Origin of the sequence: Actinoplanes sp. NPDC051346 (genome assembly GCF_040682215.1) — a bacterium.
Taxonomy (GTDB): Bacteria; Actinomycetota; Actinomycetes; order Mycobacteriales; family Micromonosporaceae; genus Actinoplanes.
This window is the reverse complement of the sequence record NZ_JBFBAJ010000026.1, coordinates 1-46,308: the sequence shown is the minus strand read 5'-3', so window position 1 is coordinate 46,308 and position 46,308 is coordinate 1. Positions and strand designations below refer to the sequence as shown.

General features: G+C 70.4%; 36 protein-coding genes and 1 pseudogene. 23 read left to right on the top strand and 14 right to left on the bottom strand.

Translation table 11 applies throughout. The features are described 5' to 3' along the window. The 3 genes and pseudogenes from AB0M36_RS36795 to AB0M36_RS36785 all read right to left on the bottom strand — a co-directional run. Positions 1 to 334: pseudogene (locus AB0M36_RS36795) on the bottom strand (sugar ABC transporter substrate-binding protein); the annotation flags it as partial. A 184-nt stretch (positions 335 to 518) separates the two neighbouring features. Then, complete coding sequence (gene ybaK, locus AB0M36_RS36790; protein WP_364167221.1) at positions 519 to 1,001, bottom strand: Cys-tRNA(Pro) deacylase; 483 nt, start codon at positions 999 to 1,001, stop codon at positions 519 to 521. Between the two features lie 11 nt (positions 1,002 to 1,012). Beyond that, positions 1,013 to 2,179, bottom strand: coding sequence for a class I SAM-dependent methyltransferase (locus AB0M36_RS36785; RefSeq protein WP_364167212.1), 1,167 nt, complete (start codon positions 2,177 to 2,179; stop codon positions 1,013 to 1,015). Between the two features lie 217 nt (positions 2,180 to 2,396). Between AB0M36_RS36785 and groES the strand changes: the two genes are divergently transcribed. From groES to AB0M36_RS36765, 4 genes are all read left to right on the top strand, one after another. Continuing rightward, the gene (gene groES, locus AB0M36_RS36780) at positions 2,397 to 2,711 is read left to right on the top strand and encodes a co-chaperone GroES (protein WP_084558066.1); all 315 of its coding nucleotides are present in this window, start codon (positions 2,397 to 2,399) and stop codon (positions 2,709 to 2,711) included. 70 nt (positions 2,712 to 2,781) lie between these two features. Then, positions 2,782 to 4,431: a chaperonin GroEL gene (groL, locus tag AB0M36_RS36775; protein ID WP_364167210.1), complete on the top strand. Its 1,650-nt coding sequence runs from the start codon at positions 2,782 to 2,784 to the stop codon at positions 4,429 to 4,431. 97 nt (positions 4,432 to 4,528) lie between these two features. Beyond that, complete coding sequence (locus AB0M36_RS36770; protein WP_364167208.1) at positions 4,529 to 5,149, top strand: hypothetical protein; 621 nt, start codon at positions 4,529 to 4,531, stop codon at positions 5,147 to 5,149. 224 nt (positions 5,150 to 5,373) lie between these two features. Continuing rightward, a complete protein-coding gene (locus AB0M36_RS36765; protein ID WP_364167220.1) occupies positions 5,374 to 6,945 on the top strand; it encodes a molybdopterin-dependent oxidoreductase in 1,572 nt (523 codons plus the stop codon). A 1,284-nt stretch (positions 6,946 to 8,229) separates the two neighbouring features. On the opposite strand, the gene AB0M36_RS36760 is transcribed toward AB0M36_RS36765, so the two are convergent. Then, positions 8,230 to 8,619 carry a WhiB family transcriptional regulator gene (locus tag AB0M36_RS36760; RefSeq protein WP_071806573.1) on the bottom strand — a complete coding sequence of 130 codons (390 nt, stop codon included), beginning with the start codon at positions 8,617 to 8,619 and terminating at the stop codon, positions 8,230 to 8,232. Between the two features lie 230 nt (positions 8,620 to 8,849). Between AB0M36_RS36760 and AB0M36_RS36755 the strand changes: the two genes are divergently transcribed. Then, positions 8,850 to 9,695, top strand: a complete 846-nt coding sequence (locus AB0M36_RS36755) for a helix-turn-helix transcriptional regulator (protein ID WP_364167206.1) — start codon at positions 8,850 to 8,852, stop codon at positions 9,693 to 9,695. Between the two features lie 384 nt (positions 9,696 to 10,079). Here AB0M36_RS36755 and AB0M36_RS36750 read toward each other — a convergent pair whose 3' ends face one another. Further along, the gene (locus AB0M36_RS36750; RefSeq protein ID WP_364167218.1) at positions 10,080 to 10,481 is read right to left on the bottom strand and encodes a DUF5319 domain-containing protein; all 402 of its coding nucleotides are present in this window, start codon (positions 10,479 to 10,481) and stop codon (positions 10,080 to 10,082) included. 121 nt (positions 10,482 to 10,602) lie between these two features. On the opposite strand from AB0M36_RS36750, the gene guaB reads away from it, so the two are divergent. From guaB to AB0M36_RS36735, 3 genes are read left to right on the top strand one after another with little or no spacing between them, the layout of a single operon-like run. Continuing rightward, positions 10,603 to 12,090 (top strand): IMP dehydrogenase, encoded by a 1,488-nt coding sequence (gene guaB, locus AB0M36_RS36745; protein ID WP_364167204.1) that lies wholly within the window; start codon positions 10,603 to 10,605, stop codon positions 12,088 to 12,090. Between the two features lie 12 nt (positions 12,091 to 12,102). After that, positions 12,103 to 13,221 carry a GuaB3 family IMP dehydrogenase-related protein gene (locus AB0M36_RS36740; RefSeq protein WP_364167202.1) on the top strand — a complete coding sequence of 373 codons (1,119 nt, stop codon included), beginning with the start codon at positions 12,103 to 12,105 and terminating at the stop codon, positions 13,219 to 13,221. Positions 13,222 to 13,257: 36 nt separating this feature from the next. Beyond that, positions 13,258 to 14,691, top strand: a complete 1,434-nt coding sequence (locus AB0M36_RS36735) for a M1 family metallopeptidase (protein ID WP_364167200.1) — start codon at positions 13,258 to 13,260, stop codon at positions 14,689 to 14,691. Here AB0M36_RS36735 and AB0M36_RS36730 read toward each other — a convergent pair. After that, positions 14,688 to 15,773, bottom strand: a complete 1,086-nt coding sequence (locus tag AB0M36_RS36730; protein ID WP_364167198.1) for an LCP family protein — start codon at positions 15,771 to 15,773, stop codon at positions 14,688 to 14,690. The genes AB0M36_RS36735 and AB0M36_RS36730 overlap by 4 nt on opposite strands. A gap of 136 nt (positions 15,774 to 15,909) precedes the next feature. Between AB0M36_RS36730 and AB0M36_RS36725 the strand changes: the two genes are divergently transcribed. From AB0M36_RS36725 to guaA, 3 genes are all read left to right on the top strand, one after another. Continuing rightward, positions 15,910 to 17,724: a S8 family serine peptidase gene (locus tag AB0M36_RS36725; protein ID WP_364167197.1), complete on the top strand. Its 1,815-nt coding sequence runs from the start codon at positions 15,910 to 15,912 to the stop codon at positions 17,722 to 17,724. A gap of 105 nt (positions 17,725 to 17,829) precedes the next feature. Further along, positions 17,830 to 19,548, top strand: a complete 1,719-nt coding sequence (locus AB0M36_RS36720) for a S8 family serine peptidase (RefSeq protein WP_364167195.1) — start codon at positions 17,830 to 17,832, stop codon at positions 19,546 to 19,548. A 144-nt stretch (positions 19,549 to 19,692) separates the two neighbouring features. Next, the gene (guaA, locus tag AB0M36_RS36715; RefSeq protein ID WP_364167193.1) at positions 19,693 to 21,246 is read left to right on the top strand and encodes a glutamine-hydrolyzing GMP synthase; all 1,554 of its coding nucleotides are present in this window, start codon (positions 19,693 to 19,695) and stop codon (positions 21,244 to 21,246) included. Positions 21,247 to 21,342: 96 nt separating this feature from the next. On the opposite strand, the gene AB0M36_RS36710 is transcribed toward guaA, so the two are convergent. After that, the gene (locus AB0M36_RS36710; protein ID WP_364167191.1) at positions 21,343 to 21,666 is read right to left on the bottom strand and encodes a PspC domain-containing protein; all 324 of its coding nucleotides are present in this window, start codon (positions 21,664 to 21,666) and stop codon (positions 21,343 to 21,345) included. A gap of 227 nt (positions 21,667 to 21,893) precedes the next feature. On the opposite strand from AB0M36_RS36710, the gene AB0M36_RS36705 reads away from it, so the two are divergent. The 3 genes from AB0M36_RS36705 to AB0M36_RS36695 all read left to right on the top strand — a co-directional run bounded on the left by AB0M36_RS36705 (position 21,894) and on the right by AB0M36_RS36695 (position 25,047). After that, entirely contained in the window at positions 21,894 to 22,841 is a 948-nt protein-coding gene (locus tag AB0M36_RS36705) for an NUDIX domain-containing protein (RefSeq protein WP_364167189.1), read from the top strand. Between the two features lie 82 nt (positions 22,842 to 22,923). Beyond that, on the top strand, positions 22,924 to 23,832 hold the full coding sequence (locus AB0M36_RS36700; RefSeq protein ID WP_364167187.1) for an NUDIX domain-containing protein: 909 nt from the start codon (positions 22,924 to 22,926) through the stop codon (positions 23,830 to 23,832). A 312-nt stretch (positions 23,833 to 24,144) separates the two neighbouring features. After that, positions 24,145 to 25,047: a CDP-alcohol phosphatidyltransferase family protein gene (locus AB0M36_RS36695; protein ID WP_364167216.1), complete on the top strand. Its 903-nt coding sequence runs from the start codon at positions 24,145 to 24,147 to the stop codon at positions 25,045 to 25,047. 55 nt (positions 25,048 to 25,102) lie between these two features. On the opposite strand, the gene AB0M36_RS36690 is transcribed toward AB0M36_RS36695, so the two are convergent. From AB0M36_RS36690 to AB0M36_RS36680, 3 genes are all read right to left on the bottom strand, one after another. After that, positions 25,103 to 26,347 carry a phosphatidylserine decarboxylase gene (locus tag AB0M36_RS36690; protein WP_364167185.1) on the bottom strand — a complete coding sequence of 415 codons (1,245 nt, stop codon included), beginning with the start codon at positions 26,345 to 26,347 and terminating at the stop codon, positions 25,103 to 25,105. 67 nt (positions 26,348 to 26,414) lie between these two features. Next, entirely contained in the window at positions 26,415 to 26,774 is a 360-nt protein-coding gene (locus AB0M36_RS36685) for a hypothetical protein (protein WP_364167184.1), read from the bottom strand. Between the two features lie 38 nt (positions 26,775 to 26,812). Then, positions 26,813 to 28,408 (bottom strand): PspC domain-containing protein, encoded by a 1,596-nt coding sequence (locus AB0M36_RS36680; RefSeq protein ID WP_364167182.1) that lies wholly within the window; start codon positions 28,406 to 28,408, stop codon positions 26,813 to 26,815. Between the two features lie 199 nt (positions 28,409 to 28,607). Between AB0M36_RS36680 and AB0M36_RS36675 the strand changes: the two genes are divergently transcribed. From AB0M36_RS36675 to AB0M36_RS36645, 7 genes are all read left to right on the top strand, one after another. Then, positions 28,608 to 29,828 carry a PspC domain-containing protein gene (locus tag AB0M36_RS36675; protein ID WP_364167181.1) on the top strand — a complete coding sequence of 407 codons (1,221 nt, stop codon included), beginning with the start codon at positions 28,608 to 28,610 and terminating at the stop codon, positions 29,826 to 29,828. Further along, positions 29,825 to 30,490, top strand: coding sequence for a response regulator transcription factor (locus tag AB0M36_RS36670; RefSeq protein WP_364167179.1), 666 nt, complete (start codon positions 29,825 to 29,827; stop codon positions 30,488 to 30,490). The genes AB0M36_RS36675 and AB0M36_RS36670 overlap by 4 nt, the downstream gene beginning before the upstream one ends. A gap of 270 nt (positions 30,491 to 30,760) precedes the next feature. Next, positions 30,761 to 32,392 carry an ABC transporter substrate-binding protein gene (locus AB0M36_RS36665; protein WP_364167178.1) on the top strand — a complete coding sequence of 544 codons (1,632 nt, stop codon included), beginning with the start codon at positions 30,761 to 30,763 and terminating at the stop codon, positions 32,390 to 32,392. A gap of 135 nt (positions 32,393 to 32,527) precedes the next feature. After that, entirely contained in the window at positions 32,528 to 33,454 is a 927-nt protein-coding gene (locus AB0M36_RS36660) for an ABC transporter permease (RefSeq protein ID WP_364167177.1), read from the top strand. Beyond that, a complete protein-coding gene (locus tag AB0M36_RS36655; protein WP_364167175.1) occupies positions 33,447 to 34,388 on the top strand; it encodes an ABC transporter permease in 942 nt (313 codons plus the stop codon). Before AB0M36_RS36660 ends, AB0M36_RS36655 begins: the two co-directional genes overlap by 8 nt. Before the next feature lie 8 nt (positions 34,389 to 34,396). Then, on the top strand, positions 34,397 to 35,428 hold the full coding sequence (locus tag AB0M36_RS36650; protein ID WP_364167174.1) for an ABC transporter ATP-binding protein: 1,032 nt from the start codon (positions 34,397 to 34,399) through the stop codon (positions 35,426 to 35,428). 73 nt (positions 35,429 to 35,501) lie between these two features. Next, on the top strand, positions 35,502 to 36,518 hold the full coding sequence (locus AB0M36_RS36645; RefSeq protein ID WP_364167173.1) for a dipeptide ABC transporter ATP-binding protein: 1,017 nt from the start codon (positions 35,502 to 35,504) through the stop codon (positions 36,516 to 36,518). Positions 36,519 to 36,778: 260 nt separating this feature from the next. Here the strand turns inward: AB0M36_RS36645 and AB0M36_RS36640 are convergent, their stop codons facing one another. Both AB0M36_RS36640 and AB0M36_RS36635 read right to left on the bottom strand, forming a co-directional pair. Beyond that, the gene (locus tag AB0M36_RS36640; protein WP_364167214.1) at positions 36,779 to 37,024 is read right to left on the bottom strand and encodes a chorismate mutase; all 246 of its coding nucleotides are present in this window, start codon (positions 37,022 to 37,024) and stop codon (positions 36,779 to 36,781) included. A 409-nt stretch (positions 37,025 to 37,433) separates the two neighbouring features. After that, positions 37,434 to 39,290 (bottom strand): bifunctional metallophosphatase/5'-nucleotidase, encoded by a 1,857-nt coding sequence (locus AB0M36_RS36635; RefSeq protein WP_364167172.1) that lies wholly within the window; start codon positions 39,288 to 39,290, stop codon positions 37,434 to 37,436. A gap of 198 nt (positions 39,291 to 39,488) precedes the next feature. On the opposite strand from AB0M36_RS36635, the gene pcrA reads away from it, so the two are divergent. Then, positions 39,489 to 41,972, top strand: a complete 2,484-nt coding sequence (gene pcrA, locus AB0M36_RS36630) for a DNA helicase PcrA (RefSeq protein WP_364167170.1) — start codon at positions 39,489 to 39,491, stop codon at positions 41,970 to 41,972. A gap of 271 nt (positions 41,973 to 42,243) precedes the next feature. On the opposite strand, the gene AB0M36_RS36625 is transcribed toward pcrA, so the two are convergent. Both AB0M36_RS36625 and AB0M36_RS36620 read right to left on the bottom strand, forming a co-directional pair. Next, positions 42,244 to 42,969, bottom strand: a complete 726-nt coding sequence (locus tag AB0M36_RS36625) for a peptidoglycan DD-metalloendopeptidase family protein (protein ID WP_364167168.1) — start codon at positions 42,967 to 42,969, stop codon at positions 42,244 to 42,246. Between the two features lie 1,130 nt (positions 42,970 to 44,099). Further along, complete coding sequence (locus AB0M36_RS36620; RefSeq protein ID WP_364167166.1) at positions 44,100 to 44,834, bottom strand: M23 family metallopeptidase; 735 nt, start codon at positions 44,832 to 44,834, stop codon at positions 44,100 to 44,102. A 414-nt stretch (positions 44,835 to 45,248) separates the two neighbouring features. Here AB0M36_RS36620 and AB0M36_RS36615 point away from each other — a divergent pair, with 414 nt between their 5' ends. Then, a complete protein-coding gene (locus AB0M36_RS36615) occupies positions 45,249 to 45,653 on the top strand; it encodes a cobalamin B12-binding domain-containing protein (protein WP_364167164.1) in 405 nt (134 codons plus the stop codon). The last annotated feature ends 655 nt before the right edge of the window (positions 45,654 to 46,308 follow it).

Here is a 46,308-nt window from a genome sequence, read left to right as displayed (position 1 = left end):
TGTCGAGGACCGCCTTGCCGGTGCCGGAGTCCAGGTTCACGATCATCAGGACCTTGACCCCGCTGGAGATCATGCCGTCGGCGATCGTCTGGAACGAACTCTTGTCACCCTGGGCGTTCTGGATGTCGACCGCCACCCCGGCCGCGTCGAACGCCGCTTTCAGGAACTTCGGGTCGTCGGTGCCCCATCGCTGGGAGCTCGCGGTGTCGGGCAGGATGATGCCGACCTTACCGACGGACGACCCGCTGGTGCCGCCGTCGCCGTCGCCGCCGCAGGCGGCCGCTACGCCGGCCAGCAGACCCGCCGCCGCGAGGGCGAAGATTCCCCTACGCATTCCTGGTGTCCTTTCTTCCCCACGCGCGCAGTCGGGATCGCCGCTCCACCAAAAAGTTTGTTGTGTCGGGCAACGTATTCCCGTGACGCGGTGCGGCACAACCGGTCAGCCGCCGGTATTCCACAAAGCGACGCTAGGTCACGTTACGCTCCGAATCCGGTGCTTTTCCGGTTTCGCCCCGCCCTCAGCCCCGGATGCGGGCCGTAGTGGCGCCGGTCAGCCGGACGAGGTCCTGCGGCGCCAGCGACACCTGCAGACCGCGGCGACCGGCCGAGACGTACATCCGCGGCAGCGCCACCGCCGAGTCGTCGATCACCGTGGGTAGACGTTTGCGTTGCCCCAGGGGGCTGATGCCGCCACGCACGTAACCACTGCTGCGCTCGGCGGCCGCCCGGTCGGCGAGCGTCGCCCGCTTCCCCCCGGCCGCGCCGGCCAGGGCCTTGAGATCCAGCTCGCCGGTCACCGGCACGACCGCCACCGTCAGCGCGCCGTCGACCTCGGCGATCAACGTCTTGAACAGGGACTCCGGCGGCACCCCGAGCGCCTCGGCGACCAACGCCCCGTAGTTCGGCGCCTCCGGAGACACGTCATACGGGTGCAGGTCGTGCGGCACGTTCTCCGCGGACAGCAATACGGTCGCCGGCGTCCCGGCCGCCTTCTTGGCCATGACCAGCGAGGCTATCGACACACCAGCACGGTCGGTGCACCCGCCACCCGGGTCAACACCAGCGACGCCGGGCCGTCGCCGCGCAGCCGCAGGTCACGGCGCAACTGCTCCGGCTCCAGCGCGGAACCGCGCTTGCGGATCTCGACCCGGCCCACGCCGCGCTCGCGCAGCAGGGTGCGCAGCCGCTTCAGCGAGAACGGCAACACGTCGGTGATCTCCAGCCGGCGGGCGAACGCGGTGTCGACCGGATCGTCGGTGTAGACGTACGCGATCTGTGGGTCGGCGAGCCGGCCCCCGATCCCCTCCGCGAACTCGGCGACCAGATGCGAGCGGACGACGGCCGGATCCGGGTCGTAGACGAACCGTCCGACCGCTCCGACCGGCGCGGCCGCCACCCCCGAGCCGTGCAGCGTGCCGCCCGAGGGCAGCAGCACCGCCCGTCGCGGCACCTCCGCGAGCGGCCCGCACCAGAACGCTGCCTCCACCAGATCGCCGCCGACGCTCACCCACTCACCCTCGGCCCCCGGCGGCAGCAGGGCATGGTCGATGCCCGGCGCCAGCTTCAGCACCGTACGCGGCACCCGGCCGGGCAGCCCGGCGATGAAGTCCCACGGCGGCGACCACGCCTGGGGATCCATGACCCGGCCGCGACCCGCCCGGCGTCGGGCCGGATCGGCGAAGACCGCGTCGAATTTCTCCACGTCGACGGAGGTCGCGTCGGCGCATTCCACGGTCACCAACTCCGCCAGCCCGGCCGCTGCCGCGTTCGCGACGGCGACGGCGGCGGTCAGCGGGTCGGCGTCCACCGCGTACACCCGGATGCCCTGACGGGCCGCCGCCAGCGCGTCGGAGCCCAGCCCGCACCCCAGGTCGGCGAGGGTGGTGACGCCTGCCGCGCGCAGCCGCGCGGCGCGGCGATCCGCCACCACCGCGCGCGTCGCCTGCTCGAAGCCGGCCCGGGTGAAGAACATCGCCGCCGCCTCCGCGCCGAACTTTGTTTCCGCACGTCGTCGCAGGTCGGTCTGGGTGAGAGCGGCGGCCGCGAGCGGCGCCGCGACGCCGCGGGCACGCAGGGCCGAGGCCGCGGCGAGCGGATCAGCGCCGGCCACCTCGGCCGCCGCGGCAAGAGCCTCAGACCCTTCCGGGGTACGGAGGCGGGCAAGCAGTTCCAGGTCCACGCCGAGTCATTCTGCCGTGTTGGCACTCTCCTTGACGGAGTGCTAGTTCCGGCATAATCTCCGATTAGCACTCTCAACCTGAGGGTGCCAGCGCGCGCCCCGTCCGGGGGAGTGCGCTTGCGCCAGGCGGACCGGCACCCGCGACGACGGCCCCGCCCGGTGGCATGAGGCATGAGATCGGCCGACACCGGCCGGCGAAACCTGTACCCAGGAGGGTATGCCCGTGACTACCGCGACCAAGGTTGCGATCAAGCCGCTCGAGGACCGCATCGTGGTCCAGGCGAACGAGGCTGAGACCACGACGGCGTCGGGCCTCGTGATCCCCGACACCGCCAAGGAGAAGCCGCAGGAGGGCACCGTCCTCGCCGTCGGCCCCGGCCGCATCGACGACAAGGGCAACCGCGTCCCGATCGACGTCAAGGTCGGCGAGACCGTCCTCTACTCGAAGTACGGCGGCACCGAGGTCAAGTACGCCGGCGAGGAGTACCTGGTGCTCTCCGCCCGTGACGTCCTCGCGGTCATCGAGAAGTGACCTACTGACAGTGCTTCCCGCCCTGACCCGAGTCCTCGGGTCAGGGCGGTGGTGCGTGAAGGGACCATAAATGGCGAAGATCCTCAGCTTCTCTGACGACGCCCGGCACCTGTTGGAGCACGGCGTCAACACGCTCGCCGACACGGTCAAGGTCACCCTCGGCCCGCGCGGCCGCAACGTCGTCCTCGACAAGAAGTTCGGCGCGCCCACGATCACCAACGACGGTGTCACCATCGCCAAGGAGATCGAGCTCACCGACCCGTACCAGAACCTTGGCGCGCAGCTCGTCAAGGAGGTGGCGACCAAGACCAACGACGTCGCCGGCGACGGCACCACCACGGCCACCGTGCTCGCCCAGGCGCTGGTCCGCGAGGGCCTGCGCAACGTGACGGCCGGTGCCAACCCCATCGCCCTCAAGCGCGGCATGGACCAGGCGGCCGAGGCCGTCTCCAAGGCGCTGCTGGCCAAGGCGGTCGAGGTCTCCGACCACAAGTCGGTCGCCAACGTCGCCACTATCTCGGCCCAGGACGCCACCATCGGCGAGCTGATCGCCGAGGCGATGGACCGGGTCGGCCGCGACGGTGTCATCACCGTCGAGGAGGGCTCCGCGCTCAGCACCGAGCTCGTCGTGACCGAAGGCCTGCAGTTCGACAAGGGCTTCATCTCGCCGAACTTCGTGACCGACGCCGAGGCGCAGGAGGCCGTGCTCGAGGACGCTTACATCCTCATCACGACCCAGAAGATCTCCAGCGTCGAGGAGCTGCTGCCCCTGCTGGAGAAGGTCCTCCAGGGCGGCAAGCCGCTGCTCATCATCGCCGAGGACGTCGAGGGCCAGGCGCTGTCCACCCTCGTGGTCAACGCCCTGCGCAAGACCTTCAAGGTCGCCGCCGTGAAGGCGCCCGGCTTCGGAGACCGCCGCAAGGCGATGCTGCAGGACATGGCGATCGCGACCGGCGGCGAGCTCATCGCCCCCGAGCTCGGTTACAAGCTCGACCAGGTCACCGTCGACATGCTGGGCACCGCCCGGCGCGTCGTGGTCGACAAGGAGAACACGACCATCGTCGACGGCGGTGGCAAGAAGTCCGAGATCGAGGACCGCGTCGCGCAGATCCGCAAGGAGATCGAGGCGTCGGACTCGGACTGGGACCGCGAGAAGCTCTCGGAGCGGCTCGCCAAGCTCTCCGGCGGCATCGCGGTGATCCAGGCCGGTGCCGCGACCGAGGTCGAGATGAAGGAGCGCAAGCACCGCATCGAGGACGCCATCGCGGCGACCAAGGCCGCGGTCGAGGAGGGCACCGTGCCCGGCGGCGGCGCCGCCCTCGCGCATATCGTCTCCGCCCTCGACGGCGACCTCGGCCTCACCGGCGAGGAGGCGGTCGGCGTCTCGATCGTCCGCAAGGCGCTCGTCGAGCCGCTGCGCTGGATCGCGCAGAACGCCGGTCACGACGGCTACGTCGTGGTGGGCAAGGTCGCCGAGCTGAAGTGGGGCCACGGCCTCAACGCGGCCACCGACGAATACGTCGACCTCGCCGCCTCCGGCATCATCGACCCGGTCAAGGTGACCCGCAACGCGGTCTCCAACGCCGTGTCGATCGCCGGCCTGCTGCTCACCACCGAGAGCCTCGTGGTGGAGAAGCCGGCCGCGTCGGAGCCGGCGGCAGGCGGCGGCCACGGGCACAGCCACGGTGGCCACGGCCACCAGCACGGCCCGGGCTTCTGACCGACCGTCCGACCGGACAACGGGCTAGGGCGCGTCGCTTCCGCGGCGCGCCCTTTCTCGTGTGTGATGCAAACTCCACCGGGGGAAGGGTGCGCGGATGATCGTCGTCGTGGAGGGACCCACGGCGGCCGGGAAAACCTCCTGGTGCCGCCGGTACGCGGGAAGGTACGTCGCCGAATACCAGATGACGGGCCGTGAGCCGACGGACGCGACGGCGCTCGCGCGGCACTGGGTGCGCGCGGGCATACAACGCTGGTCCTCGGCCCTCGACCTGGAGCGCGAGGACGGCGTCGCATTCTGCGACACCGACCCGGTGAAGCTGCACTACGCGTGGGGGATGGCCGCGCTCGGCCTCGCGCCCCGAGCCCAATTCGACCGGGAGCTGGCGGTCACCCGGGAGGCGTTCCGCGGCGGCCGGCTCGGCTTCGCCGACGCCACCCTCGTCAACCTGCCCGACCCGGCCACCCTGCAACGCCGCCGCGACGAGGACCAGACCCGCCGGCGGCGCAATTTCGCGGCGCACGTCCAGCTGAGGGAGCCACTGCAGCACTGGTACGCGGCGCTGGAGAGTTTGTCGCCGGGACGGGTGGTGTGGGAGCTGCCGGTCGCGGGCCTGCCGGCTCTGCCGGAACCGCGCGCCGACCGGTGCGGGGTGGATCTCCTCGACGCGCTGGTCGAGGCGCTGCCGCCGCTGCGCCTGGCCGTCACGATCTCCTAGCGCGTCCGCGACGTTCGCAACCAGGGCGTGCTCATGCCGACCGCCGTTCGTCAGGGTTCCGCCTGCGCCGCCCGGCCGTCATGACTTCGTAAGGAGCGATCGGGCCCGGGCGGGGCAGGATGAAACCCGTGAAGCTCTCGCCACCTCCGGCGGCCAATCCCGGGCCGACCGACCTCCGGGGAGCCGTTCCTCGGGATGCCGTTCTCCGAGCGGCTCTCGCCGGGATAGCCGCCGCTGCGGTGGCGCTCGGGGTCGCCGAGGTCATCGCCGTGTTCACCGGCCCCCTGTCGTCCCCGCTGCTCGCGGTCGGCGCCGTGGTGGTCGACACCGTCCCCGGGCCGGTGAAGGACTTCGGCATCGCGGTCTTCGGCACCTACGACAAGATCGCCCTCCTCGCCGGCACCCTCATCCTCCTCGCCACCTACGCTGCCGCCGTTGGCATCGCCGCCCTCCGCTCCTGGCGCCTCGCCCTCGTCGGCGTCGCCCTCTTCACGGCGATCGGCGCCGCGGCCGCCCTGACCCGGCACGACGCCGCTCTCACCGCCGCGACCCCATCCCTCGTCGCCGGAGCGGTCGCCGCCCTCACCCTTCGCCGCCTCATCGCCCTCGCCACCGAGCCATCCACCCCGACGACCGTGCCGACGCCTCTAGCTTCGCCGGGGCCGCAGCACCTGACGGGGACGCCACCCGCGTCGTTGGCGTCGCCGCCCACGCCTTTGGCATCGCCACCCCCGACACACGGCCGCCGGCGCTTTCTCATCGGCGTCGGATTTGCCGCCGCCGCCACCGTGGTCACCGGCGTCGGCGGCCGTCTGCTGACCTCCCGGCGTGCGGTCACCGCGGCCCGCGCCGCCGTCGTCCTGCCCCCACCGGTCCAGCCCCCACCCACGGTCCCCGCGGGAGCCCAGGCGGAGGGCGCGACGGCATGGGTGACCTCGAACGCGGACTTCTACCGCATCGACACCTCGCTGTACCCGCCCCAATTGGATCCGTCGACGTGGCAATTGCGCATCCACGGCATGGTCCGCAACCCCATGACCCTCACCTGGGAACAGCTGCTGAGCCGCCCCATGATCGCGCGGCACATCACCCTCGCCTGCGTCTCCAACGAGGTGGGCGGCGACCTCATCGGCAACGCGCTCTGGCTCGGCGTCCGAGTAAAAGAGTTGCTCGACGAGGCCCAACCCCTGCCCGACGCCGACCAGGTGGTGTCCCGCTCCTCCGACGGCTGGACCTGCGGCACCCCCACGGCGGTCCTGCGAGACGGCCGCGACGCACTCCTCGCCGTCGGCATGAACGGCCAGCCCCTCCCGGTCGACCACGGCTTCCCGGCCCGCATGGTTGTCCCCGGCCTCTACGGCTACGTCTCCGCATGCAAGTGGATCACCGAGATCGAGCTGACCCGCTTCGCGGACTTCGACGCCTACTGGGTGCCCAGGGGCTGGTCGGCCCAGGGCCCGATCAAAACCCAGTCCCGCATCGACACGCCCCGCGACCGGGCCACCCGAAAGGCAGGGCCGTTGGCAGTGGCGGGAGTCGCCTGGGCCCAGCACCGAGGCATCACCAAGGTGGAAATCCAGGTCGACTCCGGCCCCTGGACCGAGGCAACCCTCGCCGCGTCCGCCTCAACCGACACCTGGGTGCAATGGTCCTACCGGTGGGAAGCCACCCAAGGCGACCACACCATCCGGGTGCGCGCCACCGACGCGGACGGCCAAACCCAACCAAGCCAAGAAACCCCGGTAGCCCCAAACGGCGCCACCGGCTGGCACTCCGTGCAGGTCACCATCGACTAACCAACCGCGCCCCAGCGGCCGTGGCCCCTCTGCTCCCGCCCCGGCCCCTGGTCCCTCTGTCTTCGGCCCCTCTGTCTTCGGCCCCTCTGTCTTCGGCCCCTCTGTCTTCGGCCCCTCTGTCTTCGGCCCCTCTGCCTTCGGCCCCTCTGCCTTCGGCCCTCTCCCTTCGGCCCTCTCCCTTCGGCTCCCGGCCCTCTGTCCCGGGCCGCGTAGCCCTTTGCCTCGGCCGCCGGGCACGCAAGCCCCTGGCTCCTCCCCGCGCAGTCTTCGGCCCCCTGGCCCCGCCGCCGTGCTGCACTCCGTCCCGCAGCCGCTCAGCCCAGGCCCGTGGCTCGCGGTCCCACGGCCTCACTTCGCAGCCGTTTAGCCCGGGCTCCTGGCTTGCGGTCGTGCGGTCTTGCGGCTTGCGGCCCCGGCCCGAGCCCACGGCCTCCGGCTCTGGCCTCGGCCCACGGCCTCCGGATCCGGCCCTGTAACCCACGACACCGCCACCAAGACGATCAGCGGCACGTCGATGGCATCCCCGCACGTGGCCGGCCCACGGCCTTCGGCCTGCGGCCTTCGGCCCACGACCACGGCCTGCGGCCTTCGGCCCACGACCACGGCCTGCGGCCTTCGGCCCACGACCACGGCCTGCGGCCTTCGGCCCGCAGCCCGGACGTTGTGGCTCGCGCGCTGTGGCCCGAGGCCGGGGCTCGCGCTCTGCGTGAGTTTCCACGCCCATGCCGCGACGCCTGCGCCTGACCGGTCCGGGCTACATGCGGGCATGGCTCTTCGCTCCGGCCAGCCCGGTGGCGTGGTTTGCGTTCGCGGTGGTCCGACTCCGTGCTCCCGGGCCCGACTCCGCGCTCCCCGTGGCAAAGTCCGCGCTCCCGGTGGCGCGGTCCGCGCTCCCCGTGGCATGGTCCGCGCTCCCGGCGCGGTCCGCGCGTCCAGCGGCCACCGTCGATCGGCGGGAGCGCCTTCTCCCGCCTCCGTTGCCGAGGCCGCCGGGTCTGGCGATGGCTCCGGCGGCCTTCCCGGAGGCTGGGGCCGGCGCTTCGGGCGGACCGCTGTCGATCGGCTGGGAGCGCTGGAGCTGCGGGGTCGGGATCCGGCAGGGGAAGTCCTCTGACCGGGTGTCACGCGAAAGCCGCACTTTTCGTCCGACGTCAAGGGCAAGTTCGCTCATACGGTGGCTTGCATGTTCACCGATGCGACTGACATGCCGTTACCGACGCCGACGCGGCTCCCCGAGGGGAACCGCGTCGTCAGGTGTGTGGTTGTGCCGCGCGTGGGGCGGCGTCAAGCCGCCGGGGCCTGCCGTTGTGCGGGCACCGTGGATTTGTGGGGTCGGCCGAGGCGTGCCTCGAGCCGGACAAGGTCGACCCGTCCGTGATGCCGATCGGCAAGGTCCTCCCAGCCGACCGCGAGCAGCCGCAGCCGCTCCGCTTCGCTGAAACCTCCCCAGACGCCGTATGGCTCACGGACAGCCAGCGCGTGCGCGGCGCACTCGGCCCGGACCGGGCACGCGCCGCACATTGCTTTGGCCTTCGCCTCCCGGCGGTTGCGGGAAGACCCGCGTTCGCCGTCGGGGTGGAAGAACTGAGCGCTGTCGCGCCCCCTGCACAGGCCGAGTCGCTGCCAGTCCCAAAGGTCGGCGATGGGTCCGGGCAGTCTGCGAACGTTCGACATCAACACCCTCCTCCCGCGCGGCACCGCGGAGTGTTGTCATGAGGGGCCTGGCTCAGGCCTGCCGCCCGTGTACCCCGGCACACGCCGGATCACACACGACTCATCGATGTCTTCGCCGGTCGTATCTCACCGGTGCCGAAAACCGTGCCGATCTTTCCCATTTTTTCCATCTAAAGCGCGTAATGCTGCGGCCCTCGCGTGATCTCCTCTGAGAGAGAAGGAGGATCACTGTGCGTACCGTCCTCGTGTGCGTCCGTACCCCACTGGCGGCCCAGACTGTCGCGTCCACCGCGGCCCGGCTCGGCATGACCGGGGTGGTGCGGACAGCGGTGAGCGAGACCGAAGCCATGATCCGTCTGGCTGAAAGGCCGGCCGAGGTCGTTCTGGCCGACACCGCCGTGACTCGTCCCGACAGCGTCGGTTTCACCCGGCGTGTCCTCGCCCGCGCCCCACATGCGCAGGTGGTCCTCTTCGGTGCGGAAGACCCCCGGGTCGCCGCCGCCACGGTCGCCGCCGGTGCCCGCGGTGTCATCCGTGGCGTCGAGCATGACCTTGTCAGCGTCGTCGCCAAGGCCCTTCTACTCCTGCTGTTGCCGGCGCGCCCCCAGGGCCTGCCGATCAACGGCGCGAACGCCCAGCCGGCGGCCGTGGGCGGGGCGGGGCGCAACAACAACTCGGCCGCCGCTCGCGGTCTGCATCGGGACGGCATGGCGATGGCCGGCACTCCGAACGCCGCGGGTATTCCGGCGATGCTGCCGAACTCCCCGATGGTGCCTTCCCAGCGTGGGGACGGCTCGGAGATCGATCCGGCCACCGGGCGCCCGTTCATCTGGCCGGGCAACGACGCCCGGGCGGGGGAGGCGGCGCCGGCCGGGCGTCGGTTGACCCTTACCGAGCGGGAGCTCCAGGTCCTGCGCGGTATGGCCGACGGCAAGAGCAACGCGGAGATCGGCCGGGAGCTGTTCGTCTCCGAGGACACCGTGAAGACCCATGCTCGGCGGCTCTTCCGCAAGCTCGGCGCCCGGGACCGGGCTCACGCCGTGGCCGCGGGCTTCCGCGCGGGCCTCGTGGCTTGACCCACTACCACCAAGATCCGAGGCACCGGCCGAGCGCATGACGCCCGGCCGGTGCCGGCCGGGCGCACCCGGCCGGACCAGCCCTCAGAGCCAAACGCAGGCGACGACCGCAGCGGCAACCGCGGGCCGGAAGCGCGAGAAACGAACGCGGGCCGAAAGCGCGGGCGACGCATGGGCCGCGACCGGAGTTCCGGTCGCCGCCGGGGTGACGAACGCACCGGCAAGCGCGGGCCGAAAGCGCGGAAACGAACGCGGGCCGGAAGCGGAGGCGACGAAAGCTGCAGCCGGTGGGAGATCACGCACCCCGCCGATGTCACTCACCCAGCCGGTGCCGCGCCTCGCCAAAGAGTGGGCAACCCGACGGAGATCGGTCAGCGCGGATCGTCAGGACGGTTCGTCTTCCGATCCGTCCGTCAACGTGTCGTGTACGCCATCTGCGTAACCACGGGCATATTCCCACGTGACGTAGTGATCCGGATCCGGGTCGTAGGCGGGCTCATGGACCCTCGGCCGCCCGCTCGACAGCAAATGGCGCAGGTTTCCCCGGAGTAGATCCCAGTCGAAGTAGTGCGGCTCGTGGCAGTCCTCGCACTCGATCACCAGCCCACGGATGCCCGTCGGACTCAGCAGCGCCTGGTAGATCTCCAGGTCAGACAGGTCCTCGAGCACGTCCTGCCGCTCCGCCTCGGTCAGCGGGTCCTGCTCGGCGTCCTCGGTGAGGTCGTCGAGTCCCGCGGCCGGGTCGGCGGGGTCGCCGCTGAACGGGTCGATCGGCTCTTCTTGCACGGTGTATACCGTACCCATGAAGAGGCACTGTGTGCTGGCCCGCACGTGCTGTCCGCCCCGTCGGGGGCGCCCCGCTCGATGAGTACGATGTAACACTCCGCCTCTTCGCTAGGGATGATCTGTGGAAACTGACTCCGCGCGCACGGTTCCTCTCGGTCTGACGTTCGACGACGTTTTGCTCCAGCCGGGCGAATCGGACGTGGTGCCGAGCCGGGTCAATACGATCACGCGGCTGACCCGCAACGTCGAGCTGTCGATTCCGCTGCTGTCCGCGGCGATGGACACCGTCACCGAGGCGCGGATGGCGATCGCGATGGCGCGTGAGGGCGGCATCGGCGTCCTGCACCGCAACCTCTCCGCCGAGGACCAGGCCGCTCAGGTCGACCTGGTGAAGCGGTCCGAGTCCGGGATGATCACCCACCCGATCACCTGTAGCCCCAACGACACGCTGCGCGAGGTCGACGCGCTCTGCGGTAAGTACCGCATTTCCGGTGTGCCGGTGACCGACGCCGACGGCACGCTCGTCGGGATCGTCACCAACCGCGACATGCGATTCGTCACCGACGACAGCGCGAAGGTGCGCGACGTCATGACGAAGTCGCCGTTGGTCACCGCGCCGGTCGGCGTGACGAAGGATGACGCGCTGGCGCTGCTGCAGCGGCACAAGGTGGAGAAGCTGCCGCTGGTGGACGACAGCGGCCGGTTGTGCGGGCTCATCACGGTCAAGGACTTCGTGAAGAGCGAGCAGTTCCCGAACGCGACGAAGGACGCGCAGGGTCGGCTTCGGGTCGCCGCGGCGGTCGGCGTCGGCGACGAGTCCTACAAGCGGGCGCGCGGCCTGATCGACGCGGGCGTGGACGTGATCATCGTCGACACGTCGCACGGCCACCAGCGGCAGGTGCTCGACATGATCGCCCGCCTCAAGAAGGACACCGTCACCGACATCGTGGGCGGCAACGTCGCCACGTACGCGGGCGCCAAGGCGATGGTCGAGGCCGGCGCCGACGCGGTGAAGGTCGGTGTCGGGCCCGGCGCGATCTGCACCACCCGGATCGTCGCCGGTGTCGGCGTTCCCCAGATCACCGCCGTGATGGAGGCCGCCCGGGCGTGCAAGCCGGCCGGGGTGCCGGTCATCGCGGACGGCGGCGTGCAGTATTCCGGCGACATCGCCAAGGCGATCGTGGCGGGCGCCGAGACGGTGATGCTCGGCGGTCTGCTCGCCGGCTCCGAGGAGAGCCCCGGCGACCTCATCTTCGTCAACGGCAAGCAGTTCAAGTCGTACCGTGGCATGGGTTCGCTCGGCGCGATGCAGTCGCGTGGGCAGGCGAAGTCGTATTCGAAGGACCGCTACTTCCAGCACGACGTGCCGGAGGAGAAGCTGGTTCCCGAGGGCGTCGAGGGCCAGGTGCCCTACCGCGGTCCCCTGTCGCGGGTGATGGCGCAACTCGTCGGTGGACTGCGCCTGTCCATGGGCTACGCCGGTGCGGAGACGATCGCCGACTTGCAGCAGCGCGGCCAGCTCATCAGGATTACCGCGGCGGGTCTCAAGGAGAGCCACCCGCACGACATCCAGATGACCGTCGAGGCTCCCAACTACCACTCCCGTTAGGACGTAACCGACATGCGCGACGTGGTGGAAATCGGTCTCGGCAAGACCGCCCAGCGCGGCTATCACCTGGACGACATCGCGATCGTTCCGAGCCGCCGCACCCGGGACGTGGACGACGTGTCCACCGACTGGAAGGTCGACGCCTACCCGTTCAAGATTCCCTGCGTCGCGCATCCCTCGGACGCCACCATGAGCCCGGCCTCGGCCGTCGCCCTGGGCCGCCTCGGCGGCCTGGGCGTGCTCAACGCCGAGGGTCTCTGGACCCGCTACGAGGATCCCTCCAAGATCCTCGAGGAGTTGGCCTCGCTCGACGAGGAGGCCGACGCCACCAAGCGGCTTCAGGAGGTCTACTCCGAGCCGATCCGCCCGGAGCTGATCGCCGAGCGGGTCCGGGCGATCCGCGACGGCGGTGTCACGGTCGCCGTGCGGGTGTCGCCGCAGCACACCCTCGCGCTCGCCCCGGTGATCCTCGACGCCGGCGTCGACCTGCTGGTCATCCAGGGCACGCTGGTCAGCGCGGAGCACGTGTCCACGACGGACGAGCCGCTGAACCTCAAGGAGTTCATCGCCGACCTCGACCTGCCGGTGATCGTGGGCGGTTGCACGGACTACAAGACCGCACTGCATCTGATGCGTACGGGCGCAGCCGGCGTCATCGTCGGCGTCGGCGCCGACGAGTGGTCCACGACGGACACCGTGCTCGGCATCCGGGTGCCGATGGCGACGGCGATCGCGGACGCGGCGGCGGCCCGACGCGACTACCTCGACGAGACGGGCGGCCGTTACGTCCACCTGATCGCCGACGGCGGCATCCAGACCTCCGGCGACATCGCCAAGGCGATCGGCTGCGGCGCCGACGCGGTGATGCTCGGCGAGCCGCTCTCGCTGGCCGAGGGCGCCCCGGCGGGCGGCGCCTGGTGGCACTCGGCGGCCAGCCACCCGAAGCTGCCCCGCGGCGGTTTCTGCATCGCCGGCGAGCCGGACGGCACGCTGGAGGAGCTTCTCTACGGCCCCGCCGACCGCCCCGACGGTCAGCTCAACCTCTTCGGCGGCCTGCGCCGGGCGATGGCCAAGTGCGGATACCGCGACGTCAAGGAATTCCAGAAGGTCAGCCTCGTCCTCGACCGGTGAGGTGGCGTCCCCCACGTAATGTCATGTGGACGTGACATGGGGGAGCAGAGCATGCGGGTAGGAGTCGCGGCGATCACCGTCGCCGCGGTGGCGTTGACGTTGGCCGGATGCACCGGAAAGACCACGGGGGAGACACCGCCGCGGGCGGGGACGAGTCCGGGCTTCACGCCCGGCGCGCCCGGGGCGGGTGATCCGTATTTCCCGACCTACGGCAACGGCGGCTACGACGTCGCCGGATACGACCTGAAGCTGAAGTACGACCCGGCGTCCGGGCGGCTGCAGGGCACCGCGACCGTCTCCGCCACGGCGACACAGGACCTGTCCAGCCTCAACTTCGACCTGGCCCACCTGACCACGAGCCGGGTCACCGTCGACGGGCAGGCCGCGACCGCCAAGGCCGACAAGAACGAGCTGGTCGTGACGCCGGCCGCGGGCATCGCCAAGGGCCGCGCGTTCACCGTCGTGGTCGAGTACGGGGGCGTGCCGAAGGCGCTGGTCAACCCCGCGCTGGGCGAGGGCGGCTGGATGCGGACCAAGGACGGCGGTTTCGCCGTCGGCCAGCCCGAGTCGGCGAGCACCTGGTTCCCGGTCAACGATCACCCGAGGGACAAGGCGACGCTCAAGCTCGCCATGACCGTTCCCGACGGCGTCGAGGCGATCAGCAACGGGGTGCCCGGGCCGCGCGAGACCGCCGACGGCTGGACCACCTGGACGTGGACCGAGGCGAAGCCGATGGCCAGCTACCTCGCCACGGTGGTCATCGGGCAGTACCGCGTGCAGAGCACCACCCATGCCGGTAAGCCGATGGTGGTCGCGGTCCCGGAGTCGCTGCCCAAGGACGGCCCGGCCGCCAAGTCCCTGGCGCTGACCGGCGAGGTCGCCGACTTCCTGGCCACGAAGTTCGGGCCGTACCCCTTCGACTCGTACGGTGGTGTGGTCATCGACGATCCCCGGGTCGGGTTCGCGCTGGAGACGCAATCTCGCCCGGTCTACGGCGACGTCTTCTTCCGTTCCCGTCCCGACGCCACGGTCGTCGCCCACGAACTCGCCCACCAGTGGTACGGCGACAGCGTCGCCATCACCCGCTGGCAGGACATCTGGCTGAACGAGGGCTTCGCCACGTACGCGGAATGGCTCTGGCAGGAGCACCAGGGCGAGCGGACCGTCGAGCAGTCGTTCGAGCGGGTTTACCGCGGTTTCAACTGGGAGGTGCCGACCGGCGACCCGGGCGCCAACCGGATCTTCGGCGATGCCGTCTACCAGCGCGGTTCGATGCTCGTGCACGCGCTGCGCCGCACGATCGGCGATGGACCGTTCTTCGCGCTGCTCCAGTCGTGGCCGACCGAGCACCGCGACGGCAACGTGACCACGGAACAGTTCATCGCGGCCGCGGAGAAGGCGTCCGGCAAGGACCTCGACGCGTTCTTCCAGGGCTGGCTCTTGGGCAAGACCCAACAGCCGAAGCCCTAATTGTTCACGAGTTCCGGGTGCCTGCTCAGGTAGGCGCCCGGTTCGCCCACCGCGACGGCCCTGAGGAAACCCCGGCCGGTGGCGTCGAGCTCCTCGCCGATGTAGGCGCCGTCGAAATACACCGACCGGCCGGGTAGTCCGACGAGCGTCAGGCTCGACGGCGTCAGGTGGCGGAGCGCGTACGCGTACTCGATCGCGGTCCGCTTGCCGGAGAAGACCAGCGTGTCGCCCAGCGCGGCGATCACTGAATCGAACTTGACCCGGTCGGTCGCGAGACCGTCGTCGGCGGCTCGGGTCAGCAGCGCCTCGACGAGTTGTCGCTGGTGGCGCTGCCGGGTGTAGTCGCCGCCGGCGGTGTATCGCTGGCGGGCGTAGTCGATCGCCTGCCAGCCGACCAGCCGGCGAGTGCCGGGCAGATAGGTGGCCTGCGGGCCGACGTAGCCACCGCCGCCTGGGAGCGGGGCGCGGGCGCTTCCGTCCGGGCGCCGATGCTGGGAGACGACCCGTTGGTCGATCGTCAGGGTCACGCCGCCGAGCGCGTCGGTCAGCCTGCTCAGTCCGCCGAAGGTCAGGACCGCGCCCGCGTCGGCGTCGATGCCGGCGTACGCGGAGATCGTCTGGGTCAGCAGGTCGTAGCCCTGGGCGACGTCCGCGGTGGGCTTTCCCGGGGCCTTCGCGCCGTAGGTCATCGCTTCGGTGATCTTGTGGTTGCCGCCGGGGAAGCCGTTGCGCGCGAACGCGGGGACGTCGACCCGCAGGTCCCGGGGGAGCGAGTAGAGGTAGCCGCCGCGGAGGTCCTCGTCGATGTGCAGCAGCATGATGGCGTCGGCGTGGGGCGGCCAGTCCGGGATGCTGACCCGGGTGTCGACGCCGATCAGCAGCAGGTCGAGCGGGCCGGTGATGTCGGCGCCGGGCGGCGGGGTGGGTCCGGCCGTGGACGGGGCCGGCGCCGGCGCGTTCCGCGCGGTCGCCGGCTCGGGGCCGTCCGTGCCGCCGCGCAGCGCCCAGGCGATCGCGGCGCCGACGATCACCACCATTACCACGGCGGCCACGATGACTCGAGCGAACTTTGTCGTCCGCATGTTGGAACAGTAGGGGAGAACAACAGCCTGCTCAATGGTCCGAGTTCTCGCTGGGTGGAACAGCCTATGACCAATCCAAGATCACCCGTATGCTCGCGCGGCGATTCGCCCACGGCGGGTCGATCACGGGGAGGGCATGACCTATATGAAGTTCGTCTCACGACGTGTCGCCGTCGGTGCGCTGTGCACCGCGGTCGTCGCGGCCATGGCTGGAGTCACCACCTGGGCCGTGGCGCAGGAGCCGGCCCGAGGGCCGGTCCGGCTGGTTGTCGGCCTCAAGAACAAGGCCGACAAGGCCGCGCCGATGCGCACACTGTCCGCGGCGGGCCTGCGCGCGATGGACACCACCGGTCCCGCGTCGGAGAACTTGAGCTTCCTGGGTGCGCAGACCCTCGAGGTTTCCGCGGACAGCCAGGCCCGGGTCATGGAGGAGTTGAAGCAGGACCCCAACGTCGCGTACGTCGAGGTCGACCACGTCCGCAAGGCCTTCGACATCACGCCGAACGATCCGATGTACCTCACGACCGAGGAATTCGGCGGTCAACTGGTCGGGCTGCAGTCGGAGGTCGACAGGGTCCGGCTGCCCGCCGCGTGGGAGACCACGACCGGTAGCAGCGCCGTGAAGATCGCCGTGCTGGACACCGGCGTCACGAAGACCGGCGACCTCACGAACGCCGTCATCGGCGGACGGAACCTCGTGGGCAGGAACACGAACACGACGGACGACGCCGGCCACGGCACCATCGTCGCGTCCCTGATCGCGGCCCGTGGCAACAACGGCACGGGCATGGCCGGCGCCTGCTGGAGCTGCGTCATCATCCCGGTCAAGGTGCTCGACAAGTACGGCATGGGCAACGACAGCACCGTCGCCGAGGGCATCGTCTACGCCGTCGAGGCGGGCGCGAAGATCATCAACATGTCGCTGGGCAGCCCGGAGAGCAGCAGGGTGCTGGCCGACGCGGTGGCCCACGCCAACAGCAGGGGTGTGCTGGTCGTCGCGGCGGCGGGCAACGACGGCGAGAGCGTCCGTTGGCGCAACGTGAAGCAGTACCCGGCGGCCTACCCCGATGTCGTCGCGGTCGGCGCCGCGGCCCGCAACTCCGACGAGCGCGCCGACTTCTCGAGCTTCAACAAGCCCGGCGACTCGTGGGTCGACATCGCGGCCCCCGGCGACGTCCTGGGCATGGACCAGTACGGCCTGTACGACACGGAGAAGCAGGGCACGTCGTTCGCGGCGCCGATGGTGGCCGGCGTGGCCGGTCTGATCAAGTCCGCGCATCCCCGGTACACCGGCTGGTCGCTGCAACGGGCGTTGCTGAACTCCGCCCGCCCGATCGGCGGCGACGGCTGGGTCAAGCGCGGCATGGTCGACGCGGCGAAGGCGCTGACCATCGACACGGACACCCAGTCGCCGGTGATCACCGGTGTGCCCGCCCCGGCGCAGAACGCGCGCGTTCGCGGCAAGATCACGATCAAGACCACGGGCGTCGCCGACGTCGGGTCCGGCGTCCTGCGCGTGGCGCTGTACGTGGACGGCAAGTACAAGGCTGAGGACCGCACCGCGCCGTACGAGTTGCCGTACGACACCGCGGGCCGCAACGGCAGGGTCGCTCTGCAGGTCAGGGTCATCGACAAGGCAGGCAACGCGGCCAAGTTCGATCGCTCGATCATCGCGGACAACCTCGGTCCCAAGGTGAAGATCACCAGCGGGCCGGCCAACAAGGCCCGGGTCTCCGGCACGGTCAAGCTCGCCGCGACCGCCTCGGACGCCGGCGCGGTCCGGCGGGTCGAGCTGCTGATCAACGGCAAGGTGAGGCAGAAGGACACCGCGGCGCCGTACAAGTTCACGTTCAAGGCGTCCAGCTACCGCTCGGGGATGAAGGTCCAGATCCGGGCGATCGACGTCCTCGGCAACGTCACGACCACCAAGACGCGCACCTACAAGCGCTGACGCACCACCGAGAGCCCCCGCCGCGCCGCCGGCGGGGGCTCTCCGCTACCCGACTGCACCCCGCGCGGTCCGACGTTTCCGACGGGTCCCGCCGAGGGTGTGGGCATGATTCTGCGCTTGGTGACGGCTGGTCTGCTGGCAAGTGGCATCGCGTTGGCACCCACCGGGGCCGCTGTCGCCGGCGGCGCTGACGGGGAGGTCTCACTGGTCGTGGGGCTGCGCTCGGACGCGAACCCCGACCAGCGCGGCGCCGACGTCGTCGACAAGCTCGAGGAGAGCGTCGACGTCGTGGCCACCGAGGCACTGGACGAGGCCGTCGCCGTGGACGTACCCGCGGACCAGGCCGCCGAGGCCGCCGCCGCGCTGCGGGCCGACCCGGCGGTCGCCTACGTGGAGCGGGACCACGTCGCCCGGATCGCGACGACCGTGCCGAACGATCCGGCCTTCGCCCGTCAGCGGGGCCTGACCCGGACCGGCGTCGACACGGTCTGGGACACGACCCGCGGCCGCGGCGCAGTCGTCGTCGCGGTGATCGACACCGGCGTGAAGGCCGTGCCGGACCTCGCCGGCCGCGTGCTCGGCGGGTACGACTTCGTCAACGACGACAGCGACGCCACCGACGACCAGGGCCACGGCACGATGACCGCCAGCGTGATCGCCTCCGGCGGCGACAACGGGGTCGGCGTCGCCGGCATCTGCTGGTTCTGCAAGATCCTGCCGGTGAAGGTGCTGGACTCGCGGGGTTCCGGCAGCTACACCGACATCGCGCGGGGCATCCGGTGGGCCGCCGACAAGGGCGCCGACATCATCAACCTCTCGCTCGGCGGTGCCGACGACAGTCAGCTGCTGCGGGACGCCGTCGCGTACGCCAGCGGCAAGGGCGCCGTCGTGCTCGCCGCGGCGGGCAATTCGGGCAGCTCGCAGCCGCACTACCCGGCCGCGATCCCGGCCGCCATCGCGGTCGGCGCCGTCACCGCGGGCGACCTGCGCTACTCCTGGTCCAACTACGGCAGCAGCTGGGTCGACATCGCGGCGCCGGGCTGCAACCAGGCCCAGGCGATGAACGGTGTCGTGAACCAGTTCTGCGGCACCTCGTCGGCGACCCCGTTCGTCGCCGGCGTCGCCGCGCTACTCGCCTCGACCAACCCGACGCCGACCGCCGCCACCATCCGCTCGGCGCTGACCACCTCGGCCGACAAGATCCCCGGCGCCTGGGTCGCCGCGTCCTCCGGCCGGGTCGACGCGGTCGGCGCGCTGGCCTCGCTGCCGGTCGCCGAGGACAAGGTCGCTCCGGCCACATCGTTTGTCACGCCCAGTGGCGGCACGCTCCAGCGGGGCACCGTGCTGGTGTCCGCCTGGGCCACGGACAATCTCGGCATCGCCAAGGTGGAACTGCTCGCCAACGGGGTCGTGGTGAACGTCGACCGCAGCGCGCCGTACTCGCTGCCGTGGCGTACGGCGGTCCGGGGCGCGACCGTGACGCTGGGGCTGCGGGCGTACGACCGCGGCGGCAACGTGGCGACCTCGACCCGCCGCGTGGTGGTCGACAACTGGGGTCCGACCGTGCGGATCACCTCCGGCCCGGCGAGCGGCACCCGCCGCGTCCGCAAGACCCAGTCCGTCATCGCGCAGACCGCCGACCGCTCCGGCATCCGCAGCCTCGAACTGCTGGTCAACGGCAAGGTGGTCCAGCGCTCCACCGCGACGCGCCACACGTTCGCGGTCCAGACGTGGAAGTTCGGCAAGACCCTGAAGATCCGGGTACGCGCGTACGACCGGGCCGGCAACGTGTCGTACACCGGCATCCGCACCTGGCACCGGTGACCCCGGACTCAGGGGCCGACCCGGCACCGGGAGTGCGACCTCGTCGTCGGTAAACTCGGCGGTCATGAGCGAGCAACGCGAGCGAATCATTCAACACAGTGCACGCGTGCCTCGCGTCGTCGGGGAGCGAAGCGAGGCGACGGCGTGAGCACACCGCGTCCGGTCCTTGTCGTCGACTTCGGCGCACAGTACGCCCAGCTGATCGCCCGCCGGGTCCGCGAGGCGCGGGTCTACTCGGAGATCGTGCCGCACTCCATGCCGGTCGCGGAGATGCTCGCGAAGAACCCGGCCGCGATCATCCTGTCCGGCGGACCGTCCAGTGTGTACGAGCCCGGCGCTCCGGTGCTCGACCCCGCGCTGTTCGCCAACGACGTGCCGGTCTTCGGCATCTGCTACGGCTTCCAGGCCATGGCGCAGGCGCTCGGCGGCACCGTCGCGCACACCGGTTCGCGGGAGTACGGGCGTACCGTGCTCTCCCCGAGCTCCCAGGCCGGAACCCTGCTCCGTGAGCTCCCGGCCGACCTGCCGGTCTGGATGTCACATGGCGACTCGGTCACCGAGGCACCGGCCGGTTTCGCGGTGACCGCCTCCTCGGCCGGCGCGCCGGTGGCGGCGTTCGAGGACCTCAAGACCCGACGCGCGGGCGTGCAGTTCCACCCCGAGGTGGCGCACACTCAGCAGGGCCAGGAGATGCTGCAGCGCTTCCTGTATGACATCGCGGGCATTTCGCCCACCTGGACCCCCACCAACATCATCGAGGACCAGGTCGCCGCGATCCGCGCCCAGGTCGGCGACAAGCAGGTCATCTGCGGCCTCTCCGGCGGCGTCGACTCGGCGGTCGCGGCCGCGCTGGTGCACAAGGCCGTCGGCGACCAGCTCACCTGCGTTTTCGTCGACCACGGCCTGCTGCGCGCCGGCGAGGCCGAGCAGGTCGAGAAGGACTATGTCGCCGCGACGGGCATCCGCCTCAAGGTTGTCGAGGTCGCGGACGTCTTCCTCGGCCACCTCGCCGGGGTGACCGATCCGGAGCGGAAGCGCAAGATCATCGGTCGCGAGTTCATCCGGACGTTCGAGCAGGCCGCCCGCGAGCTCGAGGCCGAGCGCCACATCGAGTTCCTGGTCCAGGGCACTCTCTACCCGGACGTCGTGGAATCGGGCGGCGGCACCGGCACCGCCAACATCAAGTCACACCACAACGTCGGCGGTCTCCCGGACGACCTTCAGTTCGCCCTGGTCGAGCCGCTGCGCACCCTGTTCAAGGACGAGGTACGCGCGCTCGGCGCCGAGCTCGGCCTGCCCGACGAGATGGTGCACCGCCACCCGTTCCCGGGTCCGGGCCTGGCGATCCGCATCATCGGCGCGGTCGACCGGGAGCGGCTCGACATCCTGCGCGCGGCCGACCTGATCGCGCGCGAGGAGTTGACCGCGGCGGGCCTCGACCGCGACGTGTGGCAGTTCCCGGTGGTGCTGCTGGCGGACGTCCGCAGCGTCGGCGTCCAGGGCGACGGCCGCACCTACGGACACCCGGTGGTGCTGCGGCCGGTCTCCAGCGAGGACGCGATGACGGCGGACTGGTCCCGGCTGCCCTACGACGTCATCGCCAAGATCTCCACCCGGATCACGAACGAGGTGCGGGAGGTCAACCGGGTTGTCCTCGACGTCACCAGCAAGCCCCCGGGCACGATCGAGTGGGAGTGACCCCCTGAGCCGCCCCGCTCACCGATACCCGACAAGGGCCGCCGCCGATCTCGGCCGCGGCCCTTGCCGCTGTGACGGGCCGCCCGCCCGGGGTGGTCACGCAGCGGGCGGGGTGCTCGTCGGGGCGACGCCGGTCGGCGGTGCGGCCGGGTAGGTCGGCGTCTGGCCCCACGAGGGGTGCGCGGGGTCCAGCCAATCCGGAGCGGCGGGCGCCGGCTCCTCCGGCATCAGGAACCAGGCGATCGGATAGGCGAGCAGCGCGGTGCCCCAGGTAACCACGGCCAGCGCGGCGAAGCCCACCCGGATCAGTACGGGGTCGACGGACAGGTAGCGGCCGAGGCCGCTGCACACGCCGGCGACGATGCGGTCGTCGGTGGGGCGGCGAAGTTGCTTGTACGGGGCGACGGTCGAATCAGTCATGTCTCCAGAGTCCGCGTCGCGGCGCCCGACGGCCTCGGTGAACGCCCCGAGTCCGACCCTGATTAAGCGGCCGGGGTCGCCCCGCGATGGGGCATTGCTGCCTGTTACGTACCTGCTGCGCTTCGTGCGGAGAACCGCCCTGAACTGCGGTTACTGGGAGCTATACACCTGTCAGGAATCCGACAGAGGTTTCCCAGAGTTAACATAAACCGGGCAAGATGCCGCCCGTGACCCCCGCACTGGAGCCGCTCCGCAGGATTGCGGCATACGCCGTCGCGACCGATCCCCACGGTCGCGTCCTTCTCGTCCGGGCCTCGGCCCGCTCCGGCACCCCCGGCGTCTGGTCCCTGCCCGGCGGTGCCGTCGACCATGGCGAGGACCCGAACCACACCGTCGTCCGCGAGACCGCCGCGGAGACCGGCCTGTCGGTCACCGTCACCGGCCTGCGTGACGTCCTAGCCGACATGCGCTCGCTGCCGCACCGCGGCGTCACCATCCACACCGACCGGCTCGTCTACGAGGTGTCGGTGCGCGGCGGCAACCTGATCGACCGGGTCGGCCAGCCCACCGACATGGCCCGGTGGCACACCCTCGAAGAGGCCCAGGAGCTGCGCCTGCGGCCCTTCACCGCCGCGGCGCTGGGGCTGCCCGCCGCCAGCGCCGACCTGCGGCCCGAGGAGGTGCCGGATTTCCCGTCGTTCTACGCCTATCCGGGGCCGGACGGGCTGCACCGCGCGCAGCGCTTCGCCGCGTACGCGATCGCGACCGACCCTCAGGACCGCCTGCTGCTGACCCGCGTGGCTCCGGGCTATCCGGGAGAGGGCTGTTGGCACCTACCCGGCGGCGGCACCGATTACGGCGAACAGCCCGGCACCGCCCTGATCCGCGAACTCGTCGAGGAGACCGGGCAGCAGGGACGCCTGGTCGAGCTGCTCGGCGTGGCCAGCCACCGCGACGCGGCCTCGCTGGGCCCCGAGGGCTACCCCATCGACTGGCACGGCGTCCGGGCCTTCTACCGGGTCGCCGTCGACGCGCCCACCGAGGTGGCGGTCAAGGACGTCGGCGGCTCCACCTCCGAGGCGCGCTGGATGGCGCTCGCGGAGGTCGCCGCCCTTCCCGCCGACCGGCTCACCGAGGTCACCGCCGAGGCGCTGCGGGCCGCCGGCCTCCTCTGATAACCCGGCGAGGCGATCGGCCACCGCGCCGGGGGTGCAACGGAGAGGCAGCCCCGGCGGTGCGCCCGGATAGCCTGTTCGGGTGAAGGTCAGACGAATAGGCGCGTACGGTCTCTGCCTCGACGCCGCCGGTCGGGCGCTGCTCGCGCACAACTCGGAGCTGTCCGCTTTCCCCGGGCTCTGGACCCTGCCCGGCGGCGGGGTCGAGCAGGGCGAAGATCCCGACGACACCGTCGTGCGGGAGTTCGCCGAGGAGACCGGTCTTCGGGTGCGCATCCTGGGGCTTCACTCGGTGACCTCCGACGTCTTCCGACTTCCACACACCGATACGTGGGAACACACCGATCGGATCATTTACGACGTCGAGATCGTGGATGGCGACCTCTGCGACGAAGCGTCCGGTACGACCGACCGTGTCGCCTGGGTCGCCCCGGGTGAGGTGCCGCTGATGCCGTTCACCGCCGGCGCGCTCGGGCTGCCCGTGCCGCCCGCCGAGGTGCCACCGGACCCCGCGGAGCCGCAGGTGCGCTCCAACCAGCGCTTCGGCGCGTACGGGATCGTGACGGACCCGGACGGCCGCGTCCTGCTCGCTCGGATCGCGGCGGGATATCCGGGCGCCGGGCTCTGGCACCTGCCCGGCGGCGGGACCGACCACGGCGAGCTGCCCGAGGCCGCGCTGGTCCGCGAACTGGTCGAGGAGACCGGGCAGCACGGACGGGTGAACGCCCTGCTCGGCACCTCTCACCGGCATGATCCCGCGGCACTTGGCCCGGAAGGCGTGCCCGTGAACTGGCATGTCGTCCGTGTCCTGTTCAGCGTTTCCGTCGACCGGCCGACAGAACCAGTGGTGATGGAGGACGCGGGGGGATCCACGGCGACGGCAGCCTGGTTCGATCAGGTCACGGCGCGTGATCTCCCCCTGACCGAAGTCGCCGCGTCGGCACTGCGGCGGCTCGCCGAGGAAAGGGCTCATCGAGGAAGAGGGTTGTAGGGCCTCGGTTAGACTCATCACAGGGCCCGGCAGTGTGCATGCCTCCTCGCCCGCGGAGGGGAATGAAAACTCCAGAGAACGTCGTTGCACACGACGGTCGATTCGCCCCTCGCCAAGAGGGCCCGGCTGTGCGATTGTGTAACCCGCCTCAATCACGGTCCGTAGATGTACGGGCGTTGGGCAGCACCCCGCGACGGCCACAGCCGGCGGGTATACCGACCTCAGATGGAGGAGCACGTGCCGAGAACCCCGTGGCGCCGGCGTCGCACGACGGATAGTCCCCGTCCCGCCGGGCGTCGTTGGGCAGGCCGGCTGCGTCGCGGCGGAAGTCTCGCCCGACAGGCCCTGTTTGTGCGCGTGGGAGGGCGATCCGCGGAAGCGGGCCGCGCCGCCACCGCCACCCGGGCGGAAGTCATCTACACCGGCACTGACCTCGTGTCGGTCTCCGGACGTGGCCGCACGGTGGCCACCTCCGGCAGCCACGGCCCGGTCGCCATGGCCCAGCCGGCCACGATCGAGGCCGATTCGGAGGCACTGCTCCCCGGCGAGCGCACGGTCCGCCGCCGCATCAGCTTCGCCCTGGTCAACGCCTGCACCCTGGCGAGCCTCGGCCTCGGCCTGCTCGCCATCTTCCTCGCCATGCAGGGCGAGACCCGCTTCGCCGCCGCCTGCCTCGTCGCCTGCGTCGCCTTCGACGGGCTCGACGGCGCCCTGGCCCGGCGGCTCGGGGTCTCCAGCCCGTTCGGCGCCCAGATGGACTCGCTGGCCGACATGTGCTCGTTCGGGCTCGCCGCGCCGGTCGTGGTCTACGCCTCGCTCGCGCACACGGTGCCGACGGCGGCCGCCGGGGTGGCGTGCGTGCTGGTCGCGGCCTGTGCGGCCATCCGGCTGGCCCGCTTCAACGTCTCGCCCAAGGACGGCAAGTTCTTCTCCGGCGTGCCGACGACGATGGCCGCGGCGGTGCTGGCCCTCACGGTGCTCATCGGTCTGCCCCTGCCGGGGATCGCGGTGCTCGGCGGGGTGGCCCTGCTGGCGTTCGCGATGGTCTCCAGCTTCCCCTACGCGAAGCTTGCCCGGATCGTGAAGCTGCCGCCATGGCTCTGGCTGCTGCCCATCGTGGGCGCGCTGGTGGACGCCCGGCTGACCTTCGTGATGGTCGTCGTCGCCTACCTGCTCAGCGGCCCGGTCATGTGGGTGCGCGCTCGCCGCGCCTGACGAATCGCACGAAAAAGGCCCACCCTTGCGGGTGGGCCTTTTTTCGTTGTCGGAACTAGATCCAGCGGGCGATCACCGAGGTGGCTCCGCGGACCTTGTCGCCGACGGCGACCGTCGCCTCGGCCTTGTCCGCGGGCAGGTAGACGTCCGTACGGGAGCCGAAGCGGATCAGGCCCATGCGCTCGCCCCGGGCCACCAGCGTGCCCACCGGGGTGCGCTGGACAATGCGGCGGGCGATCAGACCCGTACGCTGCGCCACCGCGACCGTGCCGTGGTCGGTGTCCAGCACGGTGTAGGCGGCCACGTTGTGCTCCGCCGCGGCCGTCATGGCGTTGGCGTATCCACCGTCGATCACGAAGTAGTCGGTGACCCGTCCCGCCACCGGGACGCGGTTGACGTGGACGTCCAGCACCGACAGGAAGACCGCGATGCGCAGGAACTCGCCCTCGCCGAGGCGCTCGTCGGTCAGCCGCTCCACCGACAGGACCTTGCCGTCGCTGGCCGCCACCACGGCGGCCGGGTCGGTCGGGACATCGCGCTCCGGGTCGCGGAAGAAGGCCGCCACGGGCGCCGCCGCCAGCGCGGGGAGCAACCACAGCTTCGACGACGGGCGTGCCCGGCGCGCCAGGGCGGCCAGGCCCAGGGCGATACCCGCCGCGGCCACGCCGTTGGAGTCCAGGTGCATGCCGCGGGTCACCGGCACGCTGGACGGCCGGTACGCCGGCGCCAGCGTCGCCGCCTTCGCGGTGTCCGCAGGCGTGAACCGCAGCTTGTGGATGCGCAGCGGGGGCTGGTTGCGGAGGACGAGGTCGGAACCCACGCCGAAGAGCGCGCTCTGCCGGAAGAGCTCGGCGGCCGCTCCGTCCGTACGCCCCGGGGTGGCCGGGGTCGCGACCGAGACGACCGCGCCGTCCGTGAGGTACTTGCTCAGGCCGTCGAGGACCGCGCGGGTCTCCTCGGCCGTGCCCGTCAGCGGCTCGCCGAGGATGACCACGTCGGCGGGCTCCGCGTCGGCGAGCGACTCGACGATCCGCACCCGGTCGGCGATCCAGCTGCCCAGGCCGGTGATGTGGTCGCGGAGCAGGCCGGCGCTGCTCCGCTCGCCCGCGACCAGGATGAGCGTGTCGCCCGGGAGCAGGGCCTCGAGCGCCGCGGCCACGACGGCCGACGCGTGGTCGGCGCCGATCACCAGCGCGGTCGTCGCCGCGTTGTGGCGGGCGAACTCGGCGGTGAGGCTGCGTGCGGCGCGGGCGCCGACGCCGGTCACGGGGGCGGTGGACACGGAGGGAAACGGCGTCATAGGCATGAGCATATTGCGCGGGGCGCGGGTCCCACCCGTTGGTGTGACCCGCGTCCGACACATCCGATCAGTCCTGGCGCCGGAAGGGGCCAGACTGCGGGTCCTCGCCCGTGCTCCTGTCCGGGTCCGAGTTTCCGGACGATCCCGACAGGTCGATCCGCTCGACCGGGTTGCTCAGCAGCTCCCGCACGATGTCGGCGTGCATCTCCGGCGGCAGATCGCCGGGCGTCTCCACCACGGCCTCCGCGGGCGGCTCCGCCGCCACCGGCGCTGGCGTCTCGGCTCGCCGACCCGACCGGATCGCACCGAGCAGCCCGACCGTCCCGAAGAGGATCAGCACGCCCGCCACCAGCCAGCCCAGCTCGGGCAGCCGCACGGACACGAGCTGCGAGACCGCCCACCAGAGCGCGACCAACAGGAAAATCAATCCAAAACTGAGCGAAATGCCATCGGTACGGTGTGCCTTCACCGGGTCACCTCCACGTTGCCCGCGTCCATCTGGACCGTCAGTTGCAGGTTGCCGCCGCCCTTGCCGTCCGGGCCGAGGTCCGTGGCGCCCTGCAGATCGAGGTTGCCGGTCATCTCCTTGCCGTAGATCACCGCCCGGCCGTCGTCCATGGAGAGGCTCGTACTGGCGTCGACCTTGTTCGGCAGCAGCACCTTCACCTGGCCCCACTTCATGGTCACGGTGACCGCCTGGTTCTGCCCCGCGAAATCGACGGCGCGCAGATCCAGGGTGGCGGTGCCGACCGAGAAGTCGTAGCGGTCGGCCACGGCCGCGAGCGTCTGCGGCCGGTACGAGTTGTTGGCGAACTCGGCCCCGAAACGCTCCGCGCCGGTCGAGATCGACAGGCCGATCGTGGCGAGGATCGCGAGGAAGATCAGGCCGCGGGCCCGGCCGAACCAGGCGCCGACGATCAGACCCAGCGCGAGCGTCGTCAGGGCGGCCGCGAAGTAGCCGGACACGGGCACGGAGGCGCCGCCCAGGTCGAACAGGGCGAGGACACCCATCACGACCACGACGCCGAAGAAGGTGATCCGGCCCAGCTTCGAGCGTTCACGCTTGGGCTTCGGCGGCCGCGGCGGAGCGGGCGGGGCCTGTCCCGCATTCTGCGCCCACGGTCCGTGGGGCGGCTGCCCCACGCCCTGCGCCCACGGCCCGTGCGGGGCGAATGGCGGCCGGTAGCCGCCGGCCGGCGGCCCGAACCTCGGCGGCTCCGGCGGCCTGGGTGCCTCGCTCGGCGGGACCGGCGTGATCGGGGTGAATCCCGCGGCGGCGTCCGGCGGCGGTGGCATCGGGGGCAGTGGTGCGGTCACCGGTTCGCCGGCCGGTCCCGCGGTGGATGCCGGACCGCCCGAGGCCGCGAACGCGGTCGCCGGCTCGTCGCCCGACGTCGGAGGCGCCGAGGACGCCCGCGGCGCCGCGGGAAACGTGGAGTTCGCGACCCACGGGTCGCCGGCGGCAGGCGCCGAGGCCGCCGCCCGGGAGGACTTCTTGAGCACGAGAGCGCCACACAGCAGCACCGCGGTCGCCAGCAGCGTGGCGCGGAAGCCGTCCTGCACGATGAACGCGAAGGTCAGCATCGCCGTGGCGCCGAGCAGCACCACCGAGAGCGGGGCCATCGTCGAGCGGCCGCGGCCGAGCAGCGACTCGACCGGGGAGGCGGTGTCGCCCTCGGCCGGGATCAGCAGCCAGCCGATCAGGTATGCCAGCACCCCGACACCGCCGAAGAAGCCCAGCACGGCCAGGAGCACCCGCCAGAGCACCGGATCGGTATTGGTGGCGCGGGCGATCCCGCCGCACACTCCGGCGATGTAGCGGCCTCGGGCGGGACGGATGAGCTTCTCTCGCGAGAAAGTGGGGCCGTCCGGAGCGCCGAACCACGGCGGCGTGTTCCCACCCTTGGCCGAGCCACCGGGCGGTGGCGTCGCACCGGGCGGGGGCGGCGGGGGAGCGTCAGCCGACGGCGGCTCGGCACCGGCGGGAGGAACGGCGGAAGGTGCCGGAGCGTCCTGCGACGACCCGGCAGCTTCGCGGGACTGGGCAGCTTCGTCGGTCATGAGTTCGATACTGGCGTTCAGACCGCCCGGTACGCCTCAGGCGGCGACCCTGACACCACCCTGAGATCCTGGGGTATCTCTCATCGGGGAAGTACCCCGTGGCCCCCGCGTGCCGGACGTGTGACGATCGAACCGGCCCCTTTCCGCAACCACGAGGAGCGCAGCGATCACCGCCACCGCCGTACCGCCGACGCGCCGCTTGTACCGGCCGCGCGACCACCGTGTCATCGCCGGTGTCGCGGTCGGCATCGCGCGTCATCTCGGCATTCCCGTCACGGCGGTCCGTATCGCCCTCGTCCTGCTCCTCGCCTTCAGCGGCCTGGGCCTGCTGATGTACGCCGTCTTCTGGGCGGTGCTGCCGCTGCAGGCGCCGACCGGGACGCCGCAGCGCCGCGACCTGGCGCTGCTGTTGCCCTTCGGCGCCATCGGCCTGGGTGTGGTGCTCCTGCAGGGACTGGTCTCCAGCGGCGACAGCGTGGCCGGGACGGTCGGCTGGCTGGTCGCGGTCATCGCGGTCGGCGCCGGCGTGATCTGGCACCAGTCCGATCCCGCTCGGCGAAACCAGGACGGCGCCTCGCAGACCCCGTGGCTCGCCGCCGTGGTGGCTGAGAGTGACCGCCGCTCGTTCGTTTTCCGCTTCATCGGCGGTGGCGTGCTGGTCGCCGTCGGCGTTATCGGGGTGCTGGCGGTGTTCCTTCCCAAGGGCAACCTCACCACGGTCTTCAACGGCGTGATCTTCGCTCTGGTCGGCCTGCTCGGGGTCGGCGTGGTGGTGGCACCTCTGCTGTGGCGCACCTTCAGCCAGCTTCGTTCCGAGCGGGAGGGACGCATCCGCGAGCAGGAGCGTGCCGAGGTGGCGGCCATGATCCACGACCAGGTGCTGCACACGCTCGCCCTCATCCAGCGCAACTCCGCCGACATCAAGCAGGTCCAGCGGCTCGCCCGGGGCCAGGAACGTTCGCTGCGCAACTGGCTCTACAAGCCGACCGCGTCGCCGACCGAGCGGTTCGCGGCGGCCCTCGAACAGGCGGCGGCCGAGGTCGAGGACACCTACGCGATCTCGGTGGAGACCGTCGTCGTCGGCGATACGCAGTGTGACGAACGGGTGGCCGCCCTGGTCGCCGCCGCGCGTGAGGCACTGGTCAACGCGGCCCGGCACGCGGGCGTGCTCACCGTCTCGCTGTACGCCGAGGTCGAGGACACCGAGCTGAGTGTGTTCGTGCGCGACCGCGGCGCCGGGTTCGACCCGAACGCGGTGGAAGATACCCGCCATGGCGTACGCGGCTCGATCATCGGACGCATGCAGCGACACGGCGGCAAGGCCGTGATCCGCAGCGAGCCGGGGGACGGCACGGAAGTCCGCCTGACACTGCCCGCCTCGCGCGACAGCGTCGCCGCCGGAAAGGAGAACGCACGATGACCGAGACTGCCGCCGAGGAGGGACGACGCCTCACCGTCTTCCTCGTGGACGACCATGCGATGTTCCGGGCCGGTGTCCGCGCCGAACTGGGTGTGCACGTCGACGTGGTGGGGGAGGCCAGCTCCGTCGCGGAGGCGGTCGCGCGGATCGCCGCGACCACGCCCGACGTCGTGTTGCTCGACGTTCACATGCCCGACGGCGGGGGCAGGGCGGTGTTGGACGCGATGCGGCGTACGCACCCGCAGGTCAAGTTCCTCGCGCTGTCGGTGTCCGACGCCGCCGAGGACGTGATCGGGCTGATCCGGGCCGGCGCGCGGGGCTATGTCACGAAGACCATCTCGCCGGACGAGCTGGCGGCGGCGGTCCGGCGGGTGGCCGACGGCGACGCCGTGTTCAGCCCGCGGCTGGCGGGTTTCGTGCTGGACGCCTTCGCCGCGCGCCCGGACGTCCCGGTGGCCGATCCGGAGCTCGATCAGCTCACCAACCGCGAGCGGGAGGTGCTGCGGTTGCTGGCGCGCGGGTACGCGTACAAGGAGATCGCCAAGGAGCTCTTCATCTCCATCAAGACGGTGGAGACGCATGTGTCGAACGTGTTGCGAAAACTGCAGATGTCCAACCGTTACGAACTGTCGAGATGGGCCGCGGATCGCCGACTCGTCTAGCCGACGTCAACCGTCCGGCGGGGATGATTCGCCACGCCAGGGGCGAAACCCGACATTGCGCTTACGGACCGTCGCTGGACCATTACGGCTGACCCAAAGTTGCTGGTCAGGGCCTTGTCGCTGGCCGAAAGTATGACTTTTTTCAGGCCGCTGAGGCGCAACGGGCGAATATCGGGTTGATAACGGCGCGTCCAAGGTCTAGGGCCGCTGTGTAAGGGTGGCACCTACTCACACAACCCCTCGTGAGCGCCCTCTGAAGGAGGCACTCCCATGTTTGGGAATCGCCCATGGAAGATGGCGGTCGGCGCGACCGCCATTGCCTTGTTGGCCGCAGGCTGCGGAGGTGGGTCGGAGGAAGCTGACTCCGCCTCGAACAGCATCGTCATCGGAATCGCTGAACCGCAGCACCTGATTCCGTCGAACACGACGGAAACCGGTGGTGCGCAGGTCCTTGCCGCACTGTTCTACCCGCTCGTCGACTTCGACGCGCAGAGCAAGCCCGTCGAGTTTGCCGCCGAGTCCATCACCTCGGACGACAACAAGGTCTGGACGGTGAAGCTGAAGCCAGGCTTCACGTTCCACAACGGCGAGCAGGTTGTCGCCGACAACTACATCGACGCCTGGAACTACGGCGCCTACGGCCCCAACGCCCAGGGTGCTTCCTACTTCTACGAGCGCATCGACGGTTACGCGGACCTCCAGTCCAAGGACCCGGACGGCGAAGAGGGCCCGAAGAAGGCCCCCGAGCCGAAGGCCAAGACCCTCACCGGTCTCAAAAAGGTGGACGACACCACCTTCACCGTGACGCTCACGACGCCGTTCGCCGGCTGGAAGTCCGTCATGGGTTACACGGCCTTCCACCCGCTGCCGAAGGCCGCGTTCTCCGCCCCCGGCAAGATCGCCGATGGCTTCGAGGACGCGATCATCGGAAACGGCCCCTTCAAGATGAAGGGCACCTGGCAGCACGACTCGAAGATCGAGGTCGAGAAGGTCCAGGGCTTCAAGGGTACCGTGCCCAAGATCGACGGCGTGACCTTCAAGATCTACCAGGACGAGAAGGCCGAGTACGCCGACCTGGTCGCCGGTAACGACGACGTGCAGACCCAGATTCCGATCGAGAGCCTGGCCGCCGCGCCGGGTGACCTGGGCGAGCGCTTCAAGAAGAGCCCGAGCTCGGCCTTCCAGTTCGTCGGCTTCCCGACGTTCCAGAAGGAGTTCAAGAGCCCCGAGATCCGCAAGGCCCTCTCCATGGCGATCAACCGCAAGGAGATGACCGACCAGATCTTCCTCGGGTCGCAGACGCCCGCCACGAGCTTCGTGTCGCCGGCGGTCGCCGGCTACCGCGAGAACACCTGTGGCGCCAACTGCGAGTGGAACCCGACGGAGGCCAAGAAGCTCTGGACGGCGAACGGTGGTCCGGCTAAGGTCCAGATCACTTACAACGCCGACGGTGGTCACAAGGCCTGGGTCGACGCGATGTGCAACCAGGTCAAGGCCTCGCTGGGCATCGATTGCACAGGCGTCGGTGAGCCCAAGTTCGCCGACCTGCTGACCAAGGTCGAGAAGAAGCAGCCGGTCGGCCTGATCCGCCTCGGCTGGGTCATGGACTACCCGCTGATGGAGAACTACCTCGGCCCGCTGTTCGCCACCGGTGGTTCCTCGAACTACTACGGCTACAGCAACCCGGCCTTCGACGCTCTGTTGAAGGAGGGCTCGGCGGCCAAGACGACCGACGAGGCCCAGGCGAAGTGGCAGGCGGCCGAGGACATCCTCGCCAAGGACATGCCGGTCATCCCGCTCCGGTTCGGTCAGAACAACTTCGGCCACTCGCCGAAGGTCACCAACGTGGAGGTCGACATCTTCACGAAGGTGGACCTCTACAAGATCGAAGTGAAGAAGTGAGCTAAGCCGTTCGTGCAGTGGTGGCGTCACGGTTTTTGTGAAACCGTGGCGCCACCGTTGTGTGTATCCCCTCCTATTAGCCGCCTGGCCCACGACGCCACGCGGCGCATCTTCCGCGGAAGAGGCTAAATCCGTATGTTCCGCTATATCGTGCGGCGCCTACTGCAGATGGTCCTGACGTTCTTCGGGGCCACCTTCATCGTCTACGCGCTGATGTTCGCCAACCAGGACGACCCCCTCCAGGCGTTGGCGGGCGAACGACCCATCTCCGAGAACGTCCGCCTCGCGCTGACCGAGCGTTACCACCTCAACGAGTCGTTCTTCATGCAGTACTGGTACTACATGAAGGGCCTGCTCTCCGGGGACTTCGGCACCTCGCTCACCGGTCGCAAGATCGCCGACATGATGGAGACGGCCTGGCCGATCACCATCAAGCTCGCGGTCCTCTCGATCATCATCGTCGCCGCGGTAGCCATCACGGCCGGCGTCATCTCCGGTATCCGTCGCGGCGGCCTCTTCGACAACGTGACGCTGGTGATCACGCTGATCATCCTGTCGCTGCCGATCATCGTGCTCGCCCCGCTGACCCAGCTCATCTTCGGCATCAAGCTTGGTTGGTTCCCGCCCACAGCCGGCGCTGAACCCACCCTCTGGGCGTTGCTCATGCCCGCCGTCGTGCTGGGCAGCCTGGTGCTGGCGACCGAGCTGCGGGTCACCCGCGCCTCCGTCGCGGAGAACCTACGCTCCGACTACGTTCGCACGGCCCGCGCGAAAGGTCTGTCCCGCCAGCGGGTGATCGGCGTGCACGTGCTGCGCAACTCGCTCATTCCGGTCGTGACGCTCATCGGCGTCGACATCGGCGGCCTCATGTCCGGCGCGATCGTGACCGAAGGCGTATTCAACATCCCGGGGGTCGGCTTCAACCTCTTCCGCGGCATCCGGACCGAGGACGGTCCGCTCGTGGTGGGGTTCGTCAGCATCCTGGTGATCGTCTTCCTGGTCGTGAACCTGCTGGTCGACCTGATGTACGCCGCCCTCGACCCAAGGATTCGTTATGAGTGACATCGACGCGGTAGCCGCGGTCGCGGGCCCCAGTGGCGAAGCGCCGACCGAGCCCCGGCACGCGAACAAGAAGGACAAGCCCCGCAGCCTGGCCGCCGACGCCTGGATCGACCTCCGCAAGAGCAAGATCTTCTGGTTCGCGGCGGTGCTGGTCATCATCATCACGGCGATGGCCGTGTTCCCGGGGCTGTTCGGCGCCGGCGACCCGCGCTCGTGCGCCCTGTCCCGCCAGCACGCCGGCCCGAGCGGCAACGCCTTGTTCGGGTTCGACTACCAGGGCTGTGACGTCTACGCGAAGACCATCTACGGCGCGCGCAACTCGCTGCAGGTGAGTCTGGTGGCGACGCTGCTCTCCGGGATCATCGGCCTGGTCGTCGGCCTCGCCGCCGGCTACTTCGGCGGGTGGGCGGACGCGCTCCTGTCGCGTTTCATCGACGTCGTCCTCGGCATCCCGTTCCTGCTCGCCGCCATCGTGCTGGCCAAGCGCCTGTCGTCCGACCCGACCAGCAACGGCGTCATGGCGGTGACCCTCACGCTCGGCGTGCTGGGCTGGACCACCGCGGCCCGGATCATGCGCTCCTCGGTCATCGCGTCCAAGAACCAGGACTATGTGGCGGCCGCCCGGATGCTCGGCTCCGGACCGGCGCGGCTGATGATGCGGCACATCCTGCCGAACTCGACCGCGTCGTTCATCGTGGTGCTGACCCTGCTGTTGGGTGCCAACATCGCCAGCGAGGCGACCCTGTCGTTCCTCGGCATCGGCCTGAAGAACGACGCCATCTCGTGGGGCATCTCGATCGCGGAGGCGACCCCGGTCGCCCGGGTCGCGCCCGCGCCGCTGGTGTGGCCGTCCCTCTTCCTCGCGGCCACGGTGCTGGCCTTCATCATGCTCGGCGACGCGGTCCGCGACGCCTTCGACCCGAAGTTGCGGTGACCGCAGACATGACCGACATCAAGGCGGAGATCGACGTTCTGCCGGGACTGGACCCGCGCGCGCCGCTCCTCGAAGTGAACGACCTGCACGTGGAGTTCCGCACCCAGTACGGCGTAGCCCACGCCGTCAACGGTGCCAACTTCACGCTGGCGCCCGGTGAGACCCTCGCCATCCTCGGCGAGTCCGGCTGCGGCAAGTCCGTGACCGCTCAGGCGATCATGGGCATCCTGGACACCCCTCCCGGCTTCATCACCAAGGGCGAGGTCAAGTACCGCGGTCTCGACCTGCTGAAGCTGTCGGAGAAGCAGCGCCGCAAGGTGCGCGCCAACCAGATCGCGATGATCTTCCAGGACGCGCTGTCGGCCCTCAACCCGGTGTTCACCGTCGGATACCAGCTCGCCGAGCTGTTCCGCAAGCACCGAGGCATGTCCCGGGCCGATGCCAAGAGGCGCTCGATCGAGCTGCTCGACCAGGTCAAGATCCCGGCCGCCCGGGCCCGGATCGGCGACTACCCGCACCAGTTCTCCGGCGGCATGCGCCAGCGCGTGATGATCGCGATGGCGCTGGCGCTGGACCCCGAGGTGCTCATCGCCGACGAGCCCACCACGGCGCTCGACGTGACCGTGCAGGCGCAGATCATGGGCCTGCTCGCGGAGTTGCAGCAACAGCGCAACATGGGCCTCATCCTCATCACGCACGACATGGGCGTGGTCGCGGACGTCGCCGACCGCATCTCCGTGATGTACGCGGGCAAGGTCGTCGAGGAGGCGCCGGTCTACGACATCTACGCGCGCCCGTCCCACCCGTACGCGAAGGCCCTGCTCGAGTCGATCCCCCGGCTCGACATGAAGGGTCAGCAGCTGAACGTCATCGGCGGCCTGCCGCCGGCGCTGACCGCCATCCCGAAGGGCTGCGCCTTCAACCCGCGCTGCGCGTACGCCCAGGACGTGTGTCGGCAGAACCCGCCGCCACCGCCGTACGTGGTAGCGCCGGGCCGCACCTCCCGCTGCCACTTCTGGAGGGACGTGGTCGGCGAATGAGCGTGCATGTGAGCGAATCAGTGAGTCAGCGCGTGGCGAAGGCCATCGCCGTAGCGCCAGCGGAGGCGATGGCATGAGCGACCGCAACGAAGTGGTGCTCGAGACCCGCGGTCTCAAGAAGCACTTCCCGATCACCCAGGGCATCCTCTTCCAGTCGAAGGTCGGCGCCGTGCGGGCCGTCGACGGCGTGGACCTCCAACTGCGCCGCGGCGAGACGCTCGGCGTGGTGGGCGAGTCCGGCTGCGGCAAGTCGACGCTGGCCAAGCTGCTCGTCGGGCTGGAGAAGCCGACCGCGGGCTCGATCAACGTCCGCGGCGAGAACATGGTCACGCTCAAGGGCGGCGCGCTGCGCAAGGCTCGGCGCAACATCCAGATGGTGTTGCAGGACCCGTACACGTCGCTGAACCCGCGCATGACGGTCGGCGACATCATCGGCGAGCCGTTCGAGATCCACCCCGAGGTGACCCCCCGCAAGGGGCGCGTCAAGGCGGTGCAGGACCTGCTGGACACGGTCGGCCTCAACCCCGACCACGTCAACCGCTACCCGCACCAGTTCTCCGGCGGCCAGCGCCAGCGCATCGGCATCGCCCGCGCGCTCGCGCTCAAGCCCGAGATCATCGTCTGCGACGAGCCGGTCTCCGCGCTCGACGTGTCGATCCAGGCGCAGGTGATCAACCTGTTGGAGGGGCTGCAGAACGACTTCGGCCTCTCCTACATCTTCATCGCCCACGACCTGTCCGTGGTCCGCCACATCTCGGACCGGGTCGCGGTCATGTACCTCGGCAAGGTCGTCGAGATCGGCAACGACGAGCAGATCTACGAGCGCCCGACGCACCCGTACACGCAGGCTCTGCTGTCTGCCGTACCCGTGCCGGACCCGAGGCTGCGCGGCCACCGCGACCAGATCGTCCTGGAGGGCGACGTGCCGTCGCCGGCGAACCCGCCCTCGGGTTGCCGGTTCCGCACGCGCTGCTGGAAGGCCCAGCCGATCTGTGCCGAGCAGGAACCGCTGCTGCAGATCCGGGAGCGGTCGCCGCACCCGAGCGCCTGCCACTTCGCAGAGCCGCGGGACGTGGTTCACGCGGTGTGAGGTTTGTTGATGAAGGGGTCCGTCCGGTGGGCGGGCCCCTTCTGCTTTGGCGCGACGAAAGATCAAATTCTTCATGACTCGGGTTCGTCGTGGTCCTAGACGTCGCTCCCGCCAGAGACCGGGCGCGGGTGACCAGTCGCCTGGCGGCTCCTGAACGGTCACCCGCACCCTGCCAGGTGCGTGAGTGGCTGAGCTCAAACCAAAGATCAAACCCAGGGTGGTGGCGGTCAGAGGGGGTCGCACCCCTTGGAGCGAGCCGGTCAGAGGGGGCCGCGGCCGGCGCGGAGGAGTAGGAGGGCGACCTGGGTGCCGTCCGGGCCGAGGGCCTCGCGGAAGCGTTCGACGATCTCGCGTTCGCGGGACAGCACCAGGCGGGTGCCGCCGGAGGCCATGCGGGTGCGGCCCACCTGCTGCGACAGGTGTGATCTCTCCAGCCAGAGGTCGATCAGCGCCTGGTCGATCGCGTCGATGCGCTCACGGATCGCGTGGATCTCGTCGGCGGCCAGCTGGTCGCTGGTGCCGGTCTGCCGGCCAGCGGTGTCGTGGCCGTGCCTGGCGGCGTCGTTGCCGTTCTTGGCGGTGTCGTGGCCGTGCCGGGCGGCGTCGTTGCCGTTCTTGGCGGTGTCGTGGCCGGTGGCGGCCGCGCTCGCGGGCTGGTCGATCAGGTCTGCGCTCATGTCCTGCTCCTCGGGTGCTGACGCCGCGGTCGACCCAGTCCGGACAGCATCAAGCCCCGGGCTGGGAAGCCCGGGGCTTGATGTAGGCATGTCGTTCAGACGCGTCCTACGGTCGCCGGACCTCCGGTGCCGTAGTAAAAATACGAAGCGCGCTGAATCACGAAGCGAGTATGACCCCGGCCCGGGCCGTCCCGCAAGGAAACGGCCCGAACCGTGAGACACGATCGGGAAATCCCGCTCAGCCGGCCTTGGTGATGCGGTTGGCCGGGCCGGGCGCGATCGGGTTGCCGGCACCGAGGTATCCGGTCAGGGCGTCGATGTCGAAGCCCTGCGCGGTGGTCCGGTTGGTGCCGAGCGCCAGGTTCGTGAACCCGTCCCCGCCGTTGGCGAGGAAGTCGTTCGACGTCACCCGGTACGAGGCGGCCGGGTCGATCGGCGTGCCGTTCAGGGCCAGCGCGGACACCTTCGAGCCGGCCGGCGACGTGCTGTTCCAGGTGTAGGTCAGGCCGGCAGACACCTGCAGGATGCGCTGGGTGGTCTGCCCGCCGAAGCCGACGAACTGCTGCTCCAGGACGTCCTTGAGCTGTGCGCCGGTCAGGGTCTGGGTCACCACGAGGTTGTTGAACGGCTGGACCGCGAACGCCTCGCCGTAGGTGACCTTGCCGTCGGGCTCGCCGCCCATGGACGCCTCGGCGTCGAAGTCGGCGCGGATGCCGCCCGGGTTCATCAGCGCGAGCTGCGCGCCGTCGCCCTTGGTCCAGGCGAGCTGCGCGTCCGCGATGACGTCGCCCAGCGGCGACTCGCCGTTGGCGCCGGCGATCCGCACGATGTCACCGGTGATGGTGCCGACGACCTTGTTGGCGATCGGCGCGACCGCCGTACGGTACTTGTCGGCGACCTTCTTGGCCTTGGCGTCCACCGTCTCGGGGTTCTTGAGGAAGGCGCCCGTGACCGGGTCCTTCTTCCAGCCGCCGTTGCCGTCGGGCACGCCGTTCTCGACCACCACGTTCTTCGCCGTGATCTCGGCGAACCGGCCGGTGCGCCGGTCGATGCTGTAGTCGATGTCGGTGACGACCTGACCGTTGTTGCCGGCGCTGGTCACCACCGAGGTGCCCTTCGAGTTCGGCAGCTCGCACGAGTAGAACTTGTGCGTGTGCCCCGAGACCACCAGGCTGAACTCGGGGTTGAGGCCCTTGACGATGTCGACGACCGGACCGCTGAAGTCGTTGCAGTCGGAGACGCCGGGCACCGGGTTGTCATCGGAGCCCTTCTGCTGGCCGCCTTGGTGCACGAGCAGCACCTGCGCCTTGACGCCGAACAGCTTGAGCAGGGTGCCCCACTTGTTGGCGGTCTCGATCTCGTTCGCGAACCGTACGTTCTTGATGCCGGCCGGGTTCACGATCCCGGCGGTGCCCTCCAGGGTCAGGCCGACGAAGCCGACCGGCTGGCCCTTGATGAACTTGATGTCGATCGGGGGCAGGATCGGCAGGCCGGTCTTCTTGTTGATGGTGTTCGCGGCGAGATAGGTGAACTTCGCCCCGCGGTATCCATCGCCGTCCTGGCACCCGTCGACCGGGTGGCAGCCGCCGCGCTGGATGCGGATGAGCTCGTTGACGCCCTCGTCGAACTCGTGGTTGCCGACCGAGGAGACCTGCAGGCCGACCTCGTTCATGAGCTCGATCGCCGGCTCGTCGTGGAACGCGGCGCTGACCAGCGGCGAGCCGCCGATGAGGTCGCCGGCGCCGACGGTGACCGTCTGCCGGCCCTCGGTGGCGGCCTCGGCCCGCAGGTTCTTCAGGTACGTGGCCAGATATTCGACGCCGCCCGCGGGCACGCCGTTGACGACCGCCCCGGACCCGCCCGGCGGGTCGATGGCGCCGTGGAAGTCGTTGTAGCTGAGGAACTGACCCTTGACGGTCGGTCCGTACCCGAGCCCGTAGTTGACGCTGATCGGCGCGAGGCCGGCCTTGTACTCGGGGGCCGCGGGCGCGTCCTCGGAGCGGGTCAACGGCAGTGTGGCGACGACGGCCAGTGCCAGGGCGGGCACGGCGAGATGACGCAGCACAGCCCAGCCGCGATGGCGGGGGTGGTTCATAGTATTGGGTCTCCCGGTCGGATTCAGATCAATCAACCTCGACAGCCTGGAGCATCGATGCTGGTCAGCGCTACCACTTCCGGATGACAGGTTGGTTGCGAGCGCCGGTCGCGCAACCTTTTCGTGGCGTTTCCGCCCTTGGTGCGGCCCCAGGCCACGAAGATATTGTCGGACCCCGGGCATAGACTTGTCCGCGCGATGCGAGCCCTTCCCGAAAATACCCAGCCCCTGTTCGCGATGCCTGCGGTCCAGCCTCCGGCCCAGTCCTCGGTCCCTGCCACGGTCACCCAGGGAGATTCGCGGCGCCCGCCGGCGCGGCGCCCGCCGGCGCGGCGCCTCGACCCGGAGGCGCTGCTGGCCGGCCTCAACGGGCCGCAGCGCGACGCGGTCACCCATGCCGGCACGCCGCTGCTCATCGTCGCCGGTGCCGGGTCGGGCAAGACGCGGGTCCTGACCCACCGGATCGCCCACCTGCTCGCCGAGCGCGACGTGCATCCCGGCCAGATCATCGCGATCACCTTCACCAACAAGGCCGCCGGCGAGATGAAGGAAAGGGTCGCCGCGATCGTCGGCCCGCGCGCCCGGTTGATGTGGGTATCGACCTTCCACTCCGCCTGCGTGCGCATCCTGCGGGCCGAGCACCAGCACGCCGGGCTCAAGAGCACCTTCTCGATCTACGACGCCGACGACTCGCGGCGCCTGATGCAGTTGGTCGCCCGCGAGCTCGACCTCGACCCCAAGCGCTACACCGCCCGCGGCCTCGCCGCCCAGGTGTCCAACCTGAAGAACGAGCTGGTCGACCCGGCCGCGTTCAAGGAGAAGGCCAAGGGCCCCAACGAGCGGGCCGTCGCCGAGGCTTACGAGCTCTACCAGCGCCGCCTCCTCGAGGCGCACGCGCTCGACTTCGACGACATCATCATGGCCACCGTGCACCTGCTGCAGTCGCACCCCCACGTCGCCGAGGCATATCGCCGACGCTTCCGGCACGTGCTCGTCGACGAATACCAGGACACCAACCACGCGCAGTACATGCTGGTCAAGGAGCTCGTCGGCACCCAGGGCGGCGAGGTTCCCCCGGCCGAGCTGTGCGTGGTCGGCGACGCCGACCAGTCGATCTACGCGTTCCGGGGCGCGACGATCCGCAACATCCTCGAGTTCGAACGCGACTACCCCGACGCGCGCACGATCCTGCTGGAGCAGAATTACCGCTCCACCCAGACGATCCTGTCCGCGGCGAACGCGGTCATCGACCGCAACACCAGCCGCAAACCCAAGCGGCTCTGGAGCGACCAGGGCGCCGGCGAGCAGATCGTCGGCTACGTCGCCGACACCGAGCACGCCGAGGCCGACTGGGTCGCCCGGGAGATCGACCGGCTGGGCGACAACCATGAGGTGCGCCCTGGGGATGTCGCGGTCTTCTACCGTACGAACGCGCAGTCCCGGGTTTTCGAAGAGGTCTTCATCCGCGTCGGCCTGCCTTACAAGGTCGTCGGAGGCGTGCGCTTCTACGAGCGCAAGGAGGTACGCGACGCGCTCGCCTACCTGCGCGCGGTGGTCAACGACGACGACACGGTGAGCATCCGCCGGGTGCTGAACACCCCGAAACGAGGCATCGGCGACCGTGCTGAGGCCTGCGTCGAGGCATTGTCCACTCGCGACCGCATCTCGTTCGGCCAGGCGCTGCGCCACGCCAGGAACGCACCGGGCATTTCCACCCGCGCCGCCAACAGCATCGCGGACTTCGTCCAGCTTCTCGACGATCTGCGGGAGCTGTCGCGGACGGCCCCGCCGGAGGAGGTGCTCGAGTCCGTCCTCCAGCGTTCCGGACTGCTGTCCGAATTGGAGGAAAGCCTCGACCCGCAGGACCAGGGCCGCGTGGAAAACCTGCAGGAGCTCGTCAGCGTCGCCCGCGAATACACCGAACGCGTCGAGGCCCAGGCCGAGGAGGACGAGCCGCAGGCCGCGACCCTGGCCGGCTTCCTCGAGCAGGTCGCCCTGGTCGCCGACGCCGACCAGATCCCCAGCGACGACCCGGACCACCAGGGCGTGGTCACCCTGATGACGCTGCACACGGCCAAGGGCCTCGAGTTCCCCGTGGTCTTCCTGACCGGCCTCGAGGACGGCGTCTTCCCGCACATGCGGGCCCTCGGCGACAACACCGAACTGGAAGAGGAACGGCGCCTCGCCTACGTCGGCATCACCCGCGCCCGCCAACGGCTGTACCTCTCCCGCGCGGTAACCCGCTCGGGCTGGGGGCAGCCGCAATACAACCCGCCGTCCCGGTTCACCGACGAACTGCCGCCTGAGTTGGTGCGCTGGGAGCGCACGGCCGGCTCGTACACCTCATGGTCGGGCACCGGCGGCGGCGTGGGCGGCCGCGGCGGCGACTACGGTCGCGACTCGGAGCGCGGCTTCGGCCGGGGCGGAGGCTTCGCCGGGGGCACGCCCAAGGCGCAACGCATCGCGGAACGGCTCGGGGTGGACGCCAGCAAGCTCACCACGGCCAGCGAGATGAAGCAGGCCCCGAAGGTGGCGGCCGGTGACCGGGTCAACCACCAGCGATACGGGCTGGGCCGGGTGGTGACCGTCGAGGGGCAGGGCCCAGGAGCCCGCGCCCAGATCGACTTCGGCGACCAGGTCATGTGGCTGGTGCTACGACACGCACCCATCGAAAAGCTGTAGGCGTTGCGGCCCTCGGCCGGCTTCCCGGGGTGAGGTTGCCGGGGCCGTTGTAGCCATGGCCCCTTGTGGCCGTGGCCGTGTGGCCGTGGCCGTGTGGCCGCGGCCTTGTGGCCTTGTGGCCGTGGGCTTGGGGCCTTGGGGCCTTGGGGCCTTGGGGCCTTGGGGCCTTGGGGCCTTGGGGCCTTGGGGCCTTGGGGCCACGGCCTTGTGGCCGGTTTGGTCGGGTCGTGACTGCCGCGGTTGTCCCGTTCTTGGTTCCGGGCTGTTCGGATCAGTTCGTGAAGGTCGCGCAGCTGGCGATGTCGACGCCGTGCTCGTGCATCCACTGCGTGGGCTCGATCGGGTTCTGGTAGCTGCCCTGGTGCACCTCGAAGTGCAGGTGCGGCCCGGTCGAGTGGCCCGTCGAGCCCTCCTCGCCGATCTGATCGCCCGCCTCGACCCGCTGGCCCGCCGTCGCCGTGATCACCGACATGTGGCCGTAGTGGGTGAGGTAGCCGTTCCCATGGTCGATCAGCACCGCGTTGCCGTACCCCTCGGCGGCACCCGCGGAGACCACGACACCCTTGCCCGCCGCGCGAATGGGAGTACCCATCGGAGCGGCAAGGTCGACACCCGCGTGCAGGCGGCCCCAACGCTGGCCGAAGCAGGACGTGACCGAGCCCTCCGGCATCGGATTCACCCACTGCGGAAGCGGCTTGACCTTGCGACGCTGCGCAACGTACGGCTGGCCGCCCGGCGCCACCCCCGCCGCCGGCAACGGCGCCACGCTGGTCGATTGCGCCACACCGCTCGACGGCGTCGCGGCCGGTGACGGCGTGATGCCGGGTGACGGAATCATGGTCGCCTGGCTGTTCGCCCTCGCGACCGCACTGGCCGGCCCGGCGCCGTCACTCGCGGCGGCGACCCCGGTGACGCCCACGCCCGCGACAAGAGCCGCGGCCACGGCATAGCGACCCTTCTCGGCGATCGGATCACGCGGTGCACGGTGGCTGTGCAACGGAGTGGTCCTGCGGTGCTTACCGTGCACGTTCCGTGGGGCTCGATGCTGCACGGTTGGCTGATCCTCCAGGCTCCGACTGCGATCTGACACCTGCCTGTCGGCATGGCGCCCGGGCTGCCTGAGCAGGCTCCCTGACCTGCTACCGCCCCGGTTGCCAGCAGGTTGCAAAGGGCTCGGATCGCTGACTTGCTGGCCGCTGCCGCTGCCGCTGCCGCTGCCGCTGCCGCTGCCGCTGCCGCTGCCGCTGCCGCTGCCGCTGCCGCCGCCGCCGCCGCTGGCCGCCGGAGTGCTCGCGCACCGCCACCGGCCCCATCAGCGGGACGGGCACCTGCTTGGGGGCGGGCCGCCGGCGTTCCAGGTGCCGCCGTCGAGGGCGTCGCTGGCCCACTGGCCGCAGGCGCCGCGTTGCCGGGTCGCTGACCGCCGGCTCGCTTACCGTCGGGGGCCTGGCCGCTCGGTCGCGGGCCGCTTGGTCGCGGGCCGCTCGGTCGCGGGCCGCTTGGTCGCGGGCCGCTCGGTCGCTGGTCGCTGGTCGCCGGCTCGCTGGCCGCCGGCTCGCTGGCCGCCGGGTCGCTGGCCGCCGGGTCGCTGGCCGCCGGGTCGCTGGCCGCCGGGGCCTGGCTGCCGCGTCGCGGGCCGCCGGGGCCTGGCCGCTCGGTCGCGGGCCGCTCGGTCGCTGGTCGCCGACTCGCTGGCCGCTGGTCGCGGCCCGGTGAACCGCCGGGGTCGCTGGATCGGTTGCGCCGGTCGCGTGGGCGGTGGGTCCTGGGCGGGTGGGCCCACGGGCGGCGGGAAGGCGGCCCTGAGGTTCGGCGTGTGGGCGCGCGGCAGCCGTGCGCGGGAGGGTTTAGCTGCTAGGCGCGCGTGCGCGGCGCAGTGTGGTCTGCGGAGTCGATGGCGCGTTGGCGTCCGCGCCGTCGTCGCGGCCTGAACGGCGACCGGCGGGGCCCAGGAAGGGGGAACGGCAGGAGCGGCTCAGGAGGTCGCGGGAGGGCAACTCAGGAGGCTGCGAGAGAGCGGGCTCAGGGCGGCCGCAAGATGCCGGCTCGGAAGGTCGAGAAGCCGGCTCGGAGGTCGAGAGGCCGGCTCGGAGGTCGAGAGGCCGGCTCGGAGGTCGAGAGGCCGGCTCAGGAAGCCGCGAGCGCGCCCATCACGGATTCGATCTTGAGCTTGATGTCGACCCCGTGGGAGCGCAGGAAGCCGATCGGGTCGGTGGGCGACCCGTTCACGTGCACCTCGAGGTGCAGGTGGGTCCCGTACGAGTATCCGGTGTTGCCGACCTCGCCGATGATCTGGCCCGCCTGGACCTCATCGCCGGCCTGGACCAGCAGGCGGCGGGAGTGGGCGTAGATCATCTCGGTGCCGTCGTCGTGCTTGATGGTGATCGAGTAGCCGTAGCCGCCGTTGTAGCCGGCCGAGGTCACCTTGCCGCCGTGGACCGCCTTGTACGGCGTGCCCTCCGGGGCTGCCAGGTCGATGCCCGCGTGGAGCTTGCCGAAGCGGACGCCGTAGGGCGAGGTGAACTCGTAGTCCTCGAGGGGCAGGAGCCAGGTCTGGGCGGCGGCCTCCTCCTCGGTGACCGCGGCGGCGACGGTGCGCTCTTCGCCGCGGGAGGCGCGGGTGCCGGGGTCCGCCGAGCGTTCCGCGAGCGCTTCCTGGGCGCTGGAGGCTTCCTCGAGGCTCTGCAGGACCGTGGGGTTGACGGCCTTGGCGTCGGGGAGCTGTGACGCCGATCCGAGGGCGACGACTCCCGCGCCGACGAAGGCTGAGGTGACGACCGCGGCGTAGCGGCTGCGCGGAGGGGTGGGCACACGGCGACGGCCGCGATAGCGGTCGGGCTCAGACGACAAGCGCTGACGCACGAACAATCCTCCGTCGGTGGCGAAAAGCGGCAGCCACCGAAGGCGAACACGTGCTGAACGGTGGTTTGCCGAGCCGCAGGTCCGGGGTTAACCGGTTGACAGCCGGGAGCCACGGTAGCCAAACGCAACGCCGGTCACAAGTCGCAGCGCCAATTCCCTGACAGTTCTGTCGGAGCATTCGACGGTGATTGTCCGAGTTGGTCAGCTTTTCTGAGGAGCGGCACGGTTGGCTCTCCGTAACTGTCTAACAAACACAACGTAATGTGACGTGGAATACGGTGAACGGTGCTTGCATCCGAGTGGCGGGCCGCTCCGATGCCGGCCGGTAGTACGGAGCGGCGGCTACCAGGGTTCAACGCCATCGGGTTACCGTTCGTTAAGGTCTGACTCGACGCGCGCCGAAGGGGTCGCAACATGCAAGCACGGATCAGGGTCGTCGTCGCCAAGCCAGGGCTCGACGGGCACGACAGAGGGGCCAAGGTGGTGGCCCGGGCCCTGCGTGACGCCGGCATGGAGGTGGTCTACACCGGGCTGCACCAGACGCCCGAGCAGATCGTCGAGACGGCCGTCCAGGAGGACGCCGACGCGATCGGCCTCTCGGTGCTCTCCGGCGCCCACATGACGCTCTTCCGCCGGGTGCTGGAACTGCTCGCCGAACGAGACGCGACCGACATCGTGGTTTTCGGTGGCGGCATCATTCCCGTCGACGACATCGCCGAGTTGGAGAAGCTCGGCGTCGCGCACATTTTCACCCCGGGCGCGACGACGGCATCCATCATCGAATGGGTGCGCGCCAATGTAGCGACACCCGTTTCTTGACGGATAATCACTAAATAGCTGCAAAGAGTTAAGGGGAGAGGCCGGACGCACCCCTCACACGTCCGGCCTCTCATGCACGATGCCCCGCCGCCACCCCTCGACCGACAGGGCATCGGCCGCATTCGTCGTCGCTCAGCGCGCCGACACCACACTCAACGACGCCTCCGGGGCGGGGTTACGCGCTTGTTTTCAGCGGGGTCAAGATCTTTTGATTTCTTGGGTACGCGGCCGTAGGCACCCAACCGCAACACCGGGGCCGGACCGCCTCCGGCGGCTACCGCACCAAGGCCGTCGCACCTCCCAGCCGTCCCCCACCGCCGGCCCAAACCGCCCGCTAGACCCCGCCACAACGAACGAGCGGCGTCCCAACCCGAAGCGCGTGACTGCGCCAGAGCGGCCTTCACCAATGCGAACGCCAGAAAGCGACCGGCCCCACGAGCCGGAGTGAACGGCCGGCGCGGCGGGCCGCAGTGAGCGGCGGGCCGCAGTGAGCGGGCGGCGTGGCGGGCCGCAGTGCGCGGCGGGCCGTAGTGAGCGGGCGGCGTGGCGGGCCGCAGTGAGCGGCGGGCCGTAGTGAGCGGGCGGCGTGGCGGGCCGCAGTGCGCGGCGGGCCGTAGTGAGCGGGCGGCGTGGCGGGCCGCAGTGCGCGGCGGGC

What these genes read in the sequence shown, in the direction of transcription:
- ybaK (WP_364167221.1), bottom strand. Translation starts at nt 1,001, where the DNA reads ATGGCCAAGAAGGCGGCCGGGACGCCGGCGACCGTATTGCTGTCCGCG.
- groES (WP_084558066.1), top strand. Translation starts at nt 2,397, where the DNA reads ATGCCCGTGACTACCGCGACCAAGGTTGCGATCAAGCCGCTCGAGGAC.
- groL (WP_364167210.1), top strand. Translation starts at nt 2,782, where the DNA reads ATGGCGAAGATCCTCAGCTTCTCTGACGACGCCCGGCACCTGTTGGAG.
- AB0M36_RS36770 (WP_364167208.1), top strand. Translation starts at nt 4,529, where the DNA reads ATGATCGTCGTCGTGGAGGGACCCACGGCGGCCGGGAAAACCTCCTGG.
- AB0M36_RS36760 (WP_071806573.1), bottom strand. Translation starts at nt 8,619, where the DNA reads ATGTCGAACGTTCGCAGACTGCCCGGACCCATCGCCGACCTTTGGGAC.
- AB0M36_RS36740 (WP_364167202.1), top strand. Translation starts at nt 12,103, where the DNA reads ATGCGCGACGTGGTGGAAATCGGTCTCGGCAAGACCGCCCAGCGCGGC.
- AB0M36_RS36735 (WP_364167200.1), top strand. Translation starts at nt 13,258, where the DNA reads ATGGGGGAGCAGAGCATGCGGGTAGGAGTCGCGGCGATCACCGTCGCC.
- AB0M36_RS36730 (WP_364167198.1), bottom strand. Translation starts at nt 15,773, where the DNA reads ATGCGGACGACAAAGTTCGCTCGAGTCATCGTGGCCGCCGTGGTAATG.
- AB0M36_RS36725 (WP_364167197.1), top strand. Translation starts at nt 15,910, where the DNA reads ATGACCTATATGAAGTTCGTCTCACGACGTGTCGCCGTCGGTGCGCTG.
- AB0M36_RS36720 (WP_364167195.1), top strand. Translation starts at nt 17,830, where the DNA reads ATGATTCTGCGCTTGGTGACGGCTGGTCTGCTGGCAAGTGGCATCGCG.
- AB0M36_RS36710 (WP_364167191.1), bottom strand. Translation starts at nt 21,666, where the DNA reads ATGACTGATTCGACCGTCGCCCCGTACAAGCAACTTCGCCGCCCCACC.
- AB0M36_RS36690 (WP_364167185.1), bottom strand. Translation starts at nt 26,347, where the DNA reads ATGACGCCGTTTCCCTCCGTGTCCACCGCCCCCGTGACCGGCGTCGGC.
- AB0M36_RS36680 (WP_364167182.1), bottom strand. Translation starts at nt 28,408, where the DNA reads ATGACCGACGAAGCTGCCCAGTCCCGCGAAGCTGCCGGGTCGTCGCAG.
- AB0M36_RS36670 (WP_364167179.1), top strand. Translation starts at nt 29,825, where the DNA reads ATGACCGAGACTGCCGCCGAGGAGGGACGACGCCTCACCGTCTTCCTC.
- AB0M36_RS36665 (WP_364167178.1), top strand. Translation starts at nt 30,761, where the DNA reads ATGTTTGGGAATCGCCCATGGAAGATGGCGGTCGGCGCGACCGCCATT.
- AB0M36_RS36660 (WP_364167177.1), top strand. Translation starts at nt 32,528, where the DNA reads ATGTTCCGCTATATCGTGCGGCGCCTACTGCAGATGGTCCTGACGTTC.
- AB0M36_RS36655 (WP_364167175.1), top strand. Translation starts at nt 33,447, where the DNA reads ATGAGTGACATCGACGCGGTAGCCGCGGTCGCGGGCCCCAGTGGCGAA.
- AB0M36_RS36650 (WP_364167174.1), top strand. Translation starts at nt 34,397, where the DNA reads ATGACCGACATCAAGGCGGAGATCGACGTTCTGCCGGGACTGGACCCG.
- AB0M36_RS36645 (WP_364167173.1), top strand. Translation starts at nt 35,502, where the DNA reads ATGAGCGACCGCAACGAAGTGGTGCTCGAGACCCGCGGTCTCAAGAAG.
- AB0M36_RS36635 (WP_364167172.1), bottom strand. Translation starts at nt 39,290, where the DNA reads ATGAACCACCCCCGCCATCGCGGCTGGGCTGTGCTGCGTCATCTCGCC.
- pcrA (WP_364167170.1), top strand. Translation starts at nt 39,489, where the DNA reads ATGCGAGCCCTTCCCGAAAATACCCAGCCCCTGTTCGCGATGCCTGCG.
- AB0M36_RS36615 (WP_364167164.1), top strand. Translation starts at nt 45,249, where the DNA reads ATGCAAGCACGGATCAGGGTCGTCGTCGCCAAGCCAGGGCTCGACGGG.